This is a genomic window from Streptomyces sp. Tue6028 (assembly GCF_002300165.1).
Lineage (GTDB): Bacteria > Actinomycetota > Actinomycetes > Streptomycetales > Streptomycetaceae > Streptomyces > Streptomyces siamensis.
This window is the reverse complement of sequence record NZ_MLCE01000002.1, coordinates 291,486-349,156: the sequence shown is the minus strand read 5'-3', so window position 1 is coordinate 349,156 and position 57,671 is coordinate 291,486. Positions and strand designations below refer to the sequence as shown.

Genomic DNA, 57,671 nt, shown 5'->3' with positions numbered 1-57,671 from the left:
TCGCAAGGGCCTCTAGCGCGCGCCTCGACGCCCGCTCGAATCGAACCGGCGGCTGTCCTTCAACTTGCGTTCGAGGTCGCCTCAAGCGGTGCCCCGAATGCTTCGGGACGCGGCATTGCAGGCTGGATCCACTTCAGATATCGGGGGATGAGACAGCATGGCCCGAGACGTAGTGATAACGGGTGTCGGCGTCGTCGCTCCAGGAGGCATCGGCAGCAAACCGTTCTGGGACCTGCTCGTCTCCGGCCGCACCGCGACCCGCACCATCACCCACTTCGACGCCTCGCCCTTTCGGTCGACCGTGGCCGCCGAGTGCGACTTCGACGCGCAGGCCGAAGGGCTCACGGCCGAGGAGGCCGACCGGCTGGACCGGGCCACCCAGTTCGCGCTGGTCGCCGCCCGCGAAGCACTGGAGGACAGCGGCCTCGCCGGCGACGGGCCGGACCCGTGCCGCACGGGCGTCACGCTCGGCAGCGCGGTCGGCTGCACCACGAGCCTGGAACGCGAGTACGTCGTCACCAGTCACGGCGGCCGCGACTGGCTCGTCGACCCGGACCTCGCGGTCCCGCACCTCTACGACTACTTCGTCCCCAGCTCCATGGCCGCCGAGGTGGCCTGGGCCGCCGGCGCGCAGGGCCCCTGCTCCGTGGTCTCCACGGGCTGCACCTCCGGGCTCGACGCGGTCGGCCACGCCGTACGGCTCATCGAGGAGGGCTCGGCGGACGTCATGGTCGCGGGCGGTACCGACGCGCCCATCTCGCCCATCACGGTCGCCTGTTTCGACGCGATCCGGGCGACCACGCCCCGCAACGACGAACCGGCCACCGCCTCCCGCCCGTTCGACCGCACCCGCAACGGCTTCGTCCTGGGCGAGGGCTGCGCCGTGTTCGTCCTGGAGGAACGGGAGCGGGCCAGGGCCCGCGGTGCCCATGTGTACGCCGGTGTCGGCGGGTTCGCCTCGCGGTGCAACGCCTTCCACATGACCGGACTGCGCCCGGACGGCAAGGAGATGGCCGCCGCCATCGAGACGGCCCTGGACGAGGCCCGGGTGCGCCCGGACGAAGTGAGCTACGTCAACGCACACGGCTCCGGCACCAAACAGAACGACCGGCACGAGACGGCCGCGTTCAAGAAGGCGCTGGGCGACCACGCCCGCCGTACGCCCGTCAGCTCCATCAAGTCGATGATCGGCCACTCGCTCGGCGCCATCGGATCCGTCGAACTCGCGGCCTGCGCGCTCGCCATCGAGAACGGCGCCGTCCCGCCGACGGCCAACCTGTACGAGCCGGACCCGGAATGCGACCTCGACTACGTGCCGTTGACGGCACGCGAGGCCCGGCTCGACGTCGTCCTCAGCGTCGGCAGCGGATTCGGCGGCTTCCAGAGCGCGATGGTGCTCACCCGTCCCGGTCGGGCGGAACAGTGAACGCTGTCGTCGTCACGGGCCTGGGCGTCGTCGCGCCGAACGGCCTGAGCACCGAGGAGTACTGGAACGCCACTCTCGCGGCCCGCTCCGGCATCGGCCGCATCACCCGCTTCGAACCCGAGCGCTACCCCGCCACCCTGGCCGGCGAGATCCGCGGCTTCGAACCCGCCGCCCATCTGCCGGGCCGCCTCGTCCCGCAGACCGACCACTCCACCAGGCTCTCCCTGGTCGCCGCCGACGAGGCCGTCCGCGACGCCGGCCTGGACACCGGACAACTGCCCGAGTACGGCGTGGGCGTGGTGACCGCGAACAGCGCGGGCGGCTTCGAGTTCGGTCACCAGGAACTCGACAACCTGTGGCGCAAGGGACCCGAGTACGTCAGCGCGTACCAGTCCTTCGCCTGGTTCTACGCGGTCAACACCGGACAGATCTCCATCCGGCACGGCCTGCGCGGCTCCAGCGGGGTGCTGGTCGCCGACGAGGCGGGCGGCCTCGACGCGCTCGCCCAGGCCAGGCGGCTGCTGCGCCGTGACCTGGACGCCGTGCTCACCGGCGCGGTCGACGGCTCGCTGTGTCCCTGGGGCTGGATCGCCCAGACCTCGACCGGGCAGCTGAGCACGGCCGAGGACCCGGCTCTCGCGTACCGGCCGTTCGACGAGCGGGCCGCGGGCTTCGTGCCGGGAGAGGGCGGCGCCATCCTGGTCGTCGAGGACGAGGCGAAGGCCCGCGCGCGGCACGCACCCCGGATCCACGGCAGGATCCTCGGACACGCCGCCACGTTCGACCCGAGACCGGGCACCGTGCCCGCGGACGACGCGTCCGCCCTGACCAGGGCCGTCGAACTCGCCCTCGCCGACGCCGGTGCCGTGCCCGATGACATCGATGCCGTCTTCGCCGACGCGGCCGGTGTCCCGCACCTGGACCGGGCGGAGGCCGCCGCGCTCGGCGCGGTCTTCGGCGCGCGCGAGCTCCCGGTCGCCGTGCCCAAGACGCTGACCGGACGACTGTGTGCGGGCGCAGGTCCCCTCGACGTCGCCACCGCGCTGCTCGCCCTGCGCGACGGGGTCCTTCCCCCTGCGGCACACACCCAGCCGTCCCCCCGGTACGGGCTCCGTGTGGTCGTCGGCCGGCCGCTGGAACTGCGCCTGCGTGCCGTGCTGGTCGTCGCCCGCGGCCTCGGCGGCTTCAACTCCGCGATGGTCGTGGGCGCCTCCCACTGAGCCCTGACCACGCTCGGCAACCCCACTAGGAGACCCAGCCATGCCAGAACTGACCATGGGAGAGCTCACCCGCATCCTGCGTGAGTGCGCGGGCGAGGGCGAAGGCGTCGCCCACGACGGGGAGTTCGCGGACACGCTCTTCACCGACCTCGGCTACGACTCGCTGGCCGTACTGGAGACCGCGTCCCGCCTCAAACGGGACTACGGCGTCGAGCTGACCGACGACGAGGTCGTCGACGTCGGCACCCCGGCCCGGCTCCTCGAACTGGCCAGGCGCCAGATCGCCGCGCGTTCATGAGCGCCCCGGCCGAGACGACCACGCCCGCGGCCTGGTGGCTGTGCGACCACTGCCGACGGCCTGTCTACGCCAAGCGGCTCGCCCGGTCCTCCGGTGTGTGCCCGGAGTGCGGCCACCACCGGAGACTGTCGGCCCCGGAGCGGCTCGACCAGCTGCTCGACCCGGGGTCGTCCCAAGCCCTGGGCGTGCCGCGCACCGCCGACGACGTCCTCGGCTTCACGGACACCCGGCCCTACCACGAGCGACTCGCCGAGGCGCGCGACCGGACCGGACTCGACGACGCCGCGATCGCCGTCCGCGGCCGGATCGGCGGTTGCGAAGTGGCGGTCGTCGCCATGGAGTTCGGCTTCATGGGCGGCAGCCTCAGCGGCGGCGTCGGCGAACTCATCACGCTGACCGCCGAGACGGCCCTGGCCGAACGGCGCCCGCTGGTCATCGTCTGCGCGTCCGGGGGCGCCCGGATGCAGGAGGGCCTGATCTCGCTGATGCAGATGGCGAAGACGAGCCAGGCCCTGCTCGCCCTCGACGAGGCCGGCATCCCCACCGTCTCCGTCATCACCGACCCGGTGTACGGCGGAGTGGCCGCCTCGTTCGCCACGCTCTGCGACGTGATCGTGGCCGAACCGGGAGCCCGCATGGGGTTCGCGGGACCGCGCGTCATCGAGCGGACCATCGGCGAGCGGCTCCCGGAGAACTTCCAGCGCGCCGAGTTCCTCCGCGAGCATGGTCAGGTCGACGTGGTCGCACCGCGCCAGGAACTGCGCGCGACCCTGATCCGGCTGCTCCGCGCGCTGGCTCCACCGCGGGACACCCGGGCGGGACGTCCTCGGGCGGAACAGGCCGAGCCGGAGTCCACCGGCACGGCACTCGGCGCACCGGACCCCGGCCTGCTCACCCGTCCCGAACAGGTCCCCGACCTCGACCCCTGGCAGGCGGTGCGCCTGGCGAGGAACCTCGAACGCCCCACCGCGCTCGACTACATCGCCCTGCTCGTCGACGACTTCCAGGAACTGCACGGTGACCGGCTCGGCGGCGACTGCCCGGCCACCGTCGGAGGAGTCGGCCTCCTCGACGGCCGGCCCGTGATGGTGATCGGCCAGCAGAAAGGACACACCGCGGCGGCGCTGCGAGAACGGAACTTCGGCATGCCGGTGCCCGCCGGCTACCGCAAGGCCGCCCGGCTGATGCGCCTGGCCGCGAAGGTGGGCATCCCGGTGCTCACCCTCGTCGACACCAGCGGTGCCTTCCCCGGCATCGAGGCGGAGCGCGGGGGCCAGGCCGTGGCCATCGCGGAGAACCTGCGGCTGATGTCCGGGCTGCCCGTGCCGATCGTTGCTGTGATCGTCTCGGAGGGCGGCAGCGGCGGCGCCCTGGGACTCGCCGTCGCCGACCGGGTGCTCGCGCTCAGCAACGCCGTCTACTCGGTGATCAGCCCGGAGGGATGTGCCGCGATCCTGTGGCGCGATCCCGGGGCGGCACCGCATGCCGCTCGTGAACTCGGTCTGCACGCACGGGAGTTGCTTGCACAGGGGGTGGTCGATGGAGTCGTCCTCGAACCCGAGGGCGGCGCGCAGAGCGATCACCGCGTCGCGGCGGAGCGCCTCGCCGGCGCCGTACGGCCGCTGCTGGAGGAACTGACAGTGCTGACCACCGATCAACTGCTGGCCGGACGACGGGCCCGCTTCCGCGGCTTCGGCAGCCCGGCACCGGCCGGCCGCCCCGCGCCGGAAAGGTGATGAGATGCCCACGCCCGACAGCGTCGCCACCCTCGACGCCCTGCTGAGTGACGGACGCCCCGACAGTCTTCCCTCCGTCCTGGAGGCCGCCAAGACGAGCATGATCGAGCTCTTCTCGGAGGCTCCCGTACCGCCGTCCGCCGTCCGCGTGACGGTCGGGCCGGTCACCATCGAGATGGACTGGCCGGGCGGGACCGGCGCAGGCACCACGGCGCCGCAGCTCGCAGTTCCCTCGCAGGCAGGGACCGCACCGGTCGCGACGCCCGCGGCGTCGCCGACCGGACAGCCCCCGCTCGACCACATCCACGCCCCGACGGTCGGGGTCTTCTACCGCGCGCCCGAACCGGGTGCCAAACCCTTCGTGACCGAGGGTGACACTGTCGTCCCCGGTCAACAGGTGGGCCTCATCGAGGCGATGAAGCTGATGATCCCCGTCGAGTCGGACCGGCACGGTGTCATCGGCGAGTTCCTCCAGCCCAACGCGGGCCTCGTCGAGTACGGCGACCCGTTGTGCTCCCTCGTCCCGGCCGACGGGCGGTGAGGCGCAGTGTTCCGCACCGTCCTCGTCGCCAACCGGGGCGAGATCGCCCTGCGTGTCGCGCGCGCCTGCCGTGAACTGGGGATCAGGGTCGCCGTCGTGTACTCCACCGAGGACACCGACAGCGAGGTCGTGCGGTACGCCGACGAGGCGGTCCGCATCGGCCCGGGGTCGGCGCAGGCGAGCTACCTCAGCATCCCCGCCGTCATCGAGGCCGCCCGGCGCGTCGGCGCGGACGCGATCCACCCCGGGTACGGATTCCTCTCCGAGAACGCCGACTTCGCCGAGGTGTGCGCGGCCGAGGGCATCACCTTCATCGGCCCGCCCCCGGAGGTGATGGAGGCGCTGGGCGACAAGTCCACCTGCCGCGGCCTCATGGCCGACGCGGGGCTGCCCCTGCTGCCCGGCACGCTGGACCCCGTGTCGTCGCCGCGCGAGGCCGAGGCGTTCGCCGCCGAGATCGGCTACCCGGTGGTGGTGAAGGCGGTGGCCGGGGGCGGCGGCCGCGGGATCGGAGTGGCGCACTCGGCCGACGAGTTCCCCGCCGTCTACCGGGAGACGCGACGCCACGCCGCCGCCGTGTTCGGGGACGGCAGGGTCTATCTGGAGCGCTATCTGCAGTCCGCACGGCACGTGGAGATCCAGATACTCGCCGACCGCTTCGGCAATGTGATCCATCTCGGCGAGCGCGACTGCTCGGTGCAGCGCCGCCATCAGAAGCTCATCGAGGAGACCCCGGCTCCCGGGCTGGACCGCGATGTGCTCGCCGCGATGGCGGAACACGCCGTGCAGGGAGCCAAGGCCGCCGGATACGTCGGCGCGGGGACCTTCGAGTTCCTGTACGACGACAGCGGACGCTTCTACTTCATGGAGGTCAACTGCCGTATCCAGGTCGAGCATCCGGTCACAGAAATGGTCACCGGCGTCGACCTGGTCCATGAGCAGCTGTGGGTCGCCGCCGGGCATCCGCTGCGGCTCGGCCGGCGTGACGTCGTGCCCCGCGGGTGCGCCGTCGAGTGCCGTATCAACGCGGAGGACGCCGACCGGGACTTCACCCCGACGCCCGGGCTCATCGACGAACTCACCCTGCCGGCGGGCCCGTTCGTGCGCGTGGACACGCATGTGCGGGACGGCTCGCGCATCTCCGTCTTCTACGATCCGCTGCTCGCCAAGGTCGCCGTCTGGGCCCCCGACCGGGAGCTCGCGCTGGCCCGTATGCGCCGTGCCCTGGACGAGGTCCGGATCGAGGGCAAGGGCATGCACACCACGGCGGGTTTCCTCCGCTCGGTCGTCGAGAGCGACGAGTTCAGCACGGCCCGGCACGACACCGGGCTCGTCGGCCGGCTCCTGGAGCCCGAGCCGGCTGCCGCAGGGACCCGGGACCCGGGGCCCTCGCAGGCGCAACCACCGAACGCCTCGTAGGGAAGGTTCAGCTCATGAAAGCGCTCGTGCTTTCCGGCGGTTCAGGAACCCGGCTGCGGCCGATCACCCACACGCTGGCCAAACAACTCGTGCCCGTGGGCAACAAACCGGTGCTGTTCCACGGCCTGGAAGCGATCGCCGCCGCGGGGGTGACGGAGACCGGCATCGTCGTCGGGGACACCCGTGCCCAGATCGAGGCCGCGGTCGGCGACGGATCGCGGTTCGGCCTGGAGGTCTCCTATCTGTGGCAGCGGCAGCCGCTCGGTCTGGCCCACGCTGTGAAGATAGCCCGTGACTTCCTCGGTGACGACGACTTCGTGATGTATCTGGGGGACAACATCGTCTTCGACGGCATCACCGACTTCGTGGAGCGGTTCCGGGTCCATCGGCCGGCCGCGCAGATCATGCTCGCCCAGGTCGACGACCCCCGGCAGTTCGGCGTGGCCGAGGTGTCCGCGGAGGGCCGCGTCACGGGGCTCCAGGAAAAACCGCGCCGGCCGCGGAGCGATCTCGCCGTCGTGGGCGTCTATCTGTTCAGCTCGGCCGTGCACAAGGCGGTCGCCGAGGTGGAGCCCTCGGCGCGCGGCGAACTGGAGATCACGGATGCGGTGCAGTGGCTCATCGACCACGACCTGCGGACCGACGCCGCCGTCATGACCGGCTGCTGGAAGGACACGGGAAACGTGCCGGACATGCTGGAGGTCAACCGGCTGGTGCTGCGATCCCTCGATCCCTCCAGCGCCGGGATCGTGCGCGACAGTGAGATCAGCGGCCAGGTGGTCGTCGAGCCGGGGGCGCGGGTGACCGGTTCCGTGGTCGTCGGCCCGGCCGTGATCGGCTCGGGAGCGACCGTCACCAACTCGCGTGTCGGCCCGTACACCTCGATCGCGGAGGACTGCCGTATCACCGACAGCTGGATCCGCGACTCGATCGTGATGCCCCGTGCCTCGATCACCGGTGTCCGGCCGCTGGAGTCCTCCCTGATCGGTCAGGACGTCGAGATCGCCCGCACCCCCGAACCGCCGGGTGCACACAACCTCGTCCTCGGGGACCGCAGCCGGGTGCGGATCGCGTCATGAGCGGACCGCGCATTCTGGTCACCGGCGGCGCCGGTTTCATCGGCTCCCACTACGTGCGTGCCGTGCTGGCCGGGGAGTATCCCGCTTTTGCGGACGCGGAGGTGACAGTCCTCGACAAACTGACCTACGCCGGAAATCCCGCCAATTTGGGCGAAGTACGGTGCGAGTTCGTGTGGGGCGATTTATGTGATCCTGAGCTGCTGAGCAAGGTGATACCCGGCCAAGATGTCGTCGTCAATTTTGCCGCGGAATCCCACGTGGACCGCTCCATCGCCGGTTCCGCGGAATTCGTGCGGACCAATGTGCTCGGGGTCCACGCCCTGCTCCAGGCCTGTCTGGAGGCGGGAACGCCCCGTGTCGTACAGGTCTCGACGGACGAGGTGTACGGGTCGATCGACGCCGGCTCGTGGGACGAGGAGGCCCCGCTGCGGCCGCGTTCGCCCTATGCGGCGTCCAAGGCCGGCGGAGACCTGGTGGCCCGTGCCTACGCGGTCACCCACGGCCTGCCGGTGTCCATCACCCGCTGCGGAAACAACTACGGACCGCGCCAGTACCCCGAGAAGGTCATTCCGCTCTTCATCACCAGGCTGCTGGAGGGCCGGAAGGTGCCGCTGTACGGCGACGGTGGCAACGTCCGGGACTGGGTGCACGTCGAGGACCACTGCCGTGGCGTGCAGCTCGTCGCGGAGCGCGGCGAGCCGGGCGAGATCTACCACATCGCGGGCACCGCGGAATTGACCAATCGTCAATTGACCGAGCGTCTTCTCGAAGCCTGCGGTCGTGACTGGGACATGGTGGAACACGTCACGGACCGCAAGGGACACGACCGGCGCTACAGCCTCGACGACGGCAAGCTGCGCGCTCTCGGTTTTGCTCCACGCATACCTTTCGCCACGGGACTGGCCGAGACTGTTCGCTGGTACGCGGATCACCCAGAGTGGCGTATAGGGCAGAGCTTTGTTTCACGAGAGGGGGATCAGTCGTAACGGACGGTGTCCACGTTTGAAGCATGCCGCCGGTTTTTTGCGAGCTGCGCATTCGTGTGCAGTCCTGATCGCAATACTCACGAGTAAGACATGGTTTTTTTGTCCGCTCGTGATAATCTGATCCATCTCGGATTGCCTTAGCAGCACTGACTGCGGGGGTAAGTTGTTTTTGGCCATCCTGGGGGTAAGCAAGATGAAGCTCGGAGTGCTCGGTACATTAACCATCGATGATGTCGAAGTAGCCGAAATCCTGACGGCGCCCAAGCCTCGCAGCGTACTGGCGATGCTGATGCTCGAACCCGGCCGCGCGGTGTCCACGGCCTCCCTGATCCAGGAGCTCTGGGACGAGCGCCCGCCGCGCAGCGCGTCCACGACGCTCCAGACGTACGTCCTGCAACTGCGGAGGATGTTCCGCGACGTCGCACAGGTGGTGGGCCAGCCTCCGACGGACGCGCTCGTCACCCGGGTACCCGGGTACCTCCTCCAGGCGGACCACACCGAACACGACCTCAGCGCCTACGAGAACCTGGTCGAGCAGGGACAGAAGTTCCTGGAGCAGGGCGACAACGAAAGAGCCGAAGAGCTGCTGTCCCGAGCGCTCGAACTCTGGCGCGGCGCCCCGCTGAGCGACGTACGCCCCGGCCCGCTGCTCTATCCGCAGATCTGCGGCCTGGAGGAGAGCCGGCTGGCCGCGACCGAGATGCGCATCGAGGCCAACCTGCGGCTCGGCCGGCACCGCGAGGTACAGAGCGAACTGACCGTCCTGGTGGGCAGTTACCCCCTGCACGAGGGTATCCGCGTCAAGCACATGCTGGCCCTGTTCCGGGCCGGCCGGCTGTCCGCCGCGCTCGACTCGTTCCACCAGTACCGGCACCGGCTGGTGACCGACCTGGGCCTGGAACCGTCCCCACGCATACGGGGCCTCCAGCACGCCATGCTGTGCTTCGACCCCATGGCCGACTCGCTGGCGATACTCGACCGTGTGGCATCGGGCGTTTCCCACTGAATATTCCTTGAATGGAATCGGGGGAAATCCAGACGTGTTTTATGTGTGTCATTGGGTTTGAGAGGTCCCGACCAAGAAATGCTCGCCGGGCGCGCTCCGCCCGGGGCGTGCAGCCCCGGACGGAGGTGGACGGCCGGCGTCGTCGCGGAGGTCAGCGACCGGTGTCCCCGCCTTCGGGAACCCGGCTGTCGATCATGTGCAGATACGGGCCGACCGGCCGGACGTCGGTCACCGTCAACCCGGCCTCCTCGACCAGGCGCAGCAGACTGCGGCGCAGGTGCTTGCGGCCGTCGACGTTGAGCAGCAGGAGCAGGTCCATGGCAGTGGTGAACCCGGTCTCGGGGCTTCCGTCGACCAGGTTCTCGATGACGACGACCCGTCCGCCCGGACGGGCGGAGGCGGCGACATTGCGCAGCGCGGCCACGGTGGCCGCGTCGTCCCACTCCAGGACGTTCTTCAGGATGAAGACGTCCGCCTCGACCTGCACCGACTCCCGGCAGTCACCGGCCACCAGACGGCAACGGCCCTCCAGCGCACCGCCCTTGCGCAGCCGCGCGTCGACGTCCTCCAGCACACCGGGCAGGTCGAACAGGGCACCGCGCAGGGACGGGTCGCGCTCCAGGACGGTCGCGATGAGGTCGCCGTGGCCGCCGGCTACATCCACCACGGTCAGGTCGCCGCGCAGGTCGAGCGTCTCGGCGATCGCCCCGGACGAGAGCCGGCTGGCCTGCGTCATGGCGCGGTTGAAGACCTCGGCCGACTCCGGCGCGTCCTCGTACAGATAGGTGAAGAAGTCCTTGCCGTGCGTCTCGCCGAAGCCGCCCTTTCCTGTACGGACGGCGTCGGCGAGACGCGGCCAGACCTCCCAGGTCCACGGTTCGGTGGCCCACAGGACCATGTCGCGCAGGCTGCGCGGGGTGTCGCCGCGCAGCAGTCGGGAGACCGGCGTGTGCGCGTAGCGGTCGCCCTGGGCGAGGAACACGCCCTGCGAGCTGAGCGCGCGCAACAGCCGGTCGAGCGTGCCCGGTTCGGCGTTCACCAGGCGCGCCAGCTCGGCGGCGGTCGCGGGGTCCTCACCGAGCGCGTCGGCCACGCCGAGCTGTACCGCGGCGCGGAGCGCGGCCGCGTGACCTGCGGCCAGGGCGAGTCTGCGGAGGTTCGTCACGGCTTCGAGAGCGGGAGCTGTCATGACACCAGCGTCGTCAACTCCGCTAGACGGCAACTGGACCGCTGGTCGAAGCGGCGAAGTCCCGTCCGGGGCGTGGACGTCCCCTCGGCGCGGGTATTGCAGGGGCGCGACACTCGCCCAGGGTGCGGACATCTGCGGGGCCCGGGTACCCCGGAGCGCGACTACCCGACCCAGGGCGCGGCCCCGCTCCGAGCGGTGTGCACTCGACCGTGCGGCGTACCCCGGCCCGCGGCGTGCCCCTGCCCGTGCCGCGTGCCCCGCCCGTGCCACGTGCACCCCGTCGTCGGGAGGCGTGCACCCCGGTGTTCGTGCTCCCCGCGCGCTCCGCTCCGGCTCCAGCCACGATCGACCGTTCTGGGACACGGTGACAGCAACCAACCCACCCACAGGGCCAGTTCACCGATTGCAGCCCGCGGCGGCCCGGACAGCGAGAGGAAGTGCACCGTGTCGGAACCGCACTCGCGCAGCGAAGTAGCGCCGCTGCCAGGCCTGAAGGGCAGGAGCGCCCTCGTCATCGGCGGGACGCGCGGAGTGGGCCGGGCCGTCACCGAGAAGCTGGCCGTGTCGGGATGCGACGTCGTCGCGACGTTCGCCCACTCCGCGGAGGACGCCGGGACACTGCTCGCGGATCTGAAGGACACGCCCGGCAGCCTGGAGACGCTGCGCGGCGACGCGCGCCGGGCCGAGACGCTGCCCGAGGCGATGCGCCACGTGCGTGAGCGGCACGGTCGGCTCGACATCCTGGTCCACGCCGCCGCCTCGGCGCACCCCATGCCGGTCCTCGGCATGCGTCTGACGGAGGTGTACGCCGACACGGCGACCGCGCTGGTGCCGCTCGCCGCCTCCGCGGGGCCCGCGGCGGACCTGCTGTCCGAGGGCGGCCGGATCATCGTCGTCTCGGCGAGCGTCGCCCGCGGTGTGGCTCCCCACATGGTCAGCCTCGGCGTCGCCAAGGCCGCCCTGGAGAGCCTGACACGCTTCGTGGCCGTGGAACTGGCCGACCGCGGTGTGACCGTCAACGCGGTCTCCGCGTCCAAGCTCGACAAGGGCGCCGACACCCCGCGCCCCGAGGTCGCCCGCGCGATCGGTGCCCGCACCCCCGCGGGACGCCTCGCCACACCCCGGGACGTCGCCGACACCGTGGCGCTGCTCTGCCTGCCCGAGGCCCAGTGGATCACCGGCCACGTGGTGTCCGCCGACGGCGGCCTGAGCCTGCTGGCCTGACGGAGGACGACATGGAAGAACACACTCGCACGGACGTCTGCGTCGTCGGTGGCGGCCCCGCGGGCATGACCCTGGCACTCCTGCTGCTGCGGTCCGGCGCACGCGTCACCGTCGTCGAGCGCAGCTCCTCGCTCAGCCGCGAGTACCGCGGCGAGATCCTCCAGCCCGGCGGCCTCGCCGTCCTCGACGAGATCGGTGTCCTCAAGGGCGCCACCGACCGCGGCGCACACGTCCTGGAGCGGTTCCGGCTGGTCGAGCACGGTCGCGTGCTGATGTCCTTCGACTACCGCAGGCTCCAGTCCCCGTACAACTACCTGCTCAGCCTGCCCCAGGCGCATCTGCTCGCCGAACTCCTGGACCGTTGCCAGGAGTTCCCGGAGTTCCGCTACGTGGTGGCGCGGGTCAACGGCCTGATCCGGGAGGGCGACGCCGTACGCGGTGTGTACGCCAAGGCCCAGGACGTCACGCACACCGTGCGCGCCGCCTGTGTGGTCGCGGCGGACGGGCGCCACTCACAGGTCCGCCGGCTCGCCGGCATCGACCACGTCCGCCAGGACGTCTTCGACCAGGACGTGGTCTGGTTCCGGCTGCCCGCGACGGAGCGTCTCGGCGAAGTCATGGTGAACCGCGCCGGAGGCAACCCCGTGCTCGCCTACGACTCCCACCCGGGCGCGGTGCAGATGGGCTGGACCCTGCCCAAGGGGGAGTGGAAGCGCCTGGCCCCGCTCGGCATCGGCGAGGTGCGCCGCAGGATCACCGCGGCGACCCCGCAGTTCGCCGACCGGGTCGAGGGGGCGTTGCGCAGCTTCGCCGACGTCTCGCTCCTCGACGTGTTCGGCGCCGCCGCCGAGCGGTGGACCGGCGACGGCCTCGTCCTCATCGGCGACGCCGCCCACACGCACGGCCCGCTCGGCGCCCAGGGCATCAATCTCGCCGTCCAGGACGCCGCGCTGCTCCACCCGATCCTGCTCGCCGCCGTCACGGACGGCGATGTGAGCGCGGCGCGGCTCGGAGAGTTCGAGAGGATCCGCAGGCCGCACATCAAGGCCGTCATGAAGTTCCAGGCCGTGCAGAGCCGGATGATGCTCTCCGCCGACAGCCTGGCCACCTTCCTGCGTCCCAAGCTCGCCCGAGTGGTGATGCGCACCCCGATCGGCGCCAAGTTCACCCAGCGGATCGCCTTCGGAGCCCCGGGCATCCGCGTCGCCGACAACCTCTTCACCGTCAACGAGAAAGAGTGATCGCGGATGAGACTGGTCGACCTGTCGTCACCCGTCGACGCCCGGGGCTGGGAGCCCGAGCCGGTGACCCACGAGGTGATCACACCGGCCGAGGGCGCCCGGCACATGGCCGACGAGATGCGTGAGCACTTCGGCATCGACTTCGACCCGAGCGTGCTCGACGACGGCGAACTGCTGTCGATCGACACGCTGCGGCTCACCTCCCACACCGGTACCCACATCGACGCGCCGGCCCACTACGGGACCCGCGCCTCCTACCGCGAGGGTCCGCCCCGTACCGTCGACGAGCTCCCGCTCGACTGGTTCCACCGGCCCGCCGTCGTCCTCGACCTCACCGACGCCGAGCCGGGCGCCGTCGGGGCCGACCGCATACGAGCCGAACTGGACCGGACGGGTGTCGAGCCGGCACCCCTGGACATCGTGCTCCTGCACACCGGGGCCGACCGGTGGGCCGGCACGGAGAAGTACTTCACCCACTTCACGGGACTCGACGGACCCGCCGTGCACCTCCTGCTCGACCTGGGGGTGAAGGTGATCGGCACGGACGCGTTCAGCCTGGACGCGCCCTTCGGCGACATCCTGCGACGGTACCGGCAGACCGGGGACCGCTCGGTCCTGTGGCCCGCCCACTTCACGGGGCGCGACCGCGAGTTCTGCCAGATCGAGCGTCTCGCCAACCTGGACCGGCTGCCTCCGCACGGCTTCACCCTCTCCTGCTTCCCCGTGAAGATCGCTGGAGCCGGAGCAGGCTGGACCCGCGCGGTCGCTTTCATCGACGACGACGAGGGCTGACGGACATGACCGACGACATCCAGGTGCATACGCGCGGGGCCCAGGCGGCGCCGGGCGAGAGCGACGCGGGCGACACCGGGCCGGTGGCGGCGTACTCCTTCGTCGACCGGCCGGACGTCCCGCCGCGCCAGCGGCTCATGCTGCTCGCCAACGGGCAGCGCTTCTCCGCCGTCGTGTACGCGCTCGCCGAACTCAACGTCGCCGACCAGCTGGTCAAGGGACCCCGCACGGTCTCCGAACTGGCCGACGCGGTCGGCGCCGACGAGGCGGCGCTCTACCGCATGCTGCGCTGTGCCGCCCTGCTCGGTGTGTTCCAGGAGCTCGACGGGCGGCAGTTCGCCCTCACCCCCCTCGCCGAGGGGCTGCGCACCGACCTGCCCGACGGGGTGCGGGACGCCGTGCTGCTCGACGGATCCGGTTTCTTCTGGGGCTCGTTCGGCTCGATCCTGCACTCCGCGCGGACCGGCCGGCCCGGCTTCGACGCCGCGCACGGTATGTCGTTCTGGGAGTACCTCCAGGGCAACCCGGAGGCGGGCGAGGTCTTCGACGACGCCATGACCACCATCAGCCGGCGGCTCGGCGGGCTCTATCTGGACCGCGTCGACTTCTCCCGGTTCCCCGTCGTCGCCGACGTCGGCGGAGGCCGGGGCTACTTCCTCGCCGAGATCCTGCGGCGCAACCCCGGCGTCCGCGGTGTGCTCTTCGACCGTGCGCAAGTAGCCGACACCGCAGGTGAGTTGCTGAGCGAGCGTGAGGTCGCCCACCGCGTGGAGGTGGTCGGCGGCGACTTCTTCACCGACCCGGTCCCGGCCGGCTGCGACGCGTACGTCCTGAAGACCGTGCTGCACGACTGGCCGGACGAGAAGGCCGTGGAGATCCTGCGCGGCGTACGACGGGCCATCGGCGACTCCGCGGCGCGCCTGCTCGTCCTCGAACAGGTCGTGGCACCCGGCAACACCTGGGACACCGCCAAGTTCCTGGACGTCGACATGCTCGTGGTGATGGGCGGGCGCGAGCGCAACCTCGACGAATGGCGCGCGCTGCTCGCCGCCGGCGGCTTCGCCCTGGACTGCGAACCGGCCGTCGGCGACTGGGCGGTACTGGAATGCAGGCCGTGCTGAAGCGCTCCCCGGCCTGTCCGGCCGACCCGACCTACTCCGCCTTGGCCGACCCGGCCGGCCAGGGCCCGGGCGACCCGCACGACTCGGCACCCACCCCGATCACGGAGGACAGGACCGTATGACCGACACCACCCTCGACGCGGCGCCCGCTCAGGAGGCGCTCTACACCGAGGTGCAGCAGTTCTACGCCCGCCACATGCAGCTCCTGGACAGCGGCAGGGCCGAGGAGTGGGCGCAGACCTTCACCGAGGACGGGGAGTTCGCGCCGGAGCACCGGCCCGAACCCGTCGTCGGCAGGACCGCCCTGGCGCGCGCCGTGCGTTCCGCCCACGAGGCGCTGGTGGCCGCCGGCGAGGTGCGACGCCACTGGCACGGCATGGTCGCGGTGGACTCCGCGGCCGACGGTTCGCTGCACGTTCGGTGCTACGCGCTCATCATCGGCACCGTGCTGGGCGGCGATCCCCAGGTCAGGATGAGCTGTGTGTGCGAGGACGTGCTCGTCCGCGAGGACGGCGAGCTGAAGGTCAGCCGACGGCGCGTGACCAAGGACGGTGTGGGCGCGCCCGGCTGAGCGGCGCCGCACGGGAAGGCCCCCGGGAATCTCTCCCGGGGGCCTTCCCGTGTGGTCGGCGCCGGAGCGCGTCCGGCGCGGCCTCAGCGATCCTCGCCGACCGGCGCGTACAGGTCGGCGTCGGGCGTGGCGAGACCGGCCAGGCCGCGGACACGGTTGCGGAACTCCTCGCTCTGCACCGCCTTCTTGTGCGAGTCGGGGTCGTCCCAGTGGGCGGTCTCCACGAAGATGTTCGGCTTGCTGATCGAGCGGTAGACCTCGTGGCTGATGAAGCCCGGCTGCGCCTGCATGTAGGCGCTGACCTCGGCGATGGCGCGCCGGAACGCGTCTACTTCGCCCGTCACCGTGAACTTGTTGATCAGGGTCACCATGGTCGTACTCCTTGGTCGGGGTCGGTGGTGGTCCGGTGTCATCCGCGCGTGGCGAACAGTTCCGTGAAGAGCCGGCGCAGGTCCTGGCGGCGGACCTTGCCGCCGCCGGACCGGGCGATGTCGGGGACCGCCCGGATGTGCCGGATGTGCTGGTAGTACGGCAGGCCGGAGTTGACGTCCGCGGCGATGCCGTCCAGTGCTTCGGGCTCCTCGGGACGACGGGTCACCACGAGGGCGACCGCCACGGCGCCGCTGAACTCGTCCGGGTGGTCGACGACCGCGCAGTCCGCCACGGCGGGGTGCGCGAGCAGCACCTGCTCGATCTCCTGCGGGGAGACCAGCCAGTTGTCGCACTTGAAGACGTCCTTGAGCCGGTCGACGACGAAGAGGCAGTCGTCCTCGTCGACCTCGCCGACGTCCCCGGTGGCGAACCAGCCCTCGGCGTCCAGGGCGCCGCCGTCGGGCTCGCCCAGGTAGCCCTTCATCAACTGCGGGCCGCGCACCTGGATCTCGCCGCGCTCACCGGGGCCGAGTGCCTTGCCGGTGGCGAGGTCGACGATCCGGCACTCGGTGCGGGGGACCGGGGGTCCGCACGAACCCTCCTTGGGCCGGGTGCGGCTGCCGCAGTGGGTCATCGGCGCCGTCTCGGCGAGCCCGTACCCCTGGAGGACCGGGATCCCGAAGTGGTCGCCGAGCCTGCGCGCCGCCGGGACCGGCAGTGCGGAGCCGCCGGAGAACACGGCCTCCACGGTGTCGAGCCGCAGCTCCGACAGGTCCGGTCGCGCCGCGAGACGGCTGAGCCGCATCGGCAGGCTGTAGTACCGGGTGGCCCGCGCCTCGTTCGCCGTCCGCAGCGACGCCGCCAGGTCCGGATCGGTGGCCAGCACCTGCTCGGCGGCCGCGAACAGCGCCGAGTTCAGGTGCATCGGGTGGAACGTGGGCAGATGGTTGACGGTCACCGAGCTGTCGTCCAGACCGTGCGCGTGCACGGTCTGCGCCGCGTTGACCGCCAGGTTGTGATGGGTCTGCCGCACGCCCTTCGGGGCGCCGGTCGTGCCGCTGGTGAAGTGGATGGACGCGACGTCGTCGGGGCGCACGGCGGGCGCCTCCCGCAGCGGTCCGGTGTCCCACAGCGTCCGGTCGCCGATGTCCAGCGACGGCACCGTGTCGCCGAGCTCGGCGGCGATCTCCTCCGTCGTGAGCACCAGCCGTGCGCCGCTCGCGGCGACGAGGGCCTCCAGACCCTTCGCCCGGAGGAAGGGATTGACCGGCACGACGACATGGCCCGCGCGCAGCGTGCCGTAGTACGCCACGGCGAAGTCGGGATGGAGGACCGAGGTGATCGCGACGGTCGTGCCGGGCCCGCCCACCAGAGCGCGGATGCGTGCCGCGCAGCCGCTCACCCGCTGCTCCAGCTCCCCGAAGGTCAGCGCGTCGCTGCGGTCCGTGCGCAGGGCGACACGGTCGGGGTGGGCCTCGGCGGCGAGCCGCGGCAGCTCGTCCAGGCGCTCGACGGGCTCACGCACGCGCCTGCTCCTCCGCGAACTCCTTGGACAGCCGCAGGTTGGTCATGGAGTTGGTGCTCAGCACCCGGCGCAGATAGCGGCGTGCGTCCTCGACCGTGGTGCCCTCGCCGAGGATCGGCAGCGCCGACGGCTTGATGACGGCGACGTGCCGCGACTCGACGACGATGCCCTCCCGGGTCGGGGTGAACAGCCAGTGCCCGGTGTGCGCGTCCAGCAGCGCCGGCAGCCCGATCTGCTTGTAGACGATCTTGGAGTGCGGGAAGCAGATCCGCACCGAACGGGTCGTGTGCGGGGCGCCGTCGGACGTCGTGGTGTCCATGTCGAAGAACTGGATGCCGGGCACGTCCTCGGTCATGTCGATCCGGGAGACGTGGGCGAGCCGCTCGGGCCAGCGATCGGCCTCGTACAGGATCCGGTACGCGTCCTCGGCGGACCCCGCGGCGAACAGCGGGTCCCGGAAGTCGACGACCAGGTCGGACAGTTCCTGCCGGTTCGCGGCGGCGTACGCCACCGTCGACAGCAGGTCGGAGCGTGCCGACTCCGCACGAGCGAGGTCCTCGGGGGAGGTCAGCGCGCTCGTGTCCTGCCGCAGCTCGATCTCGGTCTTGTCCTCCGAGACCGCGCGCAGCACCCACGCGCCGCGCACACCGGCGAGCGAGGACTCGGGCGTGTCCTCGAACGAGACCCGCAGGCCGTCGGCGTCCAGCGTGCGGTCCTGGGTGCGGGACCACACCCGCTCGTCGTCGGTGATGGTCCAGATCGTCACGGAGTCCTGCGCCCCGCCCCGGGCGGTCCGGTCCGCGTGGACGACGGAGGGGGAGAGGTAGTGCAGCGGATCGGGATCGGTGATCAGGTCGAGGACGACCTTCGCCGGCGCGTCGACGACGACCGATTCGCCCACGGGGGCTTGGGTGTTGACCACTGGTGTTCCTTCCACGAGGAGTGCGGGCGGGCGGCCCGCGGGCGAGGGCCGGGCGCGGGTGGCGTCACCCGCGCCCGACCAGGGAGACCAGCTCGCCGGTGATGTTCTCGTTGGCCGCCGAGCAGTAGAAGACGACGGTCCTGGCGACCTCCTCCGGGCTGCCGAGGCGCCCGGTCGGCAGTGCGGCCGCGGCCTTCTCCAGGACGGCCGCGGGGAGGTGGCTCAAGGCCCCCTCGGTCGTGGTGAGCCCGGGACTGATCACATTGACCAGGACCCCGTCGGGGCCGGCGTCGCGGGCCAGACTGAGAGCGAAGCCGTGCAGCGCCGACTTCGCCGCCGTGTAGACCTCCTGGCCCGCCTGGCCCTTGGCGGCCAGGTGGGAGGAGATCAGGGCGATGCGGCCGCGGCCCTGGGCACGCATGGCGCCGAGCGCGGTCTGCACCGTGCGGATCGTCCCGGTCAGGTTGTCGTCCAGGAACGCGGCCCAGTCCGCCGGGTCCAGGCGTTCGAAGCCCGGCCGCGGGCGTCCCGCGGGCCGGCGCACGGCGTTCGCGACGAGGACGTCGACCGTGCCGAAGTGCCGCTCGACCGTCGGTACGAGGTCCTCGACCGAGCCGGGCCGGGCCAGGTCGTAGTGGACCGCCAGAGCCCTGTCCGGTCCGCCGAGTTCGCGCACCAGGCGGTCCGCTGTGTCCTTCGCGCCGGCATAGGTCAGCGCGACGCGGGCGCCCTCGGCGGCGAAGGCGCGCACGGTCGCCTCCCCGATGCCCCGGGTGCCGCCCGTGACGAGGACGACCCGGTCGGTCAGTCCGAGATCCATCGGGGCTCCTCAGCGGGGACGGGCGAGCGGCAGCCGCCCGAGCGCGGTGGACAGGGCCGGCCAGGACAGTGCGGGCCCACGGGCGAGCAGATAGCCGTCGGGGCGGACCAGGAGCCATCCGCCGGGGGACAGGCCGAGCCGTTCCGAGACCCGTCCGTCGCTGTCGGGGATCATCTCCGGGTCGGTGGCCGACTTCGCCTCCGTGACGCTCAGCACCGACAGCCAGCCGCCGTGCTCCTGCCGTGCCCGGCCGACCGCGTCGGCGACGGCGGGCTCGTGCGGCGCCGGGGCGGTCAGCAGCAGCCAGCCGGGCCGGCGCAGTGCCGTGAGCAGTGCGGGCCAGCCGGTGCCCGTGAGGTCCGAGTCGGTGACCTCGGTGAGCCGGGTCCCCGGGCGGGGGCCGCTGCCGCCGCCGGTGTCCGCGACGGTCAGCGAACGGTCCGCGTACGAGAGCAGCAGCCCCGACATCCCGCCGAGCATCTCCCGCTGCATCCGCCTGCGGATGGGGGCGACCCGGCTCACCACCCCGAAGATCACGGGCAGCGCCAGGTCCGTGAACCGGCTGCGCAGCTCGATCATCTGCGTGGCCTTCTTGGTGGACTCCAGGAGGGCCTCGCCCACCGGCACGCGCTCGCTGGTGTAGCTGTCCAGCAGCTCCGCACGGGCATGTCCGTCGATGACCATCGCGAGCTTCCAGGCCAGATTGACGGCCTCCTGGATGCCGGTGTTCATGCCCTGCCCGGACGCCGGGCTGTGCACATGGGCCGCGTCGCCCGCCACCAGGCAGCGGCCCACGCGCATGGCCGGGACCATGCGCTGCTGCGCCGTGAAGACGGACACCCAGGTCGGGGTGCCGATCCGTACCCGGTGGCCGATGCCCTGGCTGAGCTTGCGCTCGAAACGCGCCGCGAGACGGCCGGGGTCGCCGTCGTAGTCGGTCTCGGCGGTGTCCAGCAGCCGCCACCGGTCGTCGGCGAGGGGCACCGCCATGAGGGTGCCGCCCTCGGCGCGCACCCAGTAGATGCTGTTGGGCGGCAGCTCGCTGGTCAGGGGTGCGTCGGCCAGCAGCCAGGTCTGGTTGGCCTCGCCGATCAGCGGGAGTTCCAGGGAACGGCGTACGGTGCTGTGCCCGCCGTCGCAGCCGACCAGCCACGGGGTGCGCACGGTCTCCCGCCGGCCGTCGGCATGGGTCAGCCCCACCGTCACGCCGTCGTCGTCGCGCGCGATCCGCTCCAGCTTCGTACCCCATTCGGGGACCACTCCGAGGTCCGCGAGCGCGTCGCGGAACACCTCCTCGGTCGCCGTCTGCTCGATGGCGAGCGTGAAGGGGAACCGGGTCGGCATCGTCGAGTAGTCCGCGTCGAGGCGGGCGAGCCGGCGACCGTCCTGGAAGAGGGTGAAGGCCCGGATCTCCCGGCCCCGCTTGAGCATCTCCTCGACCAGGCCCATCTGGTCGTACGCCTCCAGGGTGCGCGGATGCGTGGCGACGGCGCGGCTGGTGGTCGCGGGCGCGTCCTTCGCGTCGATGAGACGCAACGGGATTCCGCGGCGGGCGAGTTCGAACGCCAGGGCGAGCCCCACCGGGCCGGCCCCCGCCACGAGTACCTGGGGAGTGCGAGGTCCTTTCGTCACTGCCATCCGATCCTCTGCTGCCGAAGGTCATCCGCTGCTGCCGAAGGTCATCCGCGCCCCAGGCTCGGGCACCCTGCTGGAGCCCCCCTCGACTCGTGGTCGACGGGGCGGCGGACCGGTCGACGGGTCCTCGACCCGGGCTCCAGAAGTCCCCGCAAGGGTGAGGGCATGCGCACTGCCTGGTACGACCTCGACTTCGCCCGTGCGCTCGGGCGCCGCATCGGACGGGGCCTGTGCACGCGGCTGGCGGGGCTCGGCCTGGCCGCCGGCCCGATGGCACCGGACCCGGCGCTGCTGGACGGGGATCCGCGCACGCCGCCGTACGGGGACGACAGGGACAACGGGGATACGCCGCACAGGGACCTGGAGGTTCGATGAACACCGACGTCGTCGTGGTCGGAGGGGGCCCGGTCGGTCTGCTGCTCGCCGCCGAACTGCGGCTCGGGGGCGCCCGCGTGGTCCTCCTGGAGCGGCTGACGGAGCCGAGCGGGCACTCCCGGGCCTTCCGCATGCAGGCGAGGATGCTGGACGTCCTGGACCAGCGAGGCCTGCTCGACCGGTTCAAGGAGGGCAACCGGACCTGGCCGAAAGCCCATTTCGCGGGCCTGGAACCGTTGCTCGACTTCGGGCACCTGCGCAACGAGCACCCCTACGCCCTGCTCATCCCGCAGGCGCGCACCGAGGAGCTCCTGGAGGAGCACGCCCTGGCGTGCGGAGTCGAGATCCGCCGCGGGCACACGCTCCGGGGGCTCGACGCCACGCCCTCCGACGTCGTGGCCGAGGTCGAGTCGCCCGAGGGCACCTACCGGTTGCGCTCCCACTACCTGGTCGGCTGCGACGGCGGTCGCAGCACCGTCCGCAAGCTCGCGGGCATCGGTTTCGGCGGCTCGCCGCCCACGGTCCGGGCGCTCCTCGCCGACGTGGAACTGGCCGACCCCGGACAGCTGCCCAACGGAGTGCCGGGCACCATGCGCACCCCCCGGGGTCTGCTGATGGCGATCTCCCTGCAACCCGGCGTGACCCGGGTGCTCACCACCGAGTTCACCCCGCCGGAGCCCGGCTCCGAGCACGCGCCGGTGACCCTGGACGAACTGCGCGAGACGGTGCGCAGGATCACCGGCATCGACGTCGCGATGGACCGGCCGCGCTGGCTGTCCCGGTTCGCCGACACGACCCGGCTGGCGGACACCTACCGGCAGGGCCGCGTGCTGCTCGCCGGCGACGCGGCCCACGTGCACTTCCCCATAGGAGCGCAGGGCCTCAACCTCGGCCTCCAGGACGCCGTGAACCTCGGCTGGAAGCTGGCCGGGACCATCGTCGGATGGGCGCCGCCCGGACTGCTCGACAGCTACGGCTCCGAGCGCCGCCCGGTCGCCGGGCGCGTGCTGCGCGAGACCCGGGTGCAGCTCCTGCTCATGGCCCCCGACCCCAAGGTCGACCCGCTCCGCGAGATGTTCGCGGAGCTTCTCGCGCTCCCCGAGGTCAACAGCCGTCTCGCGCACGAGATGACAGGCCTGGACGTCCACTACGCCGCCGCCGCGGGCCGCTACGAGCACGGCCTGCTCGGCCGCCCCTGCCCTCCGCTGCCGGCCTCGGTCGGTGACGAGGTCCGCACGGTCCTGCGCACGGGCCGCGGGGCACTGCTCCTGCCGGAGGGCCCGGCCGAGGAGGCCGCGCGGCTCGCCACCGAGTGGTCGCACCGCGTCGGCCGGGTCGCGACCGAGGACGGACAGGGCCTGCTGCTCCGACCCGACGGCCATGTCGCGTGGGTGGACCCCGGCGACGGGGTGCCCCGCAAGGACGTGCTGCTGGAGCTGGAGGACGCCCTGCGGCGCTGGTTCGGCGCTCCCGGCTGCACGGTCCTGTCCCGCAACGACGACACGGCCGGCAGGTGACCGGGATGCGTACGCGCAGGCTCGCGGTGGCAGGCAGCTTCGAGTTCACCCCCGAGATCCACACGGACGCGCGGGGGCTGTTCGTGTCGCCCCTTCAGGAGGAGGCGTTCGTCGCGGCGGTCGGCGAGCCGTTCGTGACCGCGCAGACGAACCACAGCCGCTCCGCCCGGGGCGTGCTGCGCGGGCTGCACTTCACGACCACACCTCCCGGCCAGGCCAAGTACGTGTACTGCGCGCAGGGCCGGGCCCTCGACGCGGTCGTCGACATCCGGCTCGGCTCACCGACCTTCGGCAAGTGGGACATCGTGGAGATGGACGCCGTCTCCTACCGTGCCGTGTACATCCCCGACGGCGCCGGGCACGCCTTCCTCGCGCTCGACGACGACACCGTGATGTCGTACCTCGTCTCCAGCGCCTACCGGACCGAACTGGAGCAGGCCGTCGACCCGCTGGACCCGGCCCTCGGCCTGCCGTGGCCGTACGACATGGAGTTCGTCATGTCGGAGCGCGACACGACCGCCGTCTCGCTCGCCGAGGCGGAGGCGCGGGGGATGCTGCCCCGCTACGAGGACTGCCGGCAGTGGCCCGCGGAAGCGGAACCCGGCCGGTGAGCGAGGCGCCCGCGAGAGGGCCGGCGGCATCCGGCGCGAACGGACGGGTCGCGGTCATCGGCGCGACCGGGTGCGTCGGCAGGCAGATCGCCGAGGCCTTCGCCGCCCGCGGCACCGAAGTGGTCGCCGTCGCCCGCCGGCCCGCACCGCACGTGGCCGCCCATCGGTTCGTCGCGCTGGACGTCGCCGCCGCACCCGCCGAACGGCTCGCCGAGCTCCTGGCCGCGCAGCGGGTGGACGCGGTGGTGAACGCGACGCTCGGCTGGGGCGAGGAACTGCACGCCATCAACGTCCACTTGGTGGAGCGACTGGTGGACGCACTGAAGAAGACGCCCGAGCCACCGCGCCTGGTGCAGCTCGGCACCATCCACGAGTACGGGCCCGTCCCCCGGGGCACCTCCATCGACGAGCGGGTCCGGCCGGACCCGAGACAGCCCTATCCCCGGTCCAAGTTGGTGGCGGCCCGCCTGGTGCTCGACGCCGCGCGCGCCGGGGAACTCGACGGTGTGGTGCTGCGCCTCACCAACACCATCGGGCCGCATCCCGCCGCCGAGAGCTTCTTCGGCTCCCTGGCCGCGCGGCTGCGCGACGAGCCGGGGACGGTCGACCTGACGCTGGCCGAGGCGCACCGCGACTACGTCGACTCGCGCGACGCGGCGGACGCGGTGGTGCTGGCCGCCGAAAGTCCCGCGGCCCACGGGGTGTTCAACATCGGTACCGGCCGCGCTCGCGACATCCGGACCCTGGTCGCCGCGCTGGTCCGCGCCTCGGGGCGCCCGCCGGACTCGGTGCGCGGGCACCCGGGAGCCGTGCACAGCCGTGGCGCGGACTGGATCCAGGTCGACAGCACACGGGCACGGCGGCTGCTCGGCTGGAGCCCGCGCCACGACCTGGACGCGTCGATGCGGGCGATGTGGGAGACGGTGCGCGCCGAACGGGTCCCAGGGGCCCGGTGATCGGGCAGGGGCCCCGGACGCACGGTGACCGGGCAAGAGGCTCCAGGTGCACGGTGACTGGACAAGAGGCCCCGGGTGCACGGTGATCGAGGCCCGGCGGAGGAGTGGCGGTGGGCGTCGGAGGGGGCTCGGGAAATCCCTCTGCCGCGTCATCGGCATTCCCAAGTTCTGCAACACGTTCTACTCTGTGCGCCGACCAGCCGGGAGAACCAGCTCGGGCACCGGGCAACAGGAGGCGCCGTGCATCTCGAATACACGCCGGATCAGCAGCGTCTGCGCACCGAACTGCGCGACTACTTCGCCCAGTTGGTACCCGACAACGCCTACGCCCGGTACGCCGACCCCGCCTCGCAGAAGCGGTTCTACCGCGAGACCGTCCGGCGCCTGGGCGCGGACGGCTGGCTCGGGGTCGGATGGCCGAAGGAGTACGGCGGGCGCGGGCTGACCCCCATGGAACAGTTCATCTTCTTCGACGAGGCGGCCCAGGCGGGCGTGCCCCTGCCCCTGATGGCCCTGAACACCGTCGGCCCGACGATCATGCAGTTCGGGACGGAGGAACAGAAGTCCCACTTCCTGCCCAGGATCCTCTCCGGCGAGATCGACTTCGCGATCGGCTACAGCGAGCCCGACGCGGGCACCGACCTCGCCGCGCTGAAGACCAAGGCGGTCCGCGACGGCGACGGCGACTACGTCGTGAACGGGCAGAAGATCTGGACGACGAACGGCGACACCGCCGACTGGGTCTGGCTCGCCGTCCGCACCGACCCCGACGCCCCGCCGCACAAGGGCATCACCATGCTCCTGGTGCCGACCTCCGACCCCGGCTACTCGTGCACGCTGATCAACACACTCGCCTCGCACGACACCACCGCCAGCTACTACGAGAACATCCGGGTCCCCGTCACCCGCCGGGTCGGCGAGGAGAACAAGGGATGGCGGCTGATCACCAACCAGCTCAACCACGAACGCGTGACGCTCGCCGCGCACGGCACCATGGCGATCCGGGCCCTGCACGACGTGCAGCGCTGGGCCATGGAGACCAAGCTCACCGACGGCCGCCGCGTGGCCGACCTCCCGTGGGTGCGCCGCCGGCTCGCGCAGACGCACACCCGGCTCGACGCCATGAAGCTGCTCAACTGGAAGATGGTGAACGCCGTCCAGGAGGGCACCCTCACCCCGCAGGACGCCTCCGCGGTCAAGGTGTACGGCTCCGAGGCGCGCCGCGACGCGTACGCCTGGCTGATGGAGATCGTCGCCGCGCCCGGGGTGCTCAAGGAGGGCTCCGCGGGAGCCGTTCTGCACGGCGAGCTCGAACGTGGTTACCGCTCCGCGGTGATCTTCACCTTCGGCGGCGGCAACAACGAGATCCAGCGCGAGATCATCTCGTGGATCGGACTGGGGATGCCCCGGGTCCGGCGTTAGCCTGACACGGTGGAGAGCACGTTCCCGGGCGACCCGGGACTCTTCGGCCCCGGCTCCGTGACCTGGCAGATGCACGGCGACCCGATGATGTGGGTCGCCGGCATCCGCGCGCTGTACCTCCAGGCCCTGCACCCACGCGTCGTGCGCGGGGTGACGCAGAACTCCGACTTCCGGCGCGACGCCTGGGGCCGGCTGATGCGCACCGCGAACTTCGTCGGCACGACGACGTACGGCACCGGTGAGGCCGCCGAGAAGGCAGGGGCGAGGGTACGAAAGATTCACAGCATGCTCACGACCACCGACCCCGACACGGGGGAGCGCCACCCGGTCGACGAACCCGGACTGCTGCTGTGGGTGCACTGCGCCGAGATCGACTCCTACCTCCACGTGCTGCGGCGCTCCGGCTTCCGGCTGACGGACGAGCAGGCCGACCGGTACGTCGCCGAACACCTGGTCAGCGCACGACTGGTCGGGCTGGACCCCGCGGACGTACCGGCGAGCCGGGCCGAGCTGGCCGCCTACTTCGACAAGATGCTTCCGGAGCTCGCGGCGGGGCCCGACGCCCAGGAAGTGGACGCCTTCCTGCGGCGTCCGCCCGTCCACCCGCTGCTGCTCCCGGCGCGCGCACTGCTCTGGCGGCGCGTGGCACGGCTGGCGTACGCCTCTCTGCCGCCGTACGCCCACGAGTTGTACGGCAGGCCCGCACCGCCGCCCGCCTCGGTGACCCGGCACCTGCGCGTCACGGGCACCGCCCTGCGCTGTGTTCCCGCACGTCTGCGCTGGCAACTCCCGCCCAAACACATTCTGCGCGCCATGTCACGGCTCGGCCCCGGCTCGCGCCCCGCACCATACAAAGTCGGCAGATAGCTCGCCATACTGGACGGGCCGGGGGAGGGCGCGGGCTGAGCAGTGACGGGGGCGATCACACGAGATGGCGGACTCCAGGCTGATCCAGGGCCGGTACCGGCTGCTCGATCTGATCGGGCGCGGTGGCATGGGCGAGGTGTGGCGTGCGCGCGACGAGTCGCTGGGCCGGCAGGTCGCCGTCAAGTGCCTCAAGCCGCTGGGACCCCACCACGACCAGTCCTTCACGCGTGTCCTGCGCGAGAGGTTCCGGCGCGAGGCCCGCGTCGCCGCCGCCCTCCAGCACCGTGGTGTGACCGTGGTCCACGACTTCGGCGAGTCCGACGGAGTGCTGTACCTGGTGATGGAACTGCTGGACGGGCGCAACCTCAGCCAGCTCCTGGAGGACAACAAGCACCATCCGCTGGCGGTCGACGACGTGGTGGACGTCGCCGACCAGGTGGCCGCCGCGCTGGCCTACACCCACCAGCAGGGCATCGTGCACCGTGACCTGAAGCCCGCGAACATCATGCGGCTGGCCGACGGCACCGTGAAGATCTGCGACTTCGGCATAGCCCGCCTCGGCCACGACATCGGCTTCACCTCCCGGCTGACCGGCACCGGCATCGCCATGGGCACGCCGCACTACATGTCGCCGGAGCAGATCAGCGGCTCCCATGTCGACCAGCGCAGCGACCTGTACTCGTTCGGGTGCGTGCTCTACGAGATCGCCACCGGGGCACCGCCGTTCGACCTCGACGACGCGTGGGCGGTCCTCGTCGGCCACCGCGACACACCGCCCGAGCCGCCGCGCAGCCACCGCGCCGAACTGCCCGAGTACGTCGAGCGGATCATCCTGGACCTGCTCGCCAAGCAGCCCGAGGAGCGCCCGCAGGACGCCCGCGAGCTGGCCCGCCGCATCGGCGCGGGCCGCGCCACCCCGATGTACGTGCCCACGGTGGTCACCCCGGCGGTCACGGGCCGCCGTGCCGTGGCGCCCTCGACGCAGACGCGCCCCGAACAGCCGCCGTCCCGCGAACCCCGGCTCCCGTCCTGGACCCGTGGCATGACCACCGGCCACAAGGCCGCCGGAGCCGGACTGCGCAGCACCCCGCCGGACGCGTCGGCCGGCCTCACCGGGGACTGGATCGCCCGGCCCTCGGCGGCCGTGACGACCCGGCCCGCGGCCCCCGAACGCCCTGCCCCGTCAGCGGAGTTGATCACCACACTGGCGGGGCGGCACAACGCCGGGCTGAGCCTCGGGCGGCTCGGCCGGTGGACCGAGGCGGGCGAGGTGCACCGTGCCGTCGCCGCCGAACGCGAGCACGCTCTCGGACCCGACCACCCCGACACGCTCGCCAGCCGCTACGAGGTCGGCTTCACGCTCAGCCGCACCGGGCGCCCCGCCGACGCGCTGCGCGAGTACGCGCACGTCGCGGAGGCCAGGGAGCGCGTGCTCGGACCCGACCACCCCGACACCCTCGCCGCGCGCCAGGAAATGGCGTACGTGCTCGGCCAGTTGGGCCGTCACTTCGAGGCGCACCAGACCTACACGTCGGTGCTCGCGGCCCGTGAGCGGGCCATGGGAGCCGACCACCCCGACACCCTGCGCTGCCGCCACAACCTCGCCTTCAACCTGAGCCGGCTCGGACGGCTGGAGGACTCGTACCGCATGGCGAGCGAGGTCGCCGCCGCCCGGGCCCGCGTCCTCGGCCCCACCCACCCCGACACCCTCGTCACCCGGTACGAGGTCGCCTACGCCCTCGGGCAGCTGGGCCACTGGCCCGAAGCGCTCCACGCCTACCAGGAAGTGGCCGACGCGCGCGCCCAGGCGCTGGGGCCCGACCACCCCGACACCCTGGCCGCCCGCTACGAGGTGGGCATCAGCCTCGGCAGGCTCGGGCGCAGCGCGCAGGCCCTGACGCTCTACCGCGACCTGATCGACGACCGCATCCGCGTGCAGGGACCGACGCACCCCGAGACCCTGCGCGCCCGGCACGGCCTGGGGGTGAACCTGGGCCGCATGGGCCGCTGGGAGGAGGCGCTCGCGGAGTCCCGTGACGTGTGCGCGATCCGCGAACGCGTCCTCGGCCCCGACCACCCGGACACCCTCGTCAGCCGCAGGGAGGTCGCCGTCGGCCTGGGCTGGCTCGGCCGCTGGGCCGACGCCCTCACCGAGTACCGCGCCGTCGCCGCCGCCCGCGAACGCGTCCTCGGTCCCGGCCACCCCGACACCCTCGGCAGCCGCAACGACGAGGCGCACTGCCTGGAGCAGCTGGGACGCGGCCAGGAGGCCGTCGAGCTGTACCGCAGGGTGGCGGCGTTACGCCAGCAGCGGGCGTCCGGCGGCCACTGAACGCGGAGCCACGGCCACATCGGTCACCGCACTCCGCCGGCGACGGTGCAGTGTGTCGGGAGCGCCGGGTCACCGCACTCCGACGGCGGCCGGACCGGATGTCGGGGCGTCCGGCATCGCACCCCGTCGGTGACCGGGCCGGGTGTCGGGAGCGTCGGTCGCCGCACCTGGCGGCGGCCGGGTGGCGAGGCGGGGTCATCCGGCACCGCGTTCGGGCAGGGGCCGGGCCGGGTGTCGGGAGCGCCGGGTCACCGCACTCCGACGGCGGCCGGATCGGACGTCGGGGCGTCCGGCATCGCACCCCGTCGGTGACCGGGCCGGGTGTCGGGGGCGTCGGTCGCCGCACCTGGCGGCGGCCGGGTGGCGAGGCGGGGTCATCCGGCACCGCGTTCCGGCAGGGGCCGGGCCGGGTGTCGGGAGCGTCGGTCGCCGCATCCCGGCGGCGGCCGGGTGGCGAGGCGGGGCCCCGAGCACCGGACGCCCGCCAGCCGCTGAACGGCCGGTCAGCACCGCCCCCGCCCGCTCGGGCGCCCGCCGCTTGCCGCGCACCCCTGGCCGACGTAGATCATCACGTGCTACGAAGAACCATGCCTGCACACGAGGGATACGACGCCGTGATCGTCGGCGGTGGCCACAACGGACTGGTCGCCGCCGCCTACCTGGCCCGGGCCGGACGGTCCGTGCTGGTTCTGGAACGTCTGGGGAACACCGGCGGCGCGGCCGTCTCGACCCGTCCGTTCGCCGGAGTCGATGCGCGCCTTTCGCGCTATTCGTACCTGGTCAGCCTGCTGCCCCGGAAGATCGTCCGGGACCTCGGCCTCGACTTCCGGGTCCGCGGGCGCACCATCTCCTCCTACACCCCCGTCGAGCGCGACGGCCGGCCCACCGGGCTGCTCGTCGGCGGCGGCGAGCGGCGCACCCGCGAGGCGTTCGCGCGGCTGACCGGCTCCGACCGCGAGTACGAGGCCTGGCAGCGCTTCTACGGCATGACCGGCCGCGTCGCCGAGCGGGTGTTCCCGACGCTCACCGAACCCCTGCCCACCCGCGAGGAGCTGCGCGGGCGCGTCGACGACGAGGACGCCTGGCGGATGCTCTTCGAGGAGCCGGTCGGCGCCGCGGTGGAGGAGTACTTCGCCGACGACCTGGTGCGCGGTGTCGTCCTCACCGACGCCCTGATCGGGACCTTCGCGGACGCCCACGACTCCTCGCTGCGGCAGAACCGCTGTTTCCTCTACCACGTGATCGGCGGCGGCACCGGGGCCTGGGACGTGCCGGTCGGCGGCATGGGGGCGCTCACCGACGCGATCGTCGGCGCGGCCCGCAACGCCGGCGCCACGATCGCCACCGGCCACGAGGTGATCCGCGTCGAGACGGACGGCACGTCCGCGGAGGTCACCTACCGGACCGCCGACGGCGAGGGCGTCGTCGCGGCCCGGCACGTCCTCGTCAACGCGTCGCCCCAGGAGCTCGCCCACCTCACCGGCGACGAGCCGCCCACCCCGGCCGAGGGCGCCCAGCTCAAGGTGAACATGCTGCTCAAGCGGCTGCCCCGGTTGCGTGACAGTGCCGTGGACCCGCGCGAGGCGTTCTCCGGGACCTTCCACATCGCCGAGGGGTACGAGCAGTTGGCGACCGCCCACGCGCAGGCCGCCTCCGGAGAGCTGCCCGCCGCGCCGCCCTCCGAGATCTACTGCCACTCGCTCACCGACCCGAGCATCCTCGGCCAGGATCTCGTCGACCAGGGCTACCAGACCCTCACCCTGTTCGGCCTGCACACTCCGGCCCGGCTCTTCGAACGGGACAACGACGTGGTGCGGGACGAGCTGCTGAAATCGACGCTGGCGCAGCTGGACGCCCATCTCGCCGAGCCGCTGGCCGACTGCCTGGCGACCGACGCCGACGGCCGTCCGTGCATCGAGGCGAAGACCCCGCTCGACCTGGAGCGCGACCTGCGGCTGCCGGGCGGCAACATCTTCCACCGCGACCTCGCCTTCCCGTACGTGCAGGAAGGCACGGGCCGCTGGGGCGTCGAGACCCGGCACGCCAACGTGCTGCTGTGCGGGGCGGGGGCGGTGCGTGGCGGCGGGGTGAGCGGGGTTCCCGGACACAACGCGGCGATGGCCGTGCTGGAGGAGGCCGGCCGACAGGGCTGACCGTCGCGGCGGCGGTGCCGGCCGGGCGCTCCCACGAGCGCGACGGCCCGGCACTCCCACGAGCGTTCCGGCCGGGCGCTGCCACGACCGTCCCGCGGACGGGCCGGTCGGCCGCTGCGGGCGCGTCCCGCCCGGGCGGTCCACGAGCGCTCCGGCCGGATTACGGCCGCCGCGGCCGCGGCCCGCGCGGGCGGCCGGCACACCCGTCACTTCCGAGCCGTCAGTCCCCCGACGCCACCCACCCGACCGCCTCGATCCGTGCGGCGTCCGCCGGGCGTGCCTCGTCGAAGAAGACACGGTCGCCGCTCTCGACCCGCTGGCCGTCGACGTAGGCGCCCCGACCGACGTACAGGCGGTCGGTCGTGTACCGCCAGCGCAGGGTGAGCCGTGGCGCCTGCGGCACCTGGGCGACGAGCCGGTGCCACACCCGCCCGGACCAGCCGGTGGCCGTACCGGCCGGATGCTCCAGAGGGTCCTCGCCGGGCGCCGCCGTGGTGAACGGCACCGGCTGCCAGGTGGCTCCGTCGTCGGTCGAGGACTCCAGGAAGAGGAGGTCCGACTGCGGTTCGGTGTCCCACCACAGGGCGCAGCGCAGGCGGGCGGGGCCCGCGCCGGTGTCGAGCGGGGGCAGGGCCAGTGTGGCCGTCGTGGCGTTCGCCGTACCGGAGAACCAGGAGGTGCGTCCGCGTGCGGGGCGGACCGGCACGGCCCGTGCCAGGTTGGTCGCGGCGGCGACCCGGGGAGCGGAACCGGATCGCCAGGTGCGTACCGGGTGCACGGAGTTGCCGAGGACGACAAGGAAGGAGTCGGTCGTCGGGTCGAGGACGATCGAGGTGCCGGTGAAGCCGGTGTGGCCCGCGGTGCGCGGGGTGGCCATCGCGCCCATGTACCAGTGCTGGTAGAGCTCGAAGCCCAGGCCGTGCTCGTCGCCGGGGAAGGCCGTGTTGAAGTCCGTGAACATCAGGTCGACGGTCTCCTGCCGCAGGATGCGGGCCTTGCCGTACGTGCCGCCGTTCAGCAGTGTCCGGCCGAGGACCGCGAGGTCCCAGGCGCAGGAGAACACACCCGCGTGCCCCGCGACTCCGCCGAGGGAGTAGGCGTTCTCGTCGTGCACCTCGCCCCACACGAGGCCGCGGTTCAGCCCCGACCAGGGAAGCCGTGCGTCCTCGGTGGCGGCGATCCGCGGCTTCCAGGAGGCGGGCGGGTTGTAGCGGGTGCGGCTCATGCCCAGGGGCGCGGTTATCTCGTCGTGCAGGAGCACCTCGAGGGTGCGGCCGGTGACCTTCTCCAGGACCAGTTGGAGCGAGATCAGGTTCAGGTCGGAGTAGAGGTAGACCGTGCCGGGCGCATTGAGGGGTTTCTCGTCCCAGATGAGCTTGAGTTTTCCCTCGCGCGTCGGCGCGTTGTAGAGGGGGATCCAGGCGCGGAACCCGGAGGTGTGTGTGAGGAGTTGACGGATGGTCACGTCCTGCTTTCCGCCGCCCGCGAACTCGGGGAGGTAGGAGGCGACGGTCGCCTCCAGCTCCAGCGCGCCGCGCTCCATCTGCTGCACCGCGAGGATGGAGGTGAACAGCTTCGACACGGAGGCGAGGTCGTAGACGGTGTCCTCGGCGGCCGGGATCTGCTGGTCCGCCGGGAACTCCACGCCGGTGTCCGTCTTGTCGTCGTACGCCGAGTAGCGCACGGCCATGCCGATCGGCCGGTGCAGGGCCACGGTCGAGCCGCGTCCGGCGAGGAGCACCGCGCCCGCGTACCAGGGGTGTCGGGGTGAGGGCGCGAGGAACGCCTCGGCGTCCGTGACCAGTTGATCCAGATGGCCGCCGAGCAGACCCGCCTCCTGGGCGGTGCCGTGGCGCAGCGTCGCGCGGCGTCCCTTCCCCTGCGCGGCCACCGCCGGGCCTGCGGGGAAGGGGGCGAGCGCCAGCGCCCCGCCCACGGCCAGTACGGCGCGGCCCCATTGACGACGGGTCAGCCCGCCGTCCGTTCTGTCCTCAGCGCCTTCGGTCATCGAGCTGCCTCCCGCGTCGCCTGAAAATATCTTTCCGGACCCAGCGTGCGGAGTGAAACTTTCCTGTCAGACGTGCTCGTGTCAACCCTCCCGGGTGGGCGTGAAGAAATCTGACGGAGCATCAGAAAAGGCCTTCCCTCGTCCGGAGGACTGCGGCATCCTGCGCCCATGCAGACGGAGCTGAGCAAGAGACTGGGAGTCGAGCACGCCATCTTCGGCTTCACGCCGTTTCCCGCCGTCGCCGCGGCCATCAGCCGCGCGGGCGGATTCGGGGTGCTCGGCGCGGTCCGCTACACCGCACCGGACGAACTGGCCCGCGACCTCGACTGGATCGAGGCGCACGTCGGGGGCAGGCCGTACGGCCTCGACGTGGTCATGCCCGCGAAGAAGGTGGAAGGCGTCACCGAGGTCGAGGTCGAGGCGATGATCCCCGAAAGCCATCGCCGGTACGTCGAGGACACCCTCGCCAAATACGGCGTGCCCGAGCTCGCGGAGGGCGAGCCGTCCGGATGGCGCATCACCGGCTGGATGGAACAGGTCGCCCGCGGCCAGCTCGACGTCGCCTTCGAGTATCCGATCAAACTCCTCGCCAACGCGCTGGGTTCACCGCCCGCCGACGTCGTCGAGCGCGCCCATGACCGCTCGGTCCTCGTCGCGGCCCTGGCCGGCAGCGCCCGCCACGCCCGCAAGCACGCCGACGCGGGCATCGACATCGTCGTGGCACAGGGCTACGAGGCCGGCGGGCACACCGGGGAGATCGCCTCGATGGTGCTGACGCCCGAAGTCGTCGACGCCGTCGACCCGTTGCCCGTCCTGGCCGCGGGCGGGATAGGCAGCGGCCGGCAGGTCGCCGCGGCGCTCAGCCTGGGGGCCCAGGGCGTATGGCTCGGCTCGCTGTGGCTGACCGTCACCGAGGCCGAGATGCACTCGCGCGCCGTCACCCGCAAACTGCTGGCGGCCGGGTCCGGGGACACCGTCCGCTCCCGCGCGCTGACCGGCAAACCGGCCCGCCAGCTGCGCACCGAGTGGACCGATGCCTGGGACTCCCCGGACGGACCCGGGACGCTGCCCATGCCGCTGCAGGGGCTGCTCGTGGCCGAGGCGCTCTCGCGCATCCAGAAGTACGAGGTGGAGCCGCTGCTCGGCACACCGGTCGGACAGATCGTCGGCCGGATGAACAGCGAACGCAGCGTCCAGGCCGTGTTCGACGACCTGACGCGGGGTTTCGAGAGGGCCGTCGACCGCATCAACCGCATCGCGGGCAGGGAGGAGCGCGCGTGAACACACCGCCGAACGGATTCTGGGCCCAGGCCGCCGCCGACCCCGGGCGCACGGCGCTCGTCGCACCGGACGGAGAGGAGTGGACGGCGGGGCGGCTGCACGACGCGGCCAACCGGCTCGTCCACGGACTGCGCGCCGCGGGCCTCGAACGCGGCGACGCCTTCGCGGTCGTCCTGCCCAACTGCGCCGAGTTCTTCGTCGCCTACCTCGCCGCGTCCCAGGCGGGCCTCTACCTCGTCCCCGTCAACCACCACCTGGTCGGCCCCGAGATCGCCTGGATCGTCTCCGACTCCGGTGCCAAGGTCCTCATCGCGCACGAACGGTTCGGGGACGCCGCCCGGCGGGCCGCCGACGAGGCCGGTCTCCCGGCCTCGCACCGCTACGCCGTGGGCGCGGTCGACGGCTTCCGGCCGTACGCCGAACTCCTCGACGGGCAGCCCGTGTCACCGCCCGCCGACCGCACCCTCGGCTGGGTCATGAACTACACCTCGGGCACCACGGGACGCCCGCGCGGCATCCGGCGCCCGCTGCCCGGCAAGCTCCCCGAGGAGTCGTACCTCGGCGGCTTCCTCGCCATCTTCGGCATCAAGCCGTTCGACGGCAATGTGCACCTGGTCTGCTCGCCGCTCTACCACACCGCGGTGCTCCAGTTCGCCGGCGCGTCCCTGCACATCGGGCACCGGCTGGCACTGATGGACAAATGGACGCCCGAGGAGATGCTGCGCGTCATCGACGTCCACCGGTGCACCCACACCCATATGGTCCCCACCCAGTTCCACCGGCTGCTGGCGCTGCCACAGGAGGTGCGGGCGCGCTACGACGTGTCGTCGATGCGGCACGCGATCCACGGCGCCGCCCCGTGCCCCGACCATGTGAAACGGGCCATGATCGAGTGGTGGGGCCACAGCGTCGAGGAGTACTACGCGGCCAGCGAGGGCGGAGGTGCCTTCGCGACCGCCGAGGACTGGCTCAAGAAGCCCGGCACGGTCGGAAAGGCCTGGCCCATCAGCGAACTCGCCGTCTTCGACGACGACGGCAAGGGACTGCCGCCGGGCGAGCTCGGCACCGTGTACATGAAGATGAGCACCGGCGGATTCTCGTACCACAAGGACGAGGCCAAGACGAAGAAGAACCGCATCGGCGACTTCTTCACCGTCGGTGACCTCGGATACCTCGACGAGGACGGGTACCTCTTCCTCCGCGACCGCAAGATCGACATGATCATCTCGGGCGGGGTCAACATCTACCCGGCCGAGATCGAGTCCGCGCTGCTCACCCATCCCGCCGTCGCGGACGCGGCCGCCTTCGGCATCCCGCACGACGACTGGGGCGAGGAGGTGAAGGCCGTGGTGGAGCTCGCCCCGGGTCATGAGCCCGGCCCGGCGCTCGCCTCGGAGATCCTCGCCCACTGCGAGCAGCGGCTCGCCGGCTACAAGCGCCCCAAGAGCGTGGACTTCATCGAGGTCATGCCGCGTGACCCCAACGGAAAGCTGTACAAGCGGCGCCTGCGGGACCCCTACTGGGAGGGTCGCACCCGAGCGGTGTGACGCAGGTCACATTCGCGACCTGTCACGTGAAGGCGCACTCGCCCGTCCTGATGCCGAAACGCCCCCGGGAGCTGCTCCCCGGACCGCCCGGGGGCCCGACATTCAGGAGATGAATTCCCATGCGCGTACTCGTCGCCGGAGCCACCGGAGTCATCGGACGGGCGCTCGTCCCTCTGCTCACCTCGGTCGGACACGACGTGGTGGCCCTCTCCCGCACCCCCGGCAAAGGCGCCGTCGCCGCCGACGCCCTCGACCGCTCGTCACTGCACAAGGCGGTGCGCGAGGCGGCCCCCGACGCGGTCGTGAACATGCTCACCGCCATCCCGGCCGCCATCGACCCGCGCCACCTCGCCCGCGACTTCGCCCTGACGAACCGGCTGCGCACCGAGGGCACCCGCAATCTGTACGAGGCCGCCCACGACGCGGGCGTCAAGAAGATCGTCGCCCAGGGCCTGGCCTACGCCTACGACCCGGCCGGACAGGGCGCCGCCGACGAGGACGCCCCGCTGTGGCAGCGCCCGCCGAAGCAGTTCGTCCCGGTCCTGGAGGCGCTCAAGGAGCTGGAGCTGCGCACCGCCGACGCGGGCGGCACGGTCCTGCGCTTCGGACACCTCTACGGGCCCGGCACCATCTACGCCTCCGACGGCTCCTTCGTGCAGCAGGTCTCGGCCGGCAAGGTGCCGCTGGTCGGCGGCGGGAACTCGGTGTTCTCCTTCACCCACACCCATGACGCCGCCACCGCGGTGATCGCCGCGCTCGACAAGCCCGCGAGCGGCCCGCTGAACATCGTCGACGACACCCCTGTGGCGCTGCACGAGTGGCTGCCCGAGCTGGCCCGGATGCTCGGCTCCAAGGAGCCCAAGAAGGCACCCGCGGCACTCGCCCGGCTCGCCGTCGGCAGCTGGGGCGTGGCGTTCATGAACGGGCTGCGCGGCGCCGACAACGCCCGCGCCGTGCTCACCCTCGACTGGCGGCCGAGGTACGCCTCCTGGCGCGCCGGGTTCGCCGCCGAGTTGAATGGTGTGACGGCCGGGCGCTGATCGGCAGGGAGCCGGCCGTACGCCGAACCGCAGGAAAGGAATGAGGAGTTGGAGACTCCGGAGCAGGCGACCGAGCAGTTCGAGGCGTACCGCCCGCTGCTGCTCGGCCTCGCCTACCGGCTGCTCGGCAGCATGTGGGACGCCGAGGACGTCGTCCAGGACGCCTACCTCCGCTGGACCGGCACCGACCGGGCGGACGTCCGTGAACCACGGGCCTTCCTCATCACGGTCGTCACCCGCCTCGCCCTGGACCAATTGCGCTCGGCCCGCGTCACCCGCGAGGCGTACACCGGGCCGTGGCTCCCCGAGCCCGTCGCGACGGGAGCGCTCGGCCCGCTCGACACCGCCGAGCTGCGCGACACGGTGGCCTACGCGACCGTGCATCTGATGGAACGTCTGTCGCCGCCGGAGCGCGCGGTGTTCGTCCTGCGGGAGGCCTTCGACCTGCCCTACGACGAGATCGCGCGCATCCTGGACACGACCGCCTCGAACTGTCGTCAGATGCACCACCGCGCGAGCCGCCGGGTCACCTCGGGACGCGACAAGTTCGCCCTCGCCGAGGACGACCACGCCAAACTGCTGGCGAGCTTCCTGGAGGCCGCGCAGAGCGGCGACCTCAGTGGCCTGACCGACCTGCTGGCCGAGGACGTGATCGCCTGGAACGACGGCGGCGGCAAGGTCAGGGCGGCGCTGCGCCCGGTCGTGGGCCGCGACCACGTGGTCGCGTTCATCGCCGGACTGGTCGCCCGCTATCCGTTCGGCGAGGCACGTGTCGTCGACGCCAACGGCGCTCCCGCCCTCGCGCTCGCCGTCGACGGCATCGAACAGGTCGTCACCATCTCCGTGCAGGACGGACGCATCGACGGCGTCTACGCCGTCCTCAACCCCGAGAAGCTGGGCCACGTGGGCCGGTGAACCGGCGGTCCTGACGCACGTGGGCCCCACCCTTTGCGGGGTGGGGCCCACGTGTGCGGCGTCAGCGGTGCTCGCCGACCCGGACCACCCTGAGGCCCGGCGAGGACAGGATGTCCTTCTCGCAGAACCGCGACGTGACCCAGCGCTCACCCGAGAACAGCCGCGTCTGATCGCTGTGGTGCGGCGAGTTCGGGTTCGACGACTGCGAGTAGGTCAGCAGCGTGCGCGCGACGGGGCAGCGGCTGCCGTCCCAGCCGACGGCCTGGATGTACGACGACCCGGTGGTGACCTCGGTGTAACCGCCGGCCGCCGGGTTCCACACCGGCTCGACCTTGTTCCACACCCCGAGCGACTCGGTGCCGCCCGGCACCGGGATGCGCTCACCGCCGCGCACGACGAACTGGTGCGCGCCGAGCTTCTCGTCCGGCGAGATGCCCGCCGAACCCAACTCCGTCACGGTGTCCGCGAGGGCCGTGGCGAAGCCGGCCGCGCCGGTGTTCAGCGTGTTCGGGGTACGGACCGGATCCGCCGCCGAGAACGGCACCTTCCACAGCTGCGCGGCCGGTACAGCGGCCGTCAGCTTCCGCCAGAACCGGTCGAAGAACAGCGCGCCCCTGCTGCCCGTGTCCATGGAGTGGTCCCATGCCTTGAGCACACCGCACGCCTCGGTCACATCGACGGCCTTGCCGTCGCTGCCGGTCGCCGTGCCGCCCGGCAGCGCGGCACACGCGCGCGCCACGTCGTCCGCGGCCAGATCACCCGCGGGCACCCGGTTCGCGAACTGCTGCGCCTGAAGATCCCGTACGGTCAGCCGGCCGCGGCCCGCCATCGCCGCCACGTCCTCGACGGCGCCGCGCGTGCGCATCGAACGCTGCGTGCCGATCGTGCCGAAGACCCGCTCGTACCCGGTCACCGGCCGGTCCGCGTTGGCCAGCCAGGCACTGTCGTTGGAGTTCTCCGCGTACGGCGCGTCCCGCAGCACCGGCATCTTCGCCGGTCCGAAGATCCCGGGCTGCACGGCGTCCGGGTCGCTGCCCAGCGCGCAGTCCCCGCGCGAGCCGTCGAGGACGGCGACACCGGACGACGGATAGGTGACCTTGCCGAGTGGTGTCGAGCAGCGCTGCGCCAGGTCGTCGGTGATGCGGGGGATCACCTGGGACTGGGTGAACAGCGAATGGCCACCCGAGTCGGCGGCGATCGTGTTCACCCAGGGCAGCCCCTGGGTGCGCCGCAGAGCGGTGAGTACGCCGGCCGTGTCGCGCGCCTTGGCGAAGCCGAGCGCGGTGTCCGAGGCGCGCAGGTTGGCCGCGTTCGGGTCGCCCAGCGCGTACGCCGTGGCGGACGTCCAGGGCAGCGGCAGCTGGGAGCCGAGCGAGGTGACGACCGGGCCGTACCGCGTCCACCACTGGGTGCGCGTCACGGGCGCGCCGTCCTTCACGGCCACGGTGACGGTCCGCCGTGTCATGCGCTCCGACGTGCCGTCCACCAGGTACGACGTCGGATCGGCCGGGTCCAGCGTGAGTTGGTGGAGGTTGAGGGTCACGCCCGTCGCGACGGTGTGGCTCCACGCGACGCGGGCGGTGTGCCCGATGGATATCGTCGCCGAACCGAGCAGGGCCCCGCCCTGGACGTCCAGCCGCCCCGGGATGGTCTGCTGCATCTGCCAGAAGCGACGGCCGCCTTGCCAGGGGTAGTGCGGGTTGCCCAGCAGCAGGCCCCGGCCGTCGGCCGTCGTGGCACCGCTGAAGGCGACCGCGTTGGACCCCATGTCGGCGTTGTCGAAGAGCTCCCGGGCGGCCCGGGCGGTGGCCCGCGCGTTCGGAGTGCCGGAGTTCCCGGACGCGCTGACCGTCTCCTGCGGGGCGGCCGTGCCGGCGGGTGCCGTCGCGGGCGGCTGCGCGGCGGTGATGCCGTCGATGCCGCGGCCCTGGCCGCCCAGCACGGCCAGGGCGAAGCCCCGTGCGGCCACGTCCAGTTGTGTCACCGGACGGACCCAGTCGGCGCCCCGGCACGCGGGATCGGTGACGCGGTTCTGAGCGAGCCAGGCGTTGTAGCCGGCCGCCCAGCCGCGCATCAGATCCTTGGCGTCCCGCCCGGGCCCCCGTGGCGCGGGTTCCGCGAGCAGCTTCTCCACCGTGCCCGCCTCCCGGACACCACGGAAGTACAGGTCGCTGGAGAGGTTCTTGGCCGCCGAGGACAGCGAACCGTCCGGCGCCGCGTCGGGACCGAAGTAGCGGGAGCGCTCCCCGCGCAGCGTCACGAAACCGTCGGCGAGGGTGCACACCTGGTCGGCGGCCTGCGCCCAGCCGGTGCCGAAGCCGAGGTTCGCGTAGTCCTTCGCGACGATGTGCGGGATGCCGTACTCGGTGTAGCGGATCACGGCCGACAGGCCGCCGTGCGAGGGATGTTCCTGACGGTCCTGCCGCTCGGCCGCGGCCGCGGGCAGCGTGGCCGAGGCGGTGAGCAGGGCGACGGCCGTGACCATGAACCGTCTCAGGCGGGTGCGCATCGTGCCTCCCAACATCATTGGCGGAAAGGGCGGTTGAGCGTACCAATGGGTATGTCGTCCGGAGAGGGGTTCCGTCGCGATCCCGCTGCGCGCACCGCGCGCCGCCGGGCACCCGGACGAGACCCCGGTTCCTTCGTCTTGACCTCCCTCGTGCCGCGGACCGAGGATCATGTGTCATGACGCCAGGACAGGGCAGCACGGTTGACGGGGTGCTGCGCCGCAGCGCCCGGCGCACCCCGGCACGCACAGCGGTCGACTACCGCGAGCGCTCGTGGACGTACGCGGAACTGGACGACGCGGTCTCCCGCGCGGCGAGCGTGCTCCTCGGGCAGGGGCTCACCCCCGGCGACCGGGTCGGCGCCTACGGACACAACTCCGACGCGTACCTGATCGGCTTCCTCGCCTGCGCCCGCGCCGGACTCGTGCACGTCCCGGTCAACCAGAACCTGACCGGCGACGACCTCGCCTACATCGTCGGGCAGTCCGGCAGCACCCTGGTCCTGGCCGACCCGGACCTCGCGGCCCGGCTCCCCGACGGCGTGCGCACCCTGGCGCTGCGGGACGCCGACGACTCACTGCTCGCCCGGCTGGACTCGGCGGTCCCGTACGACGGCGACGAGCCGCGCGGCGACACGCTCGTGCAGCTCCTCTACACCTCTGGCACGACCGCCCTGCCCAAGGGCGCGATGATGACGCACCGCGCCCTGGTGCACGAGTACCTGAGCGCCATCACGGCCCTCGACCTGAGCGCGGGGGACCGGCCCGTGCACTCGCTGCCGCTCTACCACTCGGCGCAGATGCACGTCTTCCTGCTCCCGTACCTCGCGGTCGGCGCGTCGAACATCATCCTCGACGCGCCCGACGGCGACCGCCTCTTCGACCTGATCGAGGCCGGCCGCGCGGACAGCCTGTTCGCACCGCCCACCGTGTGGATCGGCCTGGCGAACCGGCCCGACTTCGCGACCCGCGACCTCGGCGGACTGCGCAAGGCGTACTACGGCGCGTCGATCATGCCGGTGCCCGTCCTGGAGCGGCTGCGCGAACGACTGCCGAAGCTGGCCTTCTACAACTGCTTCGGCCAGAGCGAGATCGGACCGCTGGCCACCGTCCTCGGGCCCGACGAGCACAAGGGCCGGATGGACTCCTGCGGACGCACCGTGCTGTTCGTGGACGCGCGGGTGGTCGACGAGGACGGCAAGGACGTGCCGGACGGGACGCCGGGCGAAGTCGTCTACCGCTCACCGCAGTTGTGCGAGGGCTACTGGGACAAGCCGGAGGAGACCGCGGAGGCCTTCCGCGACGGCTGGTTCCACTCGGGGGACCTCGCCGTGCGCGACGCCCACGGCTACTTCACCGTCGTCGACCGGGTGAAGGACGTCATCAACTCCGGTGGCGTACTGGTCGCCTCACGGCAGGTCGAGGACGCGCTGTACACGCACGAGAAGGTCGCCGAGGTCGCCGTGATCGGGCTGCCCGACGAGCGCTGGATCGAGGCCGTCACCGCCGTGGTCGTCGCCCGCGGCGAGGTCACCGAGGCCGAACTCGTCGCCCACGCACGTGAGAAGCTCGCCCACTTCAAGGCACCCAAGAGGGTCCTGTTCGTGGACGAGTTGCCGCGCAACGCCAGTGGGAAGATCCTCAAACGGGAGCTGCGGGACCGCTTCGGCGAGGACTAAGCCCTGTCCGACGAGTCCTGTCCGCCCGGCGACAATTCCTGTCCGCCCGGCGACGGCTCCCGCCCGCCCTGCGACGCCGGCAGCTGCCGAACGGGCCCCAGGAGCCCGAGGCTCACGGCGTCCGGCGTTCCCGCAGGTCCATGATCCGCTTGATCTTGCCCACCGACCGCTCCAGCGACTCCGGTTCGACGATCTCGACCGAGACCGACACACCGACCCCGTCCTTCACCGCCGCCTTGATCGCCCGCGCCGCGGCGTCGCGGATCTCGGGGGTGGCGCCGGCGCGCGCCTCGGCCCGCACGGTGAGCGCGTCGAGGCGGCCCTCCCGGGTCAGCCGCAGCTGGAAGTGCGGCGCCACCCCCGGCGTGCGCAGCACGATCTCCTCGATCTGCGTGGGGAAGAGGTTGACCCCGCGGAGGATCACCATGTCGTCGCTGCGGCCGGTGATCTTCTCCATGCGCCGGAAGGCCCGTGCCGTGCCGGGCAGCAGCCGCGTCAAGTCCCTCGTCCGGTAACGGATGACGGGCATGGCCTCCTTGGTGAGCGAGGTGAAGACCAGCTCGCCCTCCTCGCCGTCCGGGAGCACCTCACCGGTGATCGGGTCGACGACCTCCGGATAGAAGTGGTCCTCCCAGATGTGCAGCCCGTCCTTGGTGTCCACGCACTCCTGGGCGACCCCCGGGCCGATCACCTCCGACAGGCCGTAGATGTCGACCGCGTCGATCGCGAACCGCTCCTCGATCTCGCGCCGCATCTCCTGGGTCCAGGGCTCCGCGCCGAAGATGCCCACGCGCAGCGAGGTGCCGCGCGGGTCGATGCCCTGCCGCTCGAACTCGTCGAGCAGCGTCAGCATGTAGGAGGGCGTCACCATGATGATCTCGGGCTTCAGGTCCTGGATGAGCTGGACCTGGCGTGCGGTCATGCCTCCGGAGGCGGGGATGACCGTGCAGCCGAGCCGTTCGGCGCCGTAGTGGGCGCCGAGGCCGCCGGTGAAGAGTCCGTAGCCGTAGGCGATGTGCGCCTTGTCGCCGGGCCGGCCGCCGGCCGCGCGGATGGAGCGGGCCACCATGTCGGCCCACATCGACAGATCGTTCTCCGTGTAGCCCACCACCGTCGGCCGTCCGGTCGTGCCGCTCGACGCGTGCAGACGCCTGATCCGGTCGTGCGGGACGGCGAACATCCCGTACGGGTAGTTCTCGCGCAGGTCGGCCTTCGTGGTGAACGGGAAGCGCGCCAGATCGGCGAGAGAACGGCAGTCGTCCGGGCCGACCCCCGCCTTGTCGAAGGACTCCCGGTAGAACGGCACGTTCTCGTACGCGTGCCGCAGCGACGCCCGCATCCGCTCCAGCTGGAGCGCCCGCAGCCCGTCCGCGTCCAGCCGCTCGCCTGCGTCCAGGAGCTCGCCCGCGTCCAGCAGGTCCTTCGGTCCCGTGGAATCCGCCATGGGGACTCCTCCCTCACCAACCGCATCATTCCGGACGACCGATCATTCGGTCGATGTGTTCGGGATCAGTAATTCAGGCTCACCGGTCCTCGGACAAGGGGGTGGCCCGGATTTTCTCGCGCCAGGATCCTGCGCGGCGGCCGACCGGGACTACGGACGGGGAGACTCTGCCCCCGGTCCCGCGGGCTCGCGCGCCCCGGACCCGCCGGCTCCCGGCCGGGCCTGCCGGTCGGTCGCCCCGGGGACGCGGCGGAGCCCGGCCCCCGCGTTCCCGCGGTGGCCGGGGCCTGCCCCCTCAGCGCACCAGGCAGGGGCGCTTCGGGTCGAATTGCCAGTCCGGGACGAGGTAGCGCATGCCGACGGCGTCGTCGCGGGCGCCCAGGGCCTTCTCCCGGTAGAGCTCGTGGGCCGCGAGCAGGCGGTCCATGTCGAGGCGGACGCCCAGGCCGGGGGCGTCGGGGACGGCGATCTCGCCACCGACGATGCGCGGCGGCTCGACGGTGAGCCGTTCCAGGCCCTCCTGCCAGATCCAGTGCGTGTCGAGCGCGTTGTACGCGCCCGGCGCCGCCGCCCCGCAGTGCGTGACCATGGCGAGCGAGATGTCGAAGTGGTTGTTCGAGTGACAGCCCCAGGTCAGGCCCATGGCATTGCACAGCTGGGCCACCCGGACCGAGCCCTGCATGGTCCAGAAGTGCGGGTCGGCCAGCGGAATGGAGACGGACTGGAGGGCCAGGGCGTGCGTCAGCTGCCGCCAGTCGGTGGCGATCATGTTGGTCGCGGTCGGCAGTCCGGTGGCCCGGCGGAACTCGGCGAGGATCTCGCGCCCGGAGTAGCCGCCCTCGGCCCCGCAGGGGTCCTCCGCGTAGGCGAGCGTGCCGACCAGCGGCGCGCACAGCTCGACGGCCTCGCGCAGCGACCACGCGCCGTTGGGGTCCAGCGTGATCCGGGCCTCGGGGAAGCGGTCCTTGAGGGCCCGCACGGCCTTGACCTCCTCGGCGCCCTCCAGGACACCGCCCTTGAGCTTGAAGTCCCGGAAGCCGTACAGGTCGTACGCGGTCTCGGCCTGCCGGACGATCGCCTCGGGGGTGAGGGCCTCCTCGTGCCGGACGCGGTACCAGTCCACGTCGGACGAGGGCTCGCGGACGTAGTCCAGATCGGTGCGGCCCGGGTCGCCGACGTAGAAGAGGTAGCCCAGGACCCGTACGGAGTCGCGCTGCTGCCCGTCGCCGAGCAGCGCCGCGACCGGCACGTCCAGGTGCTGGCCCAGCAGGTCGAGCAGCGCCGACTCGACGGCGGTGACCGCGTGCACGGTGGTGCGCAGATCGAAGGTCTGGGCGCCGCGCCCGCCGGCGTCGCGGTCCGCGAAGCGGTTCCCGATCTCGCGCAGGACGCGCTTGTAGTCGCCGACCCCGGCACCGACGACGAGCGGTGCGGCATCGCGCAGCGTCTGTGTGATCTTCTCGCCGCCGGGCACCTCGCCGAGACCCGTACGGCCCTCGGAGTCCTTGAGGACGACCACGTTGCGGGTGAAGTAGGGGCCGTGGGCGCCCGACAGGTTCAGCTCCATGCAGTCCCGTCCGGCGACGGGATAGACGGAGAACTCGGTGACGGTCGGCTGCCGGCTCGTTCTCATCGGAATCCTTATATAAGGGGTGATACGGGCTGAGAGGGTAATAAGGGAGAGGTCAGAGGCTGAGCACGTCCAGCGCCCACTCGACGGCCAGGACACCGCCGAGGCCGAGCACCGCGAGCACCGTCGTGTAGGTGGTCCGGACCTTGATCGCGTCGATGACGGACAGGTTGAAGTACTCCTTGAACAGCCAGAAGCCGGGATCGTTGACGTGGGAGAAGGCGATCGAGCCGCAGGAGACGGCGAGCACCATCATCTCCGCGTGCGTCCCGCTTCCGGCCAGCAGCGGCAGCACCACGCCGGAGGCCGTGACCACGGCGACCGTGGCCGAGCCGAGCGCGATGCGCAGGATGACCGCGATCAGCCAGGCGAGGACGATCGGCGAGATCGACCAGTGCGCGGTGGCGTCCTTGATGTAGTCCGATATGCCGCCTTCGACCAGCACGTTCTTGAAGGCGCCACCCGCGCCGATGACCAGGAGGATCATCGCCATGGCCTTCGCGGCGGAGGTGCAGGAGGCGCTCACCTCGTCGAGACTGCGGCCGATCCGCGGTCCGAACGCCCACACGGCGAGGAGCAGGGTCAACAGGAGGGCGATCGGCGCCGAGCCGACGAACGCGACGAAGTGCAGGAAGGGCGTCTCGGCGGAGGTCGCGAGGTCCGTCACCGCGGCACCGGCGATCAGGACGACGGGGAACAGGGCCACGGACAGCGACCAGCCGAGGCCGGGCATCTCCCGGTCGGTGAACTCGCGCTCGCTGACCAGGCCCCGCGGGATCGCCGGGTCCATCGCCCGGATGAACGGCAGGCGCGGCCAGACGAGCGAGACGAGGGCGCCGGCCGGTACGGCGATGAACAGGCCGTAGAACAGGGTCAGCCCGATCGACGCGTGGAAGGCGGAGGCCACGGCGGTGGGACCGGGGTGCGGCGGCAGGAAGCTGTGCATGGTGGACAGCGCGATCGACATCGGCAGCCCGACCCAGAGCAGCTTCGCCCCGGTGACCCGCACCAGCGTGAACGCGATCGGCACGATGATGATGAACGCGACCTCGTAGAACATGGTCACGCCGATCAGCATCGAGGTGACCACCATGGCCACCTGGACCCAGCGCGGGCCGAACGCGTCGAGAAGCCGGCCGGCGATGCGCTGTGCGGCGCCGGAGTCGCCCATGACGCGGCCGACCATGGCGCCGAGCCCGATGGTGAGCATCGTGTCGCCGATCTGGCCCCCGATGCCGTCCGACAGGACGTCCGGGATCTTCTCCAGCGGGATGCCGCGGACGACGCCGACACCGACGGCCACGAGGAGGAGGGCGGCGAAGCCGTTCAGTCGCAGCTTCGTCATCAGGAGCAGCAGAATCAGCACGCTGATTCCGACTACGAGCAGAGGCATGAAGTCAGTTCCCCTTTGAACTGTGGGTCCGGCTGCCGGGCGGATCTGGGGGCGGCCCGGGTCCCGTCCGGGCCGCGCGCGGTCACCGGGCCGGTCGGCGCACCGCTCCGACGAGGTGGAGGCCGGCGTCGAGGATTCGCTGCAGCTCGGCGAGGTCGGCCGGGCCGGGGTCGTTGAGCGGCGCGCGCACGGCGCCGACCGGGAGGCCGCGCAGCCGGGCGGCGGCCTTGACGAGTGACACGGCGTACCCGGGCACGCGGTCGCGCAGTTCGACGAGCGGGATGTAGAAGTCGCGCAGCAGCTTGGTCAGGGTCGTCTCGTCGCCGTCCCGCAGAGCGGAGAAGAAGGCACCCGCGATCTCCGGTGCGAAGGCGTGCACCGCGGACGAGTAGGCGGGGACGCCGACGGTGGCGTACGCCCGGGCCTGGATCTCGGCGGTGGCCGCGCCGTTGAAGAAGAGGAAGCCGTCGGGGGCGGCGAGCGTCAGCCGCTGCAGCCGGTCGAGGTCGCAGTGCCCGTCCTTCAGGCCGATGACCGTCGGGATTCCGGCGATCCGGCGCAGGCCGTCGGGCGTGAAGGCGACCGGGCCGCGCTGGTACGCGATGAGCGGCAGCCGGGTGCCGGCGGCGATCCGGCGCAACTGCTCGACCAGGCCGTCCTGCGGGGCCTCGACCAGGTAGTGCGGGAGCACGAGCGCGGCGTCCGCGCCCGCCTCCTCGGCGATCTGGGCGAACCGCCGTGCCTGGGCCCACCCGTAGCCGATGCCGGCGACGACGGGGAGCCGGCCGTCGGCGACCTCGACCGTCGTCTCGATGACCGTGCGGTACTCGTCCTCGTCCAGCGCGCTGAACTCACCGGTCCCGCAGGCGGGGAACACCGCGCCCGGTCCGGCGGCCAACTGGTCCGTCAGATAGGCCCGGTACGCCTCCGGATCGAGCTCGCCGTCCTCCCGGAAGCTCGTGAGCGGGAAGGACAGCACCCCGCCCGCCATGCCGTCCCGCAGTCGCTGGGCCACGGCTTCGGCCTCCACGCTGAACCCTGTCATCTCTCATCCTCATATGCAGATGGCGTCCATGTATGAGAATGGAGGCTAGGTTCATGAACCACGAAGGTCAATGGGTGCGGCGACGCGGATTTACGATGGGGCCCATGCCGGAGAGCTCAGGGGTCCGCGGGGTGAAGTCGGCGGCCCGTACGGTCGCGTTGCTGGAGCTGCTGGCCGACCGTGGCGACCACCCCTCACGCCTGGACGAGCTGGCCGAGGAACTGGGCGTGCCGCGCAGCAGCATGTACCAGCTGCTCAGGACACTCGTCGACTGCGGCTGGGTGCGCACGGACACCACCGGATCCCTCTACGGCATCGGCATCCGGGCCCTGCTCACGGGCACCAGCTATCTGGACAGCGACCGCCGTGTGCGGATGGTCCGCCCCTATCTCGACGAGGCCTCGGACGCCCTCGGAGAAACCATCCACATGGCGCGGCTCGACGGCTCCGACGTCGTCTACCTCGCGACCCGCGAGTCCCACGAGTACCCGCGCACCATCAGCCGCGTCGGCCGGCGGATCCCCGCCCACGCGGGCGCCCTCGGCAAGGCGCTCCTCGCCGAACGCCCCGACGACGCGCTCCCCTTGCCCACCGGACCGCTGGCGGCCCTCACCGAGAACACCCGCACGGAGCGCACCGCGCTGCTCGCCGATCTCGCGGCGGTGCGCGAGCGCGGCCACTCCGTCGACCGGGAGGAGACCGTCCCCGGCATCGCGGGCTTCGGCTTCGCCCTGCGCTATGACACCCCGGCCGTCGACGCCATCAGCTGCTCGGTCCCCCTGGACCGGCTGACCGCGGACCACGAGGTCCGCGTCGTCTCCGTCATGGGGGAGATCCGCTCGAAGATCGAAGCACTGCTGCCGCCCGCTTCGGGGGCTCCGGACTGGCGGTGACCGGGCCGCCGCGGGCCCGGTCACCGATCGGCGCGCTCCCGGCGGGCGGCGGATCGTACGTCAGCGTGCCGAGGCCGCCCCGGAGGTGCCGGGACGCGAGCCGTACGCCGTCATGAAGCGGTCGCGGAAGGTGTCCATGCGCCACTCCGGGGCGTTCTTCGCCGGCTTGAGGCCGTCCGTCCAACCCCAGTCGGATATCCGGTCCAGGACCTTGGGGTCGTGCGCGACGATGGTGACGGGCACGTCGCGGCTCGAACTGCCGGCCGTGACGGTGGGGACGGGCTGGTGGTCGCCGAGGAAGACCAGCACGGTGTTCTTGTCGCCGTACCGCTCCACGTACTCGATGAGGCTGTGCAGCGAGTACTCGATGGCGTGCCGGTACTCGGTGCGCACGCTCTCGGGGTTCTTCCAGACCTCCTTGGGGTCCTTGCCCTCCTTCTTGATCTGCTCGAAGACCGATCCGTCGCCGAGGTCGTTCCAGTCGATCATGTGGGCGACCGGAGCCCAGGGGTTGTGGCTCGACGCCAGGATGATCTCCGCCATCATCGGCTTGCGGTCCTTCTTGCCGTGCTCCAGGCGCTCGAAGGCCTCCAGGCTGAACTGGTCCGGCACGGGCGTCCAGCTGAAGTACGGGCCGTGGTAGCCGAGATGCTCGGAGTCGTAGATGAGGTCGAGACCGAAGAACTTGCCCTCGGGCCACGCGCGGCGGACACCCGGCACGATGCCGACCGTGCGCCAGGCCCCGGACTTCTGGAAGTAGCTCGTCAGGGTGTACCGGTCGCTGGTGGTCAGACTCCGGTAGCGCTGCTGGTTCTTGATCCACAGGCCGGACAGGAAGGTGGAGTGCGCGAGCCAGCTCCCGGCGCCCGTGACCGGCGAGCGGAGCCAGGCGCTGCGCGAGGCGAACCCGGCCGACTTCAGCGACTTCGTCCCCTCGGACAGCACCGAGCCGACCTGGTCGGCCATCGCGGGGTCGTCGATCGCCGTGCGGCCGTAGCTCTCGATGAACGTGAACAGGACGTCCTTGCCCCGCAGTCCCGTCAGCAGCTGGTCGGGCGGTGTGTCGGCGAACGCGTCGACGGACGCCTGCTCGGCGAACACCTTCCCGTCGCGCAGGCCCGCCCGTACCTGGTGCACGCGGTTCTTCACCAGCTCCGCGTCGATCTGCGAGGCCACGGGTACGTCGGTGAACTGCACGCCGACCGTCACGCAGGTGATCCACGCGGTACCGAGAACGAGCACGGTGCGCGTGGCGACGGGGCGGTGACGGGCCATGAGATCGCTCAGGCGCACGACGGCGAGGGTCATGAGGGTGAGCAGGACGACGACGAGCGCGAGGACCGCGATCACGGCGACCACCTCGCCGGTCTTCCCGAAGGACTCCTTGACCCACTCGGCCGCGTCGTCGAAGAGGATCCAGTCCAGCACGAGGTCGAAGGGCCTCGCCAGCACCGAGTAGAAGCCCATGTCGACGAACTTCAGGATGGTCACCAGGCCGAGGAGCAGCCCGACCACGACCGCCGCGATCCGCCGGGGCCGCGGTGGCAGCACCAGCAGCAGACCGGCGAGCAGGACTCCCTCCACGGGGATCCGCAGGAAGGCGTCGGGCGCGAGGCGGTCGAGTTGGTTCGGCACGAGCAGGGCGAAGAGCACCAGGACTCCGGCCAGGGCCGTGGTGCCGACGGTCACGGCACGCGCCGCCCGCGGGTACTTGAGCCGCCAGCCCCACCGACCCGGCCGTCCTGAGGGGCCGTCGGCCTGCCCGGCGGAGGTGTCGGCAGCAGGTGCCTCGTCGGCCGCTGCGGGCGCGTCAGGCTCCTCGTCGGTCGCTCCGGGCACCTTCGGCTTCTCGCCGGTCGCTGCGGGCGTCTCGGGCTCCTCGTCGGTCAAGGTGTCCGTGTCCGGCGCCGTGTCCGCCTCCGCAACCGTGTCCGGCTCCGTGTCCCGCTCCGAGGTGCCGTCCGCATCCTTCGCGGTAGCCGTGTCCGCGCCTGCGTCGGCGTCCGCCTCCGAGCCGGAAACCCCGTCCTCCTCCGCGCGCACACCGGCGTCCGTGTCCGAGCCGGAAGCCCCGTCCGCGTCCGCGCCGGACGCACCGTCGCCGTCCGCGCGCGCCGCGACCTCCGTAGCGGCGTCCGTATCCGGTTCCGGTCCCGTGTCCGGCCGTTGCGGCAGTTGACGAGTGCGCGTGGAGTGCGACACGCCGAAGGTCCTTCCATGCGAAGCCCGGCGTCGACGCGGCAGACCGGGCTCGGGGCAGATCAGAGGCCGCGATCATGCGTACGTCCGGGGTTCACCTGGCGTTCAACCGGAAGGTCAATGCCGTGCAAAGACTCCGACGCGAGGTCAGTGGGCCGCTTCCACCGCGACCGACCGGGCCCAGCGGTAGTCCGCCTTGCCGCTGGGGGAGCGCTGGATGGTGTCCGCGAGCACGAGCTGCCGGGGGATCTTGTAGCCGGCCAGGCGGGTGCGGCAGTGCGTCTGGATGTCCTCCAGGGACGGCCGCGGCGCGCCCTCGCGGAGCTGGACGACGGCGGCCACGTGGTTGCCCCACTTCTCGTCGGGAACGCCGGCGACCAGGGCGTCGTACACGTCCGGATGCGCCTTGAGCGCCTGCTCGACCTCCTCCGGATAGACCTTCTCGCCGCCGGTGTTGATGCACTGCGAGCCGCGCCCGAGGACGGTGACGATGCCCTCCTCGTCGACCGTGGCCATGTCGCCGAGCAGCACCCAGCGCTCGTCGCCCCGCTGGAAGAAGGTCTCGGCGGTCTTCTTGGGGTCGTTGTAGTAGCCGAGGGGCACATGGCCGCGCTGGGCGATGCGGCCCGGCTCGCCGACGGCGACCGGCTCGTGGGTGACCGGGTCCACCACCTGCGTGCGGGAGTTGACCTGCACACGGAAGCCGCGCTTCGGGCCCGAGTCCGCCGTGGCAGTGCCGTTGAAGCCGGATTCCGAGGAGCCGAAGTTGTTGAGCAGCATCACGTTCGGGACGAGCGCCTGGAACTGTTCGCGCACCGTGTCCGACATGATGGCGCCGGAGGAGGAGACGCTGAACAGGGCGGAGCAGTCGGTGTCCTTCATGGGCCCGCTCAGCGCGTCGACGAGGGGCCGCAGCATCGCGTCGCCGACCAGCGACATGCTGGTGACCCGCTCCTTCTCGACGGTCCGCAGGACTTCCTCGGGCACGTACTTGCGGTGGAGCACGACGCGCTGGCCGAAGTTGAAGCCGATGAACGCGGTGAGTGTCGACGTCCCGTGCATCAGCGGGGGAGTGGGGAAGAAGGTGATCCCCTCGCCTCCGGCCGCGACCCGCTCGGCGAGTTCCTCCGGCCGCTTGACCGGCTCTCCCGTCGGGGCACCGCCGCCGAGCCCGGCGAAGAACAGGTCTTCCTGCCGCCACATCACGCCCTTGGGCATGCCGGTGGTGCCACCGGTGTAGATGATGAACTGGTCGTCCGCCGAGCGCGCCGGGAAGCCGCGGCCGGGGGAGCCCGCGGCCTCGGCGTCCTCGAACGCCACCGCGTCGAGCGCGGCGGCGCCGGGTGCCGGGTCCCCCACACGCACGAGGTGCCGCAGCGCAGGGGCGTGCGGCAGAGCGGCCGCCACCCGATCCGTGAACTCAGCGTCGAAGGCCAGGGCCGTCAGGTCGGCGTCCTGGTAGAGGTAGGCCAACTCCTCTTCCACATATCGGTAGTTGACGTTGACGGGGACGATCCGCGCCTTCAGACAGCCGAGCACGGTCTGGATGTACTCGACGCCGTTGTAGAGGTGGAGGCCGAGATGTTCACCGGGGCGCACGCCGCTGTCCGCGAGGTGGTGGGCGATCCGGTTCGCCGCCTCGTCCAGCCGCGCGTAGGTCAGCCGGCGCTCCGCACCCGTGCCCGGGTGGTCGACGTAGACGAGCGCCTCACGGTCCGGGACCACGTCGACGACCGACTCGAACAGGTCGGCAAGGTTGTACTCCACCGCTCCTCCTGACCCCGAACGTCCGTGGCTGCCCTCGGCTCGACGGTCATCAGAGCAAAGCCCGACCCAACTGTGAAGGGTCCCGGCGAAGAAATCTGACTGTCTGTCAGAAAACTCTTGTACTGACTCCGCGCCTCCTGCAACCTGTTCTCGTTCCTGAGACGGGAGGACGGCAATGGGTGGGACGGAACACCTCACCGTGCAGCGCGAAGGCGCCACACTGGTGCTCACGCTCAACAGGCCCGAGGCCAAGAACGCGCTCTCGCTGCCGATGCTGGTCGGCCTGTACGACGGCTGGCTGGAGGCCGACGCGGACGACGCGATCCGCTCGGTCGTGCTCACCGGGGCGGGCGGCGCCTTCTGCGCCGGGATGGACCTCAAGGCGCTGGCGGGCCGGGGGATGGAGGGCCAGGAGTACCGGGACCGGCTGAAGGCCGACCCCGATCTGCACTGGAAGGCGATGCTGCGTCACCACCGCCCCCGCAAGCCGGTGATCGCCGCCGTCGAAGGACACTGCGTCGCGGGCGGCACGGAGATCCTCCAGGGCACCGACATCCGCGTCGCGGGGGAGTCCGCGGCCTTCGGCCTCTTCGAGGTCAGGCGCGGGCTGTTCCCGATCGGCGGCTCGACGGTCCGGCTGCAACGCCAGATCCCGCGCACGCACGCCCTGGAGATGCTGCTCACCGGCCGCGCCTACCCGGCGCGCGAGGCCGCCGCCATCGGCCTGATCGGGCACGTCGTCCCCGACGGCACGGCTCTCGACAAGGCCCTGGAGATCGCCGAGCTCGTCAACGCCTGCGGCCCGCTCGCCGTCGAAGCCGTCAAGGCGTCGGTCTACGAGACCGCCGAGATGACCGAGACCGACGGTCTGGCCGCCGAACTCAAGCGCGGCTGGCCGGTGTTCGACACCGCCGACGCCAAGGAGGGCGCACGCGCCTTCGCCGAGAAACGTCCGCCCGTCTACCGGCGCGCCTGATCCCGCGGCTCCCGTCCGCGCGCCGCCCCCGAGGAACGGCACGGACAGGCACGACAGAGCCCGCACTCGGGCCCGAGACCCGGCCTCGGGGCACACCGCCCCGAAGCCCGGGCCCGCCCGGACCCGAATCCCCGCACCGGCGCGCCCCGGTCCTCGAAGCCCGTGACCGGGTCCGCCCGGCCCGGGCCCACGCGGCCGGCGCGCCCGACCTCCGAAGGAGACATCCGGGATGCCCGAAGTCCTCAAAGCCCCCCTCGTCGTCGAATTCCCCTTCACCCGCTCGCTCGGCCCCGTGCAGAGCGCCTTCCTCACCGGCCTGCGCGAGCGCGTCGTGCTCGGTGTACGGACCGCCGGCGGCCGCACACTGGTCCCGCCCGTCGAGTACGACCCGGTCACGGCCGAGGAGATCGGCGACCTCGTCGAGGTCGCCCCCACCGGCACGGTCACCACCTGGGCCTGGAACCACGAGCCCCGCCGTGGCCAGCCCCTCGACACACCCTTCGCCTGGGTGCTGGTCCGGCTCGACGGCGCCGACACCGCCCTGCTGCACGCCCTCGACGCCCCGGGCCCCGACACCGTACGCACCGGCATGCGCGTCCGTGTCCGCTGGGCCGCCGAACGCTCCGGTGCCATCACCGACATCGCCTGCTTCGAACCGTACGACGGCAGTGCCACGGGCGAGGAACCCGCCGTCCACAGCGGTGAGTTCGCGGACAAGGTGACCGGCATCGTCGCCCAGGCCCGCCTCGACTACGTCTACTCCCCAGGCCGGGCCCAGACCGGTTACATCCACGCCCTGTCCGGCCGGCGGACCGTCGGCGAACGATGCCCGTCGTGCCGCAAGGTCTACGTGCCGCCTCGCGGAGCGTGCCCCACCTGCGGAGTCGCCACCTCCGAGCAGGTCGAGGTCGGCCCCCGCGGCACCGTGACCACCTACTGCATCGTCAACATCAAGGCCAAGAACCTCGACATCGAAGTGCCCTACGTCTACGCGCACATCGCCCTCGACGGCGCCGACCTCGCCCTGCACGGCCGCATCGGCGGCATCCCCTACGACCAGGTGCGCATGGGCCTGCGCGTGGAGCCGGTGTGGACGCCGGGCGCCCGATACCCCGACCACTACCGGCCCACCGGCGAACCGGACGCGGACTACGAGACGTACAAGGAGCTGTTGTAGATGCGGCCCATCAGGGACATCGCCGTCGTCGCGTTCGCCCAGACCGACCACCGGCGCACCAGCGACGAGCTCTCCGAGGTGGAGATGCTCCTCCCGGTCCTGCACCAGGTGCTCGACGCGACGGGCCTGAAAGCCGGCGACATCGGCTTCACCTGCTCCGGCTCCTCCGACTACCTCGCGGGCCGCGCCTTCTCCTTCACCATGGCGCTCGACGGGGTCGGCGCCTGGCCCCCCATCTCCGAGTCGCACGTCGAGATGGACGGCGCCTGGGCCCTCTACGAGGCGTGGACCAAACTCCTCACCGGCGACGCCGACACCGCGCTCGTCTACGGGTACGGCAAGTCGTCCCCCGGCTCCGTGCGCGACGTCCTCACCCGTCAGCTCGACCCGTACTACCTGGCCCCGCTGTGGCCCGACTCCGTGGCCCTCGCCGCCCTCCAGGCGCAGGCGCTCATCGACGCGGGCGAGACCGACGAGCCCGCGCTCGCCGGGATCGCCGCCCGCAGCCGCGCCTCGGCGTCCGCCAACCCCCACGCCCAGCTGCGCGGTCCGGTGGACCACGGCGACCACCTCGTACGCCCCCTGCGCACCGGCGACTGCCCGCCGATCGGCGACGGGGCCGCCGCGGTGATCCTCGCGGCCGGCCAACGCGCCCGTGACCTGTGCGAGCGCCCCGCCTGGATCCGGGGCATCGACCACCGCATCGAGGCGCACGGCCTCGGCGTCCGCGATCTGACCGACTCGCCGTCCACGCGGCTGGCCGCCGAGCGGGCCGGCGCGTTCGAACGGCCCGTCGACACCGCCGAACTGCACGCCCCCTTCACCTCCCAGGAAGTGGTCCTGCGCAAGGCGCTGCGCCTCGACGACAGCGTCGACGTCAATCCGTCCGGGGGCGCGCTCGCCGCCAACCCGGTGATGGCGGCCGGACTCGTCCGCATCGGCGAGGCAGCCACCCGTATCCACCGCGGCGCCTCCGACCGGGCACTCGCCCACGCCACCTCAGGTCCCTGCCTCCAGCAGAACCTGGTCGCCGTACTCGAAGGGGACGCCCGATGAGCAAGGAGCCCGTGGCCGTCGTAGGCATCGGCCAGACCAAGCACGTGGCGGCCCGCAGGGACGTGTCCATCGCGGGCCTGGTCCGCGAGGCGGCCCGGCGGGCACTCGACGACGCCGGACTGACGTGGGCCGACATCGACGCCGTCGTCATCGGCAAGGCCCCCGACTTCTTCGAGGGCGTCATGATGCCGGAGCTCTACCTCGCCGACGCGCTCGGCGCGGTCGGCAAACCCATGCTCCGGGTGCACACGGCCGGCTCCGTCGGCGGTTCGACGGCTCTGGTCGCCACCAACCTCGTCGCGGGACGCGTCCACGGCACCGTCCTGACCCTCGCCTTCGAAAAACAGTCCGAGTCCAACGCGATGTGGGGCCTGTCCCTGCCCATCCCGTTCCAGCAACCGCTGCTCGCCGGGGCGGGCGGCTTCTTCGCGCCGCACGTACGCGCCTACATGCGGCGCACCGGCGCCCCCGACACGGTCGGCTCCCTCGTCGCCTACAAGGACCGCCGCAACGCGCTCAAGAACCCCTACGCCCACCTCCACGAACACGACATCACCCTGGAGAAGGTCCAGGCCTCGCCCATGCTGTGGGACCCGATCCGCTACTCGGAGACGTGCCCCTCCTCCGACGGTGCCTGCGCGATGATCCTCACCGACCGGGCGGGCGCGGCACGCTCCCCGAAGCCGCCCGCGTGGGTGCACGGCGGCGCGATGCGCAGCGAACCCACCCTCTTCGCGGGCAAGGACTTCGTCTCGCCGCAGGCCGGCAAGGACTGCGCGGCGGACGTATACCGGCAGGCGGGCATCGCGGATCCACGCCGTGACATCGACGCCGTGGAGATGTACGTGCCGTTCTCCTGGTACGAGCCCATGTGGCTGGAGAACCTCGGTTTCGCCGAGGAGGGCGAGGGCTGGAAGCTCACCGAGGCCGGGGTGACCGAACTCGACGGGGACCTGCCCGTCAACATGTCGGGCGGCGTCCTCTCCACCAATCCGATCGGCGCCTCCGGCATGATCCGGTTCGCCGAGGCCGCCCTCCAGGTGCGCGGACAGGCCGGAGAACACCAGGTCGACGGCGCTCGCAGGGCCCTCGGGCACGCCTATGGGGGCGGTTCCCAGTTCTTCTCCATGTGGCTGGTCGGCTCCGCACCGCCCACCTCCTGAATCCGTCCCCCTCACGTGGCCTGTCCGCCGCCCGGACCGATCGCTAGGCTGGCGGCGGACGACGAACCGGGAGGAGCACGGACGTGGCCGAAAGCACCATCGAGCAGCACCCGCTCGCGGGCTGGGACAAGCCGGAACTGGACCTCAGCAACGCCGAGTGGCAGTCCAGCAGCCGAGGGCGGGGAGACGTCCAGATCGCCTTTGTCGAGGGCTTCATCGCGATGCGCAACAGTGGCCGCCCGCAGAGCCCCTCGTTGATCTTCACGCCCGCGGAGTGGGGAGCGTTCGTTTCGGGAGCGCGCGAGGGGGAGTTCGACCTGACGTGAGCCGGCGCGTCACCCCGGGGTGGCGCGCCCGAAGGTGAATCCTTCTCCTTTTTCCGGACACTCGACCCACGACCCCTTCCTGGGGACCGGGCCTGCGTCAGGCTGGCCCCAGGAAGATCGAAAGTCTGTGCCGGAGGCGAGGATTCCATGAGCACCCTGCCGGTCATCGCGGCGGTCGACGGATCGGACGACAGCCTGCGCGCCCTGGAGTTGGCGTTCACCGCGGCCCGGACCCGCGAGGCGCCCCTGCGCGTGGTCCACGTGCGGCAG

Annotated in this window: 48 protein-coding genes; 34 read left to right on the top strand and 14 right to left on the bottom strand. The window is 71.8% G+C overall.

Annotation, left to right across the window (positions count from 1 at the left end):
* Positions 1 to 157: 157 nt before the first annotated feature.
* The 9 genes from BKI49_RS01740 to BKI49_RS01700 all read left to right on the top strand — a co-directional run bounded on the left by BKI49_RS01740 (position 158) and on the right by BKI49_RS01700 (position 9,711).
* Positions 158 to 1,426, top strand: a complete 1,269-nt coding sequence (locus tag BKI49_RS01740; RefSeq protein ID WP_095932334.1) for a beta-ketoacyl-[acyl-carrier-protein] synthase family protein — start codon at positions 158 to 160, stop codon at positions 1,424 to 1,426.
* The gene (locus BKI49_RS01735) at positions 1,423 to 2,646 is read left to right on the top strand and encodes a ketosynthase chain-length factor (protein ID WP_095932333.1); all 1,224 of its coding nucleotides are present in this window, start codon (positions 1,423 to 1,425) and stop codon (positions 2,644 to 2,646) included. Before BKI49_RS01740 ends, BKI49_RS01735 begins: the two co-directional genes overlap by 4 nt.
* Positions 2,647 to 2,686: 40 nt before the next feature.
* Entirely contained in the window at positions 2,687 to 2,944 is a 258-nt protein-coding gene (locus BKI49_RS01730; protein ID WP_095932332.1) for an acyl carrier protein, read from the top strand.
* The gene (gene accA / locus BKI49_RS01725) at positions 2,941 to 4,680 is read left to right on the top strand and encodes an acetyl-CoA carboxylase carboxyl transferase subunit alpha (RefSeq protein ID WP_095932331.1); all 1,740 of its coding nucleotides are present in this window, start codon (positions 2,941 to 2,943) and stop codon (positions 4,678 to 4,680) included. Before BKI49_RS01730 ends, accA begins: the two co-directional genes overlap by 4 nt.
* Positions 4,681 to 4,684: 4 nt before the next feature.
* Entirely contained in the window at positions 4,685 to 5,221 is a 537-nt protein-coding gene (locus BKI49_RS01720) for an acetyl-CoA carboxylase biotin carboxyl carrier protein (RefSeq protein ID WP_095932330.1), read from the top strand.
* Positions 5,222 to 5,227: 6 nt separating this feature from the next.
* A complete protein-coding gene (locus tag BKI49_RS01715) occupies positions 5,228 to 6,640 on the top strand; it encodes an acetyl-CoA carboxylase biotin carboxylase subunit (protein WP_095932329.1) in 1,413 nt (470 codons plus the stop codon).
* Positions 6,641 to 6,654: 14 nt separating this feature from the next.
* Entirely contained in the window at positions 6,655 to 7,719 is a 1,065-nt protein-coding gene (locus BKI49_RS01710; RefSeq protein WP_095932328.1) for a glucose-1-phosphate thymidylyltransferase, read from the top strand.
* The gene (rfbB, locus tag BKI49_RS01705; protein WP_095932327.1) at positions 7,716 to 8,705 is read left to right on the top strand and encodes a dTDP-glucose 4,6-dehydratase; all 990 of its coding nucleotides are present in this window, start codon (positions 7,716 to 7,718) and stop codon (positions 8,703 to 8,705) included. Before BKI49_RS01710 ends, rfbB begins: the two co-directional genes overlap by 4 nt.
* Positions 8,706 to 8,898: 193 nt before the next feature.
* Positions 8,899 to 9,711 carry an AfsR/SARP family transcriptional regulator gene (locus tag BKI49_RS01700; protein WP_095932326.1) on the top strand — a complete coding sequence of 271 codons (813 nt, stop codon included), beginning with the start codon at positions 8,899 to 8,901 and terminating at the stop codon, positions 9,709 to 9,711.
* Between the two features lie 151 nt (positions 9,712 to 9,862).
* On the opposite strand, the gene BKI49_RS01695 is transcribed toward BKI49_RS01700, so the two are convergent.
* Positions 9,863 to 10,900 (bottom strand): methyltransferase, encoded by a 1,038-nt coding sequence (locus BKI49_RS01695; RefSeq protein WP_095932325.1) that lies wholly within the window; start codon positions 10,898 to 10,900, stop codon positions 9,863 to 9,865.
* Positions 10,901 to 11,344: 444 nt separating this feature from the next.
* Between BKI49_RS01695 and BKI49_RS01690 the strand changes: the two genes are divergently transcribed.
* The 5 genes from BKI49_RS01690 (at position 11,345) to BKI49_RS01670 (ending at position 15,849) form a co-directional block, all read left to right on the top strand.
* Complete coding sequence (locus BKI49_RS01690; RefSeq protein ID WP_095932324.1) at positions 11,345 to 12,124, top strand: SDR family oxidoreductase; 780 nt, start codon at positions 11,345 to 11,347, stop codon at positions 12,122 to 12,124.
* An 11-nt stretch (positions 12,125 to 12,135) separates the two neighbouring features.
* Entirely contained in the window at positions 12,136 to 13,365 is a 1,230-nt protein-coding gene (locus tag BKI49_RS01685) for an FAD-dependent monooxygenase (protein WP_095932323.1), read from the top strand.
* 6 nt (positions 13,366 to 13,371) lie between these two features.
* Positions 13,372 to 14,157 (top strand): cyclase family protein, encoded by a 786-nt coding sequence (locus BKI49_RS01680; RefSeq protein ID WP_095932322.1) that lies wholly within the window; start codon positions 13,372 to 13,374, stop codon positions 14,155 to 14,157.
* A 5-nt stretch (positions 14,158 to 14,162) separates the two neighbouring features.
* Positions 14,163 to 15,278 carry a methyltransferase gene (locus BKI49_RS01675; RefSeq protein WP_218835018.1) on the top strand — a complete coding sequence of 372 codons (1,116 nt, stop codon included), beginning with the start codon at positions 14,163 to 14,165 and terminating at the stop codon, positions 15,276 to 15,278.
* A gap of 118 nt (positions 15,279 to 15,396) precedes the next feature.
* Positions 15,397 to 15,849: a nuclear transport factor 2 family protein gene (locus tag BKI49_RS01670; RefSeq protein ID WP_095932321.1), complete on the top strand. Its 453-nt coding sequence runs from the start codon at positions 15,397 to 15,399 to the stop codon at positions 15,847 to 15,849.
* 83 nt (positions 15,850 to 15,932) lie between these two features.
* Here the strand turns inward: BKI49_RS01670 and BKI49_RS01665 are convergent, their stop codons facing one another.
* The 5 genes from BKI49_RS01665 to BKI49_RS01645 all read right to left on the bottom strand — a co-directional run bounded on the left by BKI49_RS01665 (position 15,933) and on the right by BKI49_RS01645 (position 21,120).
* The gene (locus tag BKI49_RS01665) at positions 15,933 to 16,220 is read right to left on the bottom strand and encodes an antibiotic biosynthesis monooxygenase family protein (protein ID WP_179332293.1); all 288 of its coding nucleotides are present in this window, start codon (positions 16,218 to 16,220) and stop codon (positions 15,933 to 15,935) included.
* Between the two features lie 38 nt (positions 16,221 to 16,258).
* On the bottom strand, positions 16,259 to 17,746 hold the full coding sequence (locus BKI49_RS01660) for a class I adenylate-forming enzyme family protein (RefSeq protein WP_095932319.1): 1,488 nt from the start codon (positions 17,744 to 17,746) through the stop codon (positions 16,259 to 16,261).
* On the bottom strand, positions 17,739 to 18,668 hold the full coding sequence (locus BKI49_RS01655) for an SRPBCC family protein (RefSeq protein WP_179332292.1): 930 nt from the start codon (positions 18,666 to 18,668) through the stop codon (positions 17,739 to 17,741). The genes BKI49_RS01660 and BKI49_RS01655 overlap by 8 nt, the downstream gene beginning before the upstream one ends.
* A gap of 64 nt (positions 18,669 to 18,732) precedes the next feature.
* Positions 18,733 to 19,488 carry an SDR family NAD(P)-dependent oxidoreductase gene (locus tag BKI49_RS01650; protein ID WP_095932317.1) on the bottom strand — a complete coding sequence of 252 codons (756 nt, stop codon included), beginning with the start codon at positions 19,486 to 19,488 and terminating at the stop codon, positions 18,733 to 18,735.
* 9 nt (positions 19,489 to 19,497) lie between these two features.
* On the bottom strand, positions 19,498 to 21,120 hold the full coding sequence (locus BKI49_RS01645; RefSeq protein WP_257004569.1) for an FAD-dependent monooxygenase: 1,623 nt from the start codon (positions 21,118 to 21,120) through the stop codon (positions 19,498 to 19,500).
* 168 nt (positions 21,121 to 21,288) lie between these two features.
* Between BKI49_RS01645 and BKI49_RS01640 the strand changes: the two genes are divergently transcribed.
* From BKI49_RS01640 to BKI49_RS01605, 8 genes are all read left to right on the top strand, one after another.
* Positions 21,289 to 21,498, top strand: coding sequence for a hypothetical protein (locus BKI49_RS01640; protein ID WP_095932316.1), 210 nt, complete (start codon positions 21,289 to 21,291; stop codon positions 21,496 to 21,498).
* Complete coding sequence (locus BKI49_RS01635) at positions 21,495 to 23,015, top strand: FAD-dependent monooxygenase (RefSeq protein WP_095932315.1); 1,521 nt, start codon at positions 21,495 to 21,497, stop codon at positions 23,013 to 23,015. The genes BKI49_RS01640 and BKI49_RS01635 overlap by 4 nt, the downstream gene beginning before the upstream one ends.
* A gap of 5 nt (positions 23,016 to 23,020) precedes the next feature.
* Entirely contained in the window at positions 23,021 to 23,626 is a 606-nt protein-coding gene (locus BKI49_RS01630) for a dTDP-4-dehydrorhamnose 3,5-epimerase family protein (RefSeq protein WP_095932314.1), read from the top strand.
* A complete protein-coding gene (locus BKI49_RS01625; RefSeq protein ID WP_095932405.1) occupies positions 23,623 to 24,582 on the top strand; it encodes an NAD-dependent epimerase/dehydratase family protein in 960 nt (319 codons plus the stop codon). The genes BKI49_RS01630 and BKI49_RS01625 overlap by 4 nt, the downstream gene beginning before the upstream one ends.
* A gap of 240 nt (positions 24,583 to 24,822) precedes the next feature.
* Positions 24,823 to 26,004: an acyl-CoA dehydrogenase family protein gene (locus BKI49_RS01620; RefSeq protein WP_095932313.1), complete on the top strand. Its 1,182-nt coding sequence runs from the start codon at positions 24,823 to 24,825 to the stop codon at positions 26,002 to 26,004.
* A gap of 69 nt (positions 26,005 to 26,073) precedes the next feature.
* Positions 26,074 to 26,871, top strand: coding sequence for an oxygenase MpaB family protein (locus tag BKI49_RS01615; protein WP_095932404.1), 798 nt, complete (start codon positions 26,074 to 26,076; stop codon positions 26,869 to 26,871).
* 64 nt (positions 26,872 to 26,935) lie between these two features.
* Entirely contained in the window at positions 26,936 to 29,203 is a 2,268-nt protein-coding gene (locus BKI49_RS01610; protein ID WP_095932312.1) for a serine/threonine-protein kinase, read from the top strand.
* 587 nt (positions 29,204 to 29,790) lie between these two features.
* Entirely contained in the window at positions 29,791 to 31,356 is a 1,566-nt protein-coding gene (locus tag BKI49_RS01605; RefSeq protein WP_095932311.1) for a phytoene desaturase family protein, read from the top strand.
* Positions 31,357 to 31,576: 220 nt separating this feature from the next.
* Here BKI49_RS01605 and BKI49_RS01600 read toward each other — a convergent pair whose 3' ends face one another.
* On the bottom strand, positions 31,577 to 33,364 hold the full coding sequence (locus BKI49_RS01600) for a serine hydrolase domain-containing protein (protein WP_095932310.1): 1,788 nt from the start codon (positions 33,362 to 33,364) through the stop codon (positions 31,577 to 31,579).
* Between the two features lie 168 nt (positions 33,365 to 33,532).
* Between BKI49_RS01600 and BKI49_RS01595 the strand changes: the two genes are divergently transcribed.
* The 4 genes from BKI49_RS01595 (at position 33,533) to BKI49_RS01580 (ending at position 38,147) form a co-directional block, all read left to right on the top strand.
* Positions 33,533 to 34,645: a nitronate monooxygenase gene (locus tag BKI49_RS01595; protein ID WP_095932309.1), complete on the top strand. Its 1,113-nt coding sequence runs from the start codon at positions 33,533 to 33,535 to the stop codon at positions 34,643 to 34,645.
* Complete coding sequence (locus BKI49_RS01590; RefSeq protein ID WP_095932308.1) at positions 34,642 to 36,192, top strand: acyl-CoA synthetase; 1,551 nt, start codon at positions 34,642 to 34,644, stop codon at positions 36,190 to 36,192. Before BKI49_RS01595 ends, BKI49_RS01590 begins: the two co-directional genes overlap by 4 nt.
* Before the next feature lie 119 nt (positions 36,193 to 36,311).
* Positions 36,312 to 37,232, top strand: a complete 921-nt coding sequence (locus tag BKI49_RS01585) for an NAD-dependent epimerase/dehydratase family protein (RefSeq protein WP_095932307.1) — start codon at positions 36,312 to 36,314, stop codon at positions 37,230 to 37,232.
* A gap of 48 nt (positions 37,233 to 37,280) precedes the next feature.
* Positions 37,281 to 38,147: an RNA polymerase sigma-70 factor gene (locus BKI49_RS01580; protein WP_095932306.1), complete on the top strand. Its 867-nt coding sequence runs from the start codon at positions 37,281 to 37,283 to the stop codon at positions 38,145 to 38,147.
* Positions 38,148 to 38,208: 61 nt separating this feature from the next.
* Here BKI49_RS01580 and BKI49_RS01575 read toward each other — a convergent pair whose 3' ends face one another.
* Positions 38,209 to 40,656, bottom strand: a complete 2,448-nt coding sequence (locus BKI49_RS01575) for a penicillin acylase family protein (RefSeq protein ID WP_095932305.1) — start codon at positions 40,654 to 40,656, stop codon at positions 38,209 to 38,211.
* A gap of 176 nt (positions 40,657 to 40,832) precedes the next feature.
* On the opposite strand from BKI49_RS01575, the gene BKI49_RS01570 reads away from it, so the two are divergent.
* Entirely contained in the window at positions 40,833 to 42,332 is a 1,500-nt protein-coding gene (locus BKI49_RS01570; RefSeq protein ID WP_095932304.1) for an acyl-CoA synthetase, read from the top strand.
* A 112-nt stretch (positions 42,333 to 42,444) separates the two neighbouring features.
* Here BKI49_RS01570 and paaK read toward each other — a convergent pair whose 3' ends face one another.
* From paaK to BKI49_RS01550, 4 genes are all read right to left on the bottom strand, one after another.
* Positions 42,445 to 43,776 (bottom strand): phenylacetate--CoA ligase PaaK, encoded by a 1,332-nt coding sequence (gene paaK / locus BKI49_RS01565; protein ID WP_373557510.1) that lies wholly within the window; start codon positions 43,774 to 43,776, stop codon positions 42,445 to 42,447.
* 295 nt (positions 43,777 to 44,071) lie between these two features.
* Entirely contained in the window at positions 44,072 to 45,409 is a 1,338-nt protein-coding gene (locus BKI49_RS01560) for an enolase C-terminal domain-like protein (RefSeq protein ID WP_095932303.1), read from the bottom strand.
* Between the two features lie 52 nt (positions 45,410 to 45,461).
* Positions 45,462 to 46,799, bottom strand: a complete 1,338-nt coding sequence (locus BKI49_RS01555; RefSeq protein ID WP_095932302.1) for a gluconate:H+ symporter — start codon at positions 46,797 to 46,799, stop codon at positions 45,462 to 45,464.
* Between the two features lie 82 nt (positions 46,800 to 46,881).
* Positions 46,882 to 47,844 (bottom strand): 5-dehydro-4-deoxyglucarate dehydratase, encoded by a 963-nt coding sequence (locus BKI49_RS01550; RefSeq protein ID WP_095932301.1) that lies wholly within the window; start codon positions 47,842 to 47,844, stop codon positions 46,882 to 46,884.
* A gap of 104 nt (positions 47,845 to 47,948) precedes the next feature.
* Here BKI49_RS01550 and BKI49_RS01545 point away from each other — a divergent pair, with 104 nt between their 5' ends.
* Positions 47,949 to 48,737, top strand: coding sequence for an IclR family transcriptional regulator (locus tag BKI49_RS01545; protein WP_095932402.1), 789 nt, complete (start codon positions 47,949 to 47,951; stop codon positions 48,735 to 48,737).
* Between the two features lie 60 nt (positions 48,738 to 48,797).
* On the opposite strand, the gene BKI49_RS01540 is transcribed toward BKI49_RS01545, so the two are convergent.
* Positions 48,798 to 50,939, bottom strand: a complete 2,142-nt coding sequence (locus tag BKI49_RS01540) for an alkaline phosphatase family protein (protein WP_095932300.1) — start codon at positions 50,937 to 50,939, stop codon at positions 48,798 to 48,800.
* A gap of 144 nt (positions 50,940 to 51,083) precedes the next feature.
* Positions 51,084 to 52,703, bottom strand: coding sequence for an acyl-CoA synthetase (locus BKI49_RS01535; RefSeq protein ID WP_095932299.1), 1,620 nt, complete (start codon positions 52,701 to 52,703; stop codon positions 51,084 to 51,086).
* Between the two features lie 175 nt (positions 52,704 to 52,878).
* Between BKI49_RS01535 and BKI49_RS01530 the strand changes: the two genes are divergently transcribed.
* The 6 genes from BKI49_RS01530 to BKI49_RS36255 all read left to right on the top strand — a co-directional run.
* Complete coding sequence (locus BKI49_RS01530; protein WP_095932298.1) at positions 52,879 to 53,679, top strand: crotonase/enoyl-CoA hydratase family protein; 801 nt, start codon at positions 52,879 to 52,881, stop codon at positions 53,677 to 53,679.
* Positions 53,680 to 53,908: 229 nt separating this feature from the next.
* Complete coding sequence (locus BKI49_RS01525; protein ID WP_095932297.1) at positions 53,909 to 54,856, top strand: Zn-ribbon domain-containing OB-fold protein; 948 nt, start codon at positions 53,909 to 53,911, stop codon at positions 54,854 to 54,856.
* A complete protein-coding gene (locus BKI49_RS01520) occupies positions 54,857 to 55,912 on the top strand; it encodes a thiolase domain-containing protein (RefSeq protein ID WP_095932296.1) in 1,056 nt (351 codons plus the stop codon). It begins immediately after the preceding gene.
* The gene (locus tag BKI49_RS01515) at positions 55,909 to 57,075 is read left to right on the top strand and encodes a thiolase domain-containing protein (RefSeq protein WP_095932295.1); all 1,167 of its coding nucleotides are present in this window, start codon (positions 55,909 to 55,911) and stop codon (positions 57,073 to 57,075) included. Before BKI49_RS01520 ends, BKI49_RS01515 begins: the two co-directional genes overlap by 4 nt.
* Before the next feature lie 83 nt (positions 57,076 to 57,158).
* Positions 57,159 to 57,401, top strand: a complete 243-nt coding sequence (locus BKI49_RS01510) for a DUF397 domain-containing protein (protein WP_028799506.1) — start codon at positions 57,159 to 57,161, stop codon at positions 57,399 to 57,401.
* Between the two features lie 147 nt (positions 57,402 to 57,548).
* A partial coding sequence (locus BKI49_RS36255; protein ID WP_179332291.1) for a universal stress protein occupies positions 57,549 to 57,671 on the top strand: 123 nt, incomplete at its 3' end.

What these genes read in the sequence shown, in the direction of transcription:
- BKI49_RS01720 (WP_095932330.1), top strand. Translation starts at nt 4,685, where the DNA reads ATGCCCACGCCCGACAGCGTCGCCACCCTCGACGCCCTGCTGAGTGAC.
- BKI49_RS01740 (WP_095932334.1), top strand. Translation starts at nt 158, where the DNA reads ATGGCCCGAGACGTAGTGATAACGGGTGTCGGCGTCGTCGCTCCAGGA.
- BKI49_RS01600 (WP_095932310.1), bottom strand. Translation starts at nt 33,364, where the DNA reads ATGACCGAAGGCGCTGAGGACAGAACGGACGGCGGGCTGACCCGTCGT.
- BKI49_RS01530 (WP_095932298.1), top strand. Translation starts at nt 52,879, where the DNA reads ATGGGTGGGACGGAACACCTCACCGTGCAGCGCGAAGGCGCCACACTG.
- BKI49_RS01635 (WP_095932315.1), top strand. Translation starts at nt 21,495, where the DNA reads ATGAACACCGACGTCGTCGTGGTCGGAGGGGGCCCGGTCGGTCTGCTG.
- BKI49_RS01615 (WP_095932404.1), top strand. Translation starts at nt 26,074, where the DNA reads ATGCACGGCGACCCGATGATGTGGGTCGCCGGCATCCGCGCGCTGTAC.
- BKI49_RS01675 (WP_218835018.1), top strand. Translation starts at nt 14,163, where the DNA reads ATGACCGACGACATCCAGGTGCATACGCGCGGGGCCCAGGCGGCGCCG.
- BKI49_RS01560 (WP_095932303.1), bottom strand. Translation starts at nt 45,409, where the DNA reads ATGAGAACGAGCCGGCAGCCGACCGTCACCGAGTTCTCCGTCTATCCC.
- paaK (WP_373557510.1), bottom strand. Translation starts at nt 43,776, where the DNA reads ATGGCGGATTCCACGGGACCGAAGGACCTGCTGGACGCGGGCGAGCTC.
- BKI49_RS01525 (WP_095932297.1), top strand. Translation starts at nt 53,909, where the DNA reads ATGCCCGAAGTCCTCAAAGCCCCCCTCGTCGTCGAATTCCCCTTCACC.
- BKI49_RS01610 (WP_095932312.1), top strand. Translation starts at nt 26,936, where the DNA reads ATGGCGGACTCCAGGCTGATCCAGGGCCGGTACCGGCTGCTCGATCTG.
- BKI49_RS01730 (WP_095932332.1), top strand. Translation starts at nt 2,687, where the DNA reads ATGCCAGAACTGACCATGGGAGAGCTCACCCGCATCCTGCGTGAGTGC.
- rfbB (WP_095932327.1), top strand. Translation starts at nt 7,716, where the DNA reads ATGAGCGGACCGCGCATTCTGGTCACCGGCGGCGCCGGTTTCATCGGC.
- BKI49_RS01585 (WP_095932307.1), top strand. Translation starts at nt 36,312, where the DNA reads ATGCGCGTACTCGTCGCCGGAGCCACCGGAGTCATCGGACGGGCGCTC.
- BKI49_RS01545 (WP_095932402.1), top strand. Translation starts at nt 47,949, where the DNA reads ATGCCGGAGAGCTCAGGGGTCCGCGGGGTGAAGTCGGCGGCCCGTACG.
- BKI49_RS01515 (WP_095932295.1), top strand. Translation starts at nt 55,909, where the DNA reads ATGAGCAAGGAGCCCGTGGCCGTCGTAGGCATCGGCCAGACCAAGCAC.
- BKI49_RS01670 (WP_095932321.1), top strand. Translation starts at nt 15,397, where the DNA reads ATGACCGACACCACCCTCGACGCGGCGCCCGCTCAGGAGGCGCTCTAC.
- BKI49_RS01695 (WP_095932325.1), bottom strand. Translation starts at nt 10,900, where the DNA reads ATGACAGCTCCCGCTCTCGAAGCCGTGACGAACCTCCGCAGACTCGCC.
- BKI49_RS01595 (WP_095932309.1), top strand. Translation starts at nt 33,533, where the DNA reads ATGCAGACGGAGCTGAGCAAGAGACTGGGAGTCGAGCACGCCATCTTC.
- BKI49_RS01550 (WP_095932301.1), bottom strand. Translation starts at nt 47,844, where the DNA reads ATGACAGGGTTCAGCGTGGAGGCCGAAGCCGTGGCCCAGCGACTGCGG.
- BKI49_RS01685 (WP_095932323.1), top strand. Translation starts at nt 12,136, where the DNA reads ATGGAAGAACACACTCGCACGGACGTCTGCGTCGTCGGTGGCGGCCCC.
- BKI49_RS01575 (WP_095932305.1), bottom strand. Translation starts at nt 40,656, where the DNA reads ATGCGCACCCGCCTGAGACGGTTCATGGTCACGGCCGTCGCCCTGCTC.
- BKI49_RS01630 (WP_095932314.1), top strand. Translation starts at nt 23,021, where the DNA reads ATGCGTACGCGCAGGCTCGCGGTGGCAGGCAGCTTCGAGTTCACCCCC.
- accA (WP_095932331.1), top strand. Translation starts at nt 2,941, where the DNA reads ATGAGCGCCCCGGCCGAGACGACCACGCCCGCGGCCTGGTGGCTGTGC.
- BKI49_RS01520 (WP_095932296.1), top strand. Translation starts at nt 54,857, where the DNA reads ATGCGGCCCATCAGGGACATCGCCGTCGTCGCGTTCGCCCAGACCGAC.
- BKI49_RS01665 (WP_179332293.1), bottom strand. Translation starts at nt 16,220, where the DNA reads ATGGTGACCCTGATCAACAAGTTCACGGTGACGGGCGAAGTAGACGCG.
- BKI49_RS01555 (WP_095932302.1), bottom strand. Translation starts at nt 46,799, where the DNA reads ATGCCTCTGCTCGTAGTCGGAATCAGCGTGCTGATTCTGCTGCTCCTG.
- BKI49_RS01640 (WP_095932316.1), top strand. Translation starts at nt 21,289, where the DNA reads ATGCGCACTGCCTGGTACGACCTCGACTTCGCCCGTGCGCTCGGGCGC.
- BKI49_RS01700 (WP_095932326.1), top strand. Translation starts at nt 8,899, where the DNA reads ATGAAGCTCGGAGTGCTCGGTACATTAACCATCGATGATGTCGAAGTA.
- BKI49_RS01570 (WP_095932304.1), top strand. Translation starts at nt 40,833, where the DNA reads ATGACGCCAGGACAGGGCAGCACGGTTGACGGGGTGCTGCGCCGCAGC.
- BKI49_RS01680 (WP_095932322.1), top strand. Translation starts at nt 13,372, where the DNA reads ATGAGACTGGTCGACCTGTCGTCACCCGTCGACGCCCGGGGCTGGGAG.
- BKI49_RS01605 (WP_095932311.1), top strand. Translation starts at nt 29,791, where the DNA reads ATGCCTGCACACGAGGGATACGACGCCGTGATCGTCGGCGGTGGCCAC.
- BKI49_RS01710 (WP_095932328.1), top strand. Translation starts at nt 6,655, where the DNA reads ATGAAAGCGCTCGTGCTTTCCGGCGGTTCAGGAACCCGGCTGCGGCCG.
- BKI49_RS01650 (WP_095932317.1), bottom strand. Translation starts at nt 19,488, where the DNA reads ATGGATCTCGGACTGACCGACCGGGTCGTCCTCGTCACGGGCGGCACC.